This window comes from Acinetobacter sp. GFQ9D191M, assembly GCF_011174875.1.
Classification (GTDB): domain Bacteria; phylum Pseudomonadota; class Gammaproteobacteria; order Pseudomonadales; family Moraxellaceae; genus Acinetobacter.
Map to the genome: position 1 here is coordinate 1 of NZ_JAALGV010000031.1, position 57,671 is coordinate 57,671.

Consider the following 57,671-nt stretch of genomic DNA (forward strand, 5'->3'; position numbering starts at 1 on the left):
AAGCTCAAAAGAAATTATCAAAGTTCTGTTGCCTTAGCCTGTATATTTTTATGGCTACCGTTATAGGGTTAATTATGAACAGTAAGTGTCAACAGACCCTAATCATTAAATAATAAAATGGACCTAAGACTAGGGGCGCATCTTTGTATGAATGAACACGGTTGTTTTTTAATATGTATTTCTTTAACAAATGGCCTGTCTTCGAGTCTACCTAGGTTTGCCTTCTAAACTGGAGGTAATCCTCCCTGAAAATGTCAAAAGCTAAACATGTCGAGTATTGAGATGATTGCCCGAAACTCTTTATAGGGTTCATTGATGTCAGTCCGGTTTTATCTCTCTTTAATATAATGAGAAAGGTACAGTATTATTTGAATAAACATCATCTAAACCTTTATCTAGAACTTTCCCTGTGAAATTTGTACTAAAATAAGGACAATTGATAATACAGAAGAAAGTCATGCTGCCTTTATATATTACCAGTGGTGAACCTGCCGGAATTGGTCCAGATATCTGCCTGAGTTTGGCGGATCGTATTGATGAACGTCCATTGGTGGTACTTGCCGATCTGGAAATGCTCCGTCAACGGGCGCAGCAGTTAAAACTTCTGGTTGAACTGATTGAATATACAGGGCAAACGACTTCTTCAGAAAAAGGCCAGCTTTATGTTGAGCACGTGCCTTTAAAAGAACCAGTAATACTAGGTCAGCTAAATAGCCATAATGCCGCTTATGTACTGGAGCAGCTACGCCGTTCAGCCGAATATGCCATGTCAGGTAAAAGTGTCGGAGTTGCCACAGCACCTGTACAGAAATCAGTCATTAATGATGCGGGAATTCATTTCAGTGGTCATACCGAGTATTACCAGGAATTTGCAGGTGTGCCTCGTGTGGTAATGATGCTAGCGACTAAAACTTTACGTGTAGCCCTTGCAACCACACATCTTCCACTTCGTGCAGTCGCAGATGCCATTACTCCGGAACGCCTGCATCAGGTGATTGATATCCTGATTCATGACCTGAAATCCAAATTCAAAATTGAACATCCGCATATTCTGGTCTGTGGTTTAAATCCACACGCAGGTGAGGGCGGTTATCTGGGGATGGAAGAGATTGAAGTCATCAATCCAGTACTGGAGACTTACCGTACTCAAGGTATCAATATGAGCCTGAGCTTGCCTGCAGATACTTTATTTACTCCTGAAAACTTGAAAGATGCCGATGCTGTTCTGGCGATGTATCACGATCAGGGCTTACCTGTGTTAAAATCTCAGGGCTTTGGTGAAGCCATCAATATTACTTTGGGCTTACCGTTTATCCGAACTTCTGTCGATCACGGCACAGCACTCTCCCTCGCAGGTACAGGCCTTGCGAAAAGCTCAAGCTTACATGTGGCTGTGGATTTGGCGCTGGATTTAGCGCGTCAATGATCTCGTCTTTATTACACGTTGGAATTGTCTATGTATCAGATTAATGCCTTAAACCCAAAAGATGAAGGGCATCACACGCGTAAGCGTTTTGGTCAAAACTTCTTACATGACCAACGTGTCATTGCCAAAATTGTGCGTTCGGTAAACCCGCGTGCAGGCGAAAATATTGTTGAAATTGGTCCGGGTCTGGCTGCTTTAACATCGCCTTTAATTGGTGAATGTGATGCCTTGACTGTACTTGAGCTGGACCGCGATTTAGCCGCTGGTTTGCCGGATCGTGTGCCGCATCCTGAACGTTTAACCATTATTGAAACGGATGCACTAAAATACGATTTCACCAATTTATTTGAAGAAGGTCGTCCGCTACGTGTAGTTGGGAACCTGCCTTATAACATTTCAACACCGCTATTGTTCCATCTCCTGGAATTTGGTGACAAAGTGAAAGATATGCACTTCATGCTGCAAAAAGAGGTGGTCGATCGTATTACAGCTTCACCAAATACCAAAGAATATGGTCGTTTGTCGGTGATGATCCAGTATTACTGCAAACCGACTTTTCTGTTTGAAGTGCCGCCAGGTTCTTTTAATCCGCCACCAAAAGTGACATCTGCCGTGTTCCGTTTGGAGCCATATGATGTAAAACCGATCGTGGCAAAAAATGAAAAAGCTTTGGCTCGTCTGGTATCGCATGTATTTACCCAGCGCCGTAAGACTTTGCGTAATAGCCTGAAAGGGATGCTGGTTGAAGATGGTTTTGAAAAGGCAGGTGTGGATCCAATGGCACGTCCAGAGACACTATCACTTGCCCAATTTGTGGCTTTATCTGATCAAATGGTAGCTTAAAAATAATGACCCGCACTGTTCGATACAATTATGTGATTGGTGATGTACAAGGCTGTTTTGAAGCCTTGAAGGCACTGCTGAAAGAAATCCGTTTTGATCCTGATCAGGACTTTATCTGGTTTGCTGGTGATCTGGTGGCTCGAGGGGAAAACTCGCTGGGTGCATTACGCTTCATTAAAAAGCTTGTCGATAATGGCGTGGCGGCAACAGTGCTGGGTAATCATGACCTGACTTTGCTGGCTTATGCACGCGGTATTAAGCCGATTAAAGACAAGGATAATGTCCGTGATGTGATTGATGCGATCGACAGTGATGAGTTAATTGACTGGATCCGTAAACAGCCGATGTGTCTGTTTCCGAATGAACAGACGGTACTGACCCATGCCGGTATTCCCAATATCTGGGATGCAGCCAAGACGGCTGAATTGGCTAAAGAAGTAGAAGCCATTATTGCCCATGATGATTTTGAGGTGGTGGATACTTTCTTAAAGGAAATGTTTGGGAAAGAGCCTACACTCTGGTCAGATGAATTAGAAGGTCATGAGCGTACACGCTGTATCGTGAATTACCTGACCCGGATGCGTTTAACTGATGCAGAAGGGCGTCTGGAATATAGTTTTAAAGATTCACTGGATGATCCGATGCCAGAAGGTTTTAAGCCCTGGTTTGAGTTTGAATCGAAAACTGCAGCAACCCATCAAATTGTATTTGGACACTGGGCCGCTTTACAGGGTAAAACCATTTCTGGGCGAATTCAGAATGTCGATGGTGGCTGTGTCTGGGGTAATCAGTTGATGGCTTATCGACTGGAAGACCAGCAAATGTTTGCCGTCGATAATCCGGTATTTTAAAATATTTAAAGCTCAAAAAAGCCACGCTGAACGTGGCTTTTTTATTGTGCTGATGATTAGTCTGCGCGAATCCAGGTCTGGTTGCGGCCCAGAACTGAAACACCCACACTGGCACGTAGCGTTAAACGCTTGCCGGTATTGTTTAGACGAACCTTGGCATCATAAATTTTACCTGCCAATGGATCAATGACACGACCTTTTTCATAATTTTTGGTGCCTTCAACGTGTTTCAGGCCTTTTAGAATAGTCATGCCTAAAATCGGTTGATCGGTATAAGGGGCTGGACATTTATTACATTTTTCGCGTGGTGTATAACCTGGACGTGGCGTGATTTTCGCAATCTTGCCTGAGTAAGTATTATTTGCTTCTTTTTCGATGACAATGATGGCTTTTGCTGCTCCAGTTTTATCATCAATTTGTTGCCAGGTTCCGCTAATATCTTGAGCCCACAGGTTCATCATGAATCCTGTAGTCAATGTGGCAAGGAATATCTTCTTTAACATATCCATCATTCCAAAGAACTTTTCATTATTACCCGCACATGTTAGAAAGATTGCACAAATAGTCAATAAATAATTAAAAATCATGGAATTAAATTTATAAAAAAAGCTGCCTGTTTGGCAGCTTTGAGAAAAAGTGTGAACTTATTCCTGGCGAATCCAGGTCTGGCTACGACCCAGAGCAGAAACACCCACATAACCGCGTAGAGTTAAACGTTTGCCGTTGCTGCTTAGACGAACCTTGGCATCGTAGATTTTACCTCCCAATGGATCAATCACACGACCTTTTTCATAATTCACGCTATCACCAACCTGTTTTAAACCTGTCAGTACGTCCATCCCTAGGATCGGCTGATTGGTATAAGGTGCCGGACATTTATTACAGGTTTTTTGCGGGGTATAACCTGGACGAGGCGTTACTTTGACAATCTTGCCGGCATAAGTACCATTGCTGTCCTGACGGATTTCAATCAGTGCTTTTGGTGAACCAGTCTTATCATCGATTTGTTGCCATGTCCCGGTCAAGTCTTGTGCATAAATGGTCCCAGTCATGAATGTAGCAATGAGCATTAATCCTAATTTAGATTTATTCATTTATATTTATCCTTTTTTCATAGATGAAACAAACTATCCCAAACACAAGCGTGTGGTTTTTTAATTTTGGCTGATTTTAGAGTAATGAGCGTTGCAGATCGCTCGGTCAATCTGCTTTAAGCTTGTTGATTCCCCATGACAGAAACCTGTCGATGTTAATTGCTTTGTTGCTGAATTTTCAGTAAAAGCAGAGAAATTCAGTAAGATCTTTAACCTGGTAATGTCTTGCATTCTATCTCCTTATATTGCTCATCAAAATCCGTTTGATGCTAAGCCTGTTAAAGCAAATGAATCTAATATTTATATGCATGTTTTATATTGTATAAAAAAAGCATCTGTCTAATATTGATACAACTTAATGCATGAAAATGCAAGCTTCTGTGCACTAAGTCATGAATTAATCTTGTTTAATCCAGGTCTGGCTACGTCCCAAGGCTGAAACACCTACATAACCACGTAAGGTTAGACGTTTGCCATTGGCACTTAATTTAGCTTTGGTGTTGTAAATATTGCCAGATAAAGGGTCAATCAGTTTACCTTGAGAGAAATTATTATTGCCTGCATCCTTTAAGCCGGTGAGTACATCCAGACCAAGAATCGGTTTATTGGTATAAGGTGCAGGGCAGGAAACACAGGTTTCGCGCGGTGTGTAGCCAGGACGAGGCGTAATCTTGGTAATTTTGGCGGTATAAACACCATTTGAAGTTTCACGAATTTCCAGAATTGCTTTAGCTGATCCTGTTTTATCGTCAATACTTCTCCAGGTACCTGAAATATCGGAAGCGAAAGCCAGATGACTGAAAAAGGTCAGGGCTAAAACGGATAATAATTGAACCTTTTTCATAGGTCTGTTCCTGAGTGAAAAATTCTTTATTTCCCTATAGTAAGAATAGTTTCATTCAGAAACAAACGTTAAATATTGATTGATGAGTCACATTTTTTGCAGATAAAGTATAAAAGTTGGCAACCAGATCGCAGTAAAAACGGCATTCACTGCCATGCCAAACGTAGCATAACGTCCGGCAACATTGCCACGCTGCCAGGCTTGAGCTGTACCAATCGCATGTGCTGCTAGACCTAGAGCCAGACCTGAAGCACGCTCATCATTGATATGTCGTAAAATAAATGGTGAAAATGCTGCACCAATTACGCCAGACAAAATGACGATCAGAATGGCCAGACTAACAGGTGCCTCCAGTAAGGTCGCAATATTAATTGCAATTGGTGTCGTGACTGCACGGGTGGCAAAGGCCATGATGTCGCCAGAAGACATATGTAGTAAATAGGCGAGACCCATCGGTAAGGCGACCGCACTGATACTGGCAAAAACCAGAATTCCGACAATAGCTTTCAGTGGCAGGTCATCATAACGCATGGCGGCTAGCGGAATCGCCAGTGCAACTGTGACATAACCAAGCAAATGGTTAAACAGTGGATTGACCTCATCCATATAATGCTCATAAGGAATACCCAGCACCAATAAAATCACCAGCACCAGGAACATGCTAAACACAATCACAGGAATTTGCGGAATAACACGATTGCAGGGTTTGGCAAGCAGATAAGCAATTAAGGTAATCGCAAAGCCATAAAGAACAGAAAACATGTGCGACTCCTATAACCAGCGTTTTGCCATTTTGGCGTAGATCCAAAGAGGGAGCAGAGTACTCAGGCATAACACCAGCATAAAGGCCGGAATTTTTTGTCCCATATGCATCAACATAATTAGCGCGCCTGCACTAATCGGTAAAAAAGCGAAGGCACTTTCTTTCATCAGCTTGTTATTAGTATCCACCAGACGCGCTGGAATTTTGCCAAAATAGCGCCAGGCAAATAAGGTGACTAGCAGGCTGATGAGTCCGACCAGGTTGCCCAATTCAGGATGATCTAGCTGGGTCATTAGCCAGACTGAAGCTTCACGAAATACAATAATTAAGAGGAGAGTGCTGATCCATGCTGGCCAGTCAATATGTTTTATCCAGTTCATTGGTGATGTCATTTAAAAGTTTACTTATCAAGTTTTACTCGATCTTACGCTGGATTTCAAACTCTTCAAGTGGACGCTGGAATTGAAGTGCTTGAGATCCCAGAATTTCTTCTATCGGTAAATGAGCCTGTTTGATCAACTGTTCCAGCTTCGGAGGTGCAATCCGTACATCGATATGTAACTGACCTTCATCATCATAATGTTCAGACTGAATCACGTTCAGCGCATAAAGTTGATTGCGCAGTTTGCCATAGGCAGGTTTCAATACCAGTTCAAAGTGCTGAATCTGACCCATTAATGCTTCATGCACGGCTTTGCGTAACAGATCCAGACCTTCACCACTATGTGCTGAAACATAGACCCGTTCAGGCTGACCGGGCTGGCGATAAATGATTTTGGCATCTTCACCGCTACAGTCGATTTTATTATAAACTCGTAACACCGGGACGTCGGCACCAATTTCCTTGAGCACCTTTTCAACGGCTTCAATTTGTTCAAGCATTTCCGGACTGCTGGAATCAATCACATGCAAAAGCAGGGTGGCTTCAACGGTTTCTTCCAGAGTTGCTTTAAAAGATTCGACCAGTGAATGCGAAAGATTACGCACAAAGCCTACCGTATCTGCCAGTACCAGATTACCGACGCCGTCCCATTGCAGGCGTCTTAAAGTTGGATCCAGAGTCGCAAATAGTTGGTCTGCTGCATAAACATCGCTATCGGCCAGAATATTGAATAAGGTAGATTTTCCCGCATTGGTATAACCTACTAAAGACACGGTTGGAACAGCCGCTTTTTGCCGAGCAACACGGCCCTGAATACGGGTTTGACGGACTTTTTCTATTTTGGCTTTAAGCTGCCCCATGCGGATACGCAATAAACGGCGATCTGTTTCTAGCAGGGTTTCACCAGGACCACGCAGACCGATCCCGCCTTTCTGGCTATCCAGATTGGTACGGCTACGAACCAGTCGTGAAGACAGATGCTGTAATTGTGCCAGTTCAACTTGCAGTTTCCCTTCATAGGTACGGGCACGCTGTGCAAAAATATCGAGGATGAGTTCGGTACGATCAACCACCCGGCAATGCACCACATTTTCAAGGTTACGTGCTTGGGCAGGTGTCAGCGCATGATCGAAGATGACCAGATTGGCATCCAATTCTTTGACCCGTTCAGCAATTTCTTCTGCTTTTCCTGAACCCACAAAAAATTTGGCATCCGGTTTTAAGCGTTGAACAAAGAGATGTTCCAGAATTTCGGCATTTGCAGATTGAGCTAACAGATGAAACTCTTCAGCATCAAGGTCATCCAGCATTTGTACGCTCACACTGACCAGTATGACGCGTTCTTTTCCCTGATGTTGCTCAAAATATTCCACTCAGGCCAATCTCCAGTTGAAAACTTCATTTTAGTTGAAAATGAACTTTACAGATACTGAAATAGCGGGCTTTGTTTTAGAGTGCCGTGACAAACAGTTGTGTAAGTGTTACGAGCAACGCCGTATATAACAGGGTACCACCCAAGATATAGCTCAATACTTTTAAGGGCCGAATCATCTCAGCTGATTTCACTGTTTCATCTTGCATGATGAGCATCCTTTTTAATCTAATATTTCGATTGATTTATTTTATTTAATTCATTCAATGAATTTAAATTGAAAATATAGATGTACTTGGTCGTTTTTTATTATCAATGCAAGTTGGACATGAACAGTATAAAATGGGTTTAATTCGTGGATATTCCCTGTATCTTGTTTAGGATTTAGTGATCTTTTTATGAACTCGACTGTACAAAATCAATCACCTGAGATACAAGGTTTTGCAAAATTCTTTCTTTATACAAGAAAAACGACTTCTGCATTAGCAGCCATCAGCCAGGGGTTTTATCTGGTTTACCGTCATGGTTTATATAAAGACCCGAATAATCCGAACAATACCCGGTATGTGCAATATTTCTGTCGCCAGTTGTGCAAGGTATTTAATATCGAGGTTAAGGTCCATGGCGTGATTCCACGTGAGCCGGCATTATGGGTGAGTAATCATGTGTCCTGGCTGGATATCGCCGTTTTGGGTTCAGGCGCGCGAGTGTTTTTTCTGGCCAAAGCTGAAATTGAAAATTGGCCAATTTTAGGCAAGCTGGCTAAAGGTGGTGGCACCTTATTTATCAAGCGTGGTTCAGGAGATTCGGTCAGAATCCGTGAACAGATTACTGGCTTCCTGAAACAGAATATTCCAGTCCTGTTTTTTCCTGAAGCGACCACATCTGATGGACGCTCAATTAAAAAAATTTATGGTCGTATTCTCGGTGCGGCAATCGAAGCGCAACGTCCGGTACAAATCTGCCTGATCTGCTATGTGAATCAGCAGGGTGAGCTGGATATGGTGGCGCCTTTTATTGGGAACATCAGCTTTGCCAAACATGTACAAAATGTTCTGGAAATGCCTAAAGTCACGGCTCATTTGATGGCCTTGCCGGCAATTGCGACCGAAGGGCATACAGTAGAAAGCCTGACTGCACTGGTGCATGAAAATATGCTGGAGGGTTTGCAAAGGTTGCAAGCCAAAGTAATAAAAAAGCCTCATTAAGAGGCTTTTTTATTAGAAATACTCCGAGATATTCATTACATAAAACCTTCGATCGGGAGTATCGACAGGAATTTTATTGAGGCTTTTTGATACCACTTCATTCCTGGCTCTTTTTTAAAGGTCTTTGTTTCACCTTTGGCATTGCGGATTTTCCAGTTAATGTTCTGGTTGGCATCCAGAACCAACTTATAGGCATACTTGCTTAAGTTTTTGTCCATGGTTTCATGTACCGCACGGGCCAGATTAGGACTATTTAGCAATACACCAATTTCAGTATTCAAATAAGCCGAACGCGGATCGAAATTAAAAGAGCCGATAAATACCTGTTTCTGATCAATGGCCATCAGTTTGGCATGCAGGCTGGAACGGCTCAGGCCTTTTAAGCTGACCTTCGCTTTTTGTGCTAGCTCTTCAGTATTGGCATTCAGGTTGTCGGCATCTGGCGCGGCCAAAAACTCATAAAGTTTTACATCATTTTCTAGCAGTTCCTGACGATATTTGGCATAAAAGGCATGGACCAGCGGCACGTCATTGGCCTTATAAGAGTTGGTCAGTACTCGGACTTTGACATCTTCTGAAGCCAATTTCTTGAGACGTTCTGCGCCCTGTTTTTCCGGTACAAAATAGGCCGACACGATATCCACACTTTCTTCCGGTTTTTCCAGATGCTGTAATAACTGGAAGTTCAAATGATCTTCAGTCTTAGCCTTTGACTTGATTTTACTTGGTGGATCTTTGACGACTTCAGCTTCTACCCAATCAAGTTGAATGTTGTGTTCCAGCCATTTATCGAAAGCCTGTGAACGATTGGCCAGATTCAGGTAGTTCTGGATTGCAGTATCATGGCTATATTCTTCCAGCTGCTGTTTCAGGCTCGGGTAGCGTAGCGTATGATGACGAGGATTAACAATCTGCCGAACCGGATAGGCATAATCATCATTCCAGTATTCATCAAAAGAATGAATGATTTCATCAGAAGCGGCACCGACCAACATCACATCTACATCAGAGAACTGATAACTGTCACTGACGTTATAATACTGGTTACTCATGTTACGGCCGCCAATCAGGGCAATCTGGTTATCGGCAATAAAGCTTTTGTTATGCATGCGGCGGTTGATCCGTTTTAGATCCAGCAGCATATCCATGGCACGGTATTTACGGAAGCGGTAGGGGTTATACAGTTTGACCTCAATATTCTGGTGCTGATCTAGTGCCAAATAAATACCTTCCATTTTCTTGGCATTGTTATCATCCATCAACAAACGGACTTTTACGCCACGGTCTGCTGCCTGAATGAGGGCATGCAGAGCCAGTGCACCAATACGGTCGTTATCCCAGATGTAATATTGCAGATCCAGACTACGTTCCGCTTTATTAATCAGCTGGATACGTGCAGCGAGTGCTTCGAGCGGATCTGGAAGCACATGATAACCGGTCAGGCCAATATTCTGCCGACGTAAAGGCTCAACAATCTGGGCCAGACTGGTTTGCGATGTATCCGTTTCAAATGCCATCCGGCTAGGCTGTTCAGTTTGCGGAGGCAGCGTACTGCAAGCAGGAATGCCGAGTACCAGGCTGCAGCTCAGTAAAATGCCAGCTTTATAGCGGTAAGCTTTTGATAAGCCAGAGGGTTTTGAATGAGCGGAAGCGTGGGGAGCATTTACCATAAACATCAAAGACTGAAAAATTTGGATTGAGTATAATTGCCAGCTATGAAAAGATAAATATAAAGCCACTAATCAGCTCCTCGACTCGACAAGGCAAATCTATGTGGGATACCAGTTCCGTACTTTTTTATTTTTATCTAGGCATGGCCATTCTTGCCGTTTGGGCAGTGTACCAGGCCTGGTCGAGTCAGTCGCGTACAGAAACCATTCATCCCTTTAAAGCGTTTTGTCACCTGCTGGCTTTCTATCTGGCGTATTTGCTGATTCCGCTGGTGTTCTTCAGTATTTATGCAGGATGGATGGGCTACTATTCGATTCATGAGTCTATTTTTATTTTCGTGATTAGTGCCGTACTCAGTTATGCACGGTTTATCGAGCCGCATTTGATTCGGGTTGAAACCACGCCTTATCAAATCAATCCTCAGCAGAAACTTAAAAAACCGGTACGGATTGCTTTGATTGCAGATTTACATATTGGCCTGTTTTCCGGACATGAACGCCAGTTAAGACAGATTGTACATAAGTTGAATCATCTGAAACCTGACTTGGTAGTGGTCGCAGGGGACTGGACTTATGAACCGGAAAATAAACTGGCACAGGAGCTGGCTGTCTTAAAGGAAATTCATGCGCCGGTATATTCGGTGACAGGGAATCATGATGAACAGTATCCTGGTCCGCCTATTCAGGAATTGCTTCGTTATGCGCTGGAAGTGAATCAGGTCATGGATATTGAAGGGCAGATTGTCGAGTTTGATGAATTTCGTCTGCTCGGGGTAGGGGATCTGTGGGCTGGAAAAACAGATATGCGCGCAATGCCGGATCTGCCTCAGGATAAACCTTGGGTGATTCTGTCGCATAATCCAGATACCGTGGACATGGTGCCGAAATTGCCAACACGACCATTGATGCTTTCTGGACATACGCATGGCGGGCAGGTCGAGTTACCTTGGCTGACGGATTATGTGATGAAAAAGGTCTCCATTCTGGGCCATAAAAAAGGTTTGTACCGGCATGAGCATGCAGATGTATTTGTGACCGTGGGAACGGGCATGGTAGGGGTACCATTTCGTTTTCGCGTACCACCAACCATTGATATTATCGAATTGGTCTAAAAAAAACTGATTCATTCGCTGCTGTTAAAGCAGTAGCCAGAGCACAATAATAATCAGTAAAATAACGGCTGCGGTGATCCAGATTTTCTTTTCAATCTCACGGCCGGGCACACGTTTGCCGACTTGCTGTGCAGCCACCTCAGTATCTTTAGCGATGCTAAGGTTGGGATGATCTGGAACTTCCAAAGGTGTAGTTACCACCGGAATATTTTCATCAGCATCATCAGTAAAGCGTGGGCCGATATTGCCTTTATTGTCTCGATTAAGCGCCAGATCATGCTCTATGACAATTTCATCAATGACCTGTATCGCCTGTGATTCATCTAAAGCTGTATGCGTCCGGATATAGCGAATGGCTTCTAGTTTTTTATCATCCTCTAGCATAATCACTATATCCACCAGCTGTTCTTGAGTAAGTTGCTCAATAAGATCCTGCATCACTCTGCCTCATTCTCTGGCTTTATTTATTTGATTGTTCCCGAAATATCAGCAAAGAAGTAGCAAGTTTTTGTTGTGAAATCATAAAAAAAGCCAGCATGAACTGCTGGCTTTGATTGAGATGACTTAATCTGTCAAGATCTTTAGATCTGATTGTTTACATCATCATTTTTAGTTTCACGGATCAGCAAGAATGCAAGCAATGACAGGATAGAGGCTGCTGTGAGGTAATAACCTACTGCAGACAAGCCATAAGTTGTTGCCAGTTTGGTTGCAATCAATGGTGCGAAAGATGCACCAAAAATACCCGCCAGGTTAAAGGTCAGTGCAGAACCGGTATAACGTACTGAAGTCGGGAAGATTTCAGACAATACAGTACCAATCGGACCATAAGTTAGACCCATGATCGCTAGGCCGATACATAAGAAGAAGAACACAACCAGCGTACTGCCTGATTCAAGCATGTCGGCAAAGAAGATACCGAAAATAGCAGAGACCACACATACCGCGATTGAAGTTGTCTTACGACCGAATTTTTCTGCAAGAACTGCTGAAAGTGGAATGAACGCGGCAAAGCACAGAGTTGCAACTAATTGCAATTGAAGGAATTCTTCACGTGTATAGCCGAGCTGTTTGGTACCCCATTGCAATGCGAATACAGTGGTCAGGTAGAACACCACGAATGTACAGATCGCAGCGATGGTACCCAATACCAGCATTTTAGAATGCTTTTTGAATACTTCGAAGAAGGGTACATTCACTTCTTTCTGCTTTTTCAACACGTTCTGGAATGCAGGGGTTTCATGCAGTTTCAAGCGAATCCATAAACCCATAATCACCAGTAGCGCACTAGAGATAAATGGAATACGCCAGCCCCATTGCATGAACTCTGCTTCAGACATGAATGCGCCAAGTGTCAAGAATGAGCCTGTTGCCAGAATGAAGCCAATTGGTGCACCAAGTTGCGGGAACATACCGTACCAGGCACGTTTACCTTCTGGCGCATTTTCAGTTGCCAGTAGAACCGCACCTGACCATTCACCACCCAAACCAAGGCCTTGGCCTAAACGACAAAGAGCCAGCAATAATGGCGCAGCAATACCGATTTGTGCATAAGTTGGCAATAAACCAATGGCAACGGTAGAAAGGCCCATGGTCAACAAGGCCGCGACCAGTGTGGCTTTACGTCCGATCCGGTCTCCCAGATGACCAAAGAGTGCAGCGCCGATTGGACGGGCAATAAAGGCAATCGCAAAGGTTGCCAGCGACTGAATAGTCGCAGTCATAGGATCTGTACTTGTAGGGAAGAACAGATAAGGGAAAATAATAACGGCAGCTGTGGCATAAATATAGAAATCGAAGAACTCGATTGTAGTGCCTACTAAACTTGCTGTTAAAACACGAAATTTTGAATTGGTTGCTGTAGTTTCTGTTACAACGATAGAATCTGAAGACGCCATGAATAACCTTACACTTACTAAAAATAAAAAACTTAGTTTTAAAAGCGTAATCTTTTTAAAAAAGGCGTAATTTTTTAAAAAAACAACTGCAATCTTCTCGTTTCAACTCGCTCAGGGTCACTGAAATGGAGAAATGAGATGATTAAATCACGTAAAGATAAATAGACAGAAAATGTGATCCTGCGCCTATCAATACAAAAATGTGCCAGATAGCGTGGGTATATCTTACTCTTTTTAAAGCGTAAAACAATGCACCTACAGTGTATGCTAAGCCACCAATGATCAGAAAGGTTAAAGATTGAGCACTTAAGTGCTGCTGCATATCGTCCATAACCAGTAATACCAGCCATCCCATGACCAGATAAGCGACCAAAGAAAGTTTCTGGAAACGGTTGATGAAAATGAACTTGAATAGTGTTCCAAGTACAGCAATCACCCACAAGGCAATCAGTAAATACTGGGCCTTGGCCGTTGGAATCGCAATTGAAAGAAACGGGGTATAGGTACCTGCAATCAGGTAGTAAATTGCCGTATGATCAACTTTTTTGTAAAAATAGCGTCGGTCTGCAGCAGTGGACATATGGTAGAGCATCGAAGCGGAAAACAGCAGAATCATGCTGAAAGCATATACCCAAAGGCCGATCCATTGTCCGGCACTCAAATAAGAGCCTTTAATAATCAATAAAATACCGGCAATTAAAGCCAGTGCAGCACCGAGGCCGTGACTAATATAATTAATCCGTTCCTCATTATGATCATAATCTGGAACTAGGGGAGCATTCTGCATGGTTGTCATTCTTTTTAAATATACACTTGTATAATAATTCAATTTTGCTTTTAAGTTAAGAACAATTAAACTTGAGCAGCAATTCATATCAGGTTTTTCTTATGTCGACATCGACTTCTCTCTCGGTTCAGGAACAACAGTTCTTGGAGGCTTTTCAGCAAGCCTTTGAAACTGATCATTTTGATCGTCTGATCTTAAGTCAGTATAAAGGTGAACTTGAACAATTGGAGAAAATGACCTTTAGAGTCATTTCGCTCAATGAACAGAAGGTTTTGAGCTGTGTCTATCGATACAAGACTCAGGATGTCACCAAAAACTATCCTTTGAATGAAGCCTTGACTCAAGTAACGGAATTATTGGCCTGTTGCAAGCAAGCTAACCTGTTTACCGATCAGGAAGAATTGCAGCTGAAGAAAAACAAGAAAAAGGCCATGCTGACACGAAGTAAAGCTAAACCTGCCTCTACAAAGACAAAAGCCGAGCAGGGCCATGACCGGGTTAAACAGCGTTATGTCGATCAGGACAGTGTATTCCTACAGCATTTAGGAATCACCGATCAGCAAGGCCAGATCATTCCGAGCATGGCGCGTAAGTGGAAACAGATTAATAAATTTGTCGAGATTTTCTCAGGCGCACTGGCTCAAATCCAGCCGCAGGAACAAGGATTACGTATCGTCGATTTCGGTTCAGGTAAGGGATATTTAACCTGTGCGCTATATGATTATATGCAAAAACATGGTCAGACGCCGTATGTCACCGGCGTAGAGCTGAATCCGAAAATGGTCGAGTTCTGTCAGAATGTCGCGCAGCAATCTGGTTTTAGCCAGCTGGATTTCTTCCAGGGCGATGTGCGTACCTATGAACCGGAACGTCTCGATGTGATGATCGCTCTGCATGCCTGTGATGTGGCGACCGATTTTGCAATCCATAGCGGTATTCGCTTGAATGCACAGATCATCATGTGTGCTCCATGCTGTCACCAATGTTGCAGTTTGGCATCCATGCTGGGCAGCAAGCCGAAATGCTGACGGATACCATTCGTGCCTTATTGCTTAAGGCGTATGGGTATGAAACCAAGGTCTTTGAATTTGTGGCCCTAGAACACACCAGTAAAAATAAAATGATTCTGGCGACCAAACGGAAGGATTATGAACAGCCAGATCAGGCTGTTCTCGCCCAGATTCAGGTATTAAAAGAGATGTATGGAATTCAAAAACATTCACTGGAATTGTTATTGAATAACCAGTGGGATCAGCAGGGAATTGGTTCTAAATGCTAGACAATCACAATCTTAAGATCGTGTCAGGCAGCTGGGATGAGTTAGCCCAAGATGCCAGAGTGATACGTGAAGCCGTTTTTATTCAGGAACAGCAAATTGCTCCTGAAGATGAATGGGATGCGGAGGATGCAATCTCTACGCATTTTGTGGCTTATTTACAGGATCAAGCCGTGGCGACTGCACGCTTATTAAAGAATCACAGTATTGGTCGCGTAGCTGTATTACAGTCGGCACGTGGTACGGGTATCGGCCAAAATATCATGCAGGCTGTGATTGATCAGGCCAAGACAGAGCAACGTGAATTCCTAAAGCTTTCTTCACAGGTACATGCGATTGGCTTTTATCAGAACTTGGGTTTTGACGTGCAGGGTGAAGAATATCTGGATTGTGGCATTCCACATATAGATATGTATCTCAGCTTAAAAGACTAAAAAATAAAAAAGCGAGGAAAACCTCGCTTTTTTAAATTTGATCTTGGAACTGCTTAGTGGCCATGAGTGGTATTTTCGTCATGGCTAGCATTGTCCATCTGTGCATGTTCTTCAGCAGACATATTGTGCTCTTCCACGCTCGTCTCATGAGTCTGATGAGATGAAGAGGTCGCCTGACGAGCTTCACGGTCAGCCTGTGCTTTGGCTAAAGCTTCTGGAGACATCGCAGGTGCATTCTTAAATGCATGCTGCTGGGTATTTTCTTTCTTTTGCTGGCTTGGCATGTAGTCTGGTTCATTACTGACCGCAAGCCAGAAAAACAACATGAATAATCCACCTAAAATACAGAAGATAATCAGTGCTTTCCAACCCCAAGGTGATTTTTCAGGTGAACTGTGATCAGTCATATGCATGTACCCATCGTGGATGTCTAACTCATGTAACTTTATAACATAAATTGCCTGGAAAGCAGATCAAAATGTGTCATTTAGAGAGAATATCAAACTTAGAAATTCTATGGCGTTGAAATAAAAAAAGAGGAGCTAAGCTCCTCTTTTTAGACTCAGGTTTTAAAAACGCTGGCCTTCAGCAACTTTCTGTTTGAGTAACTGTGGCGCTTTGAAACGTTCGCCATATTTACGTTCCAAGATTTCAGCACGATTCAAGGCCTTGGTTAAACCATACTGGTTCAAGAACTGCACAGCACCTCCCGTCCAGGCGGCAAAACCAATTCCAAAGATTGACCCGATATTCGCATCGACCACTGACTCCAGCACACCTTCTTCCAGACAGCGCACAGTATCGAGGGCTTGAACAAACAGGAAGCGGTCTATCATTTCCTGTTCAGAAATATCCACTTCTTTATACCAATGCTCCAAGCCAGACCATAGCTGCTTTTTGCCCCCTTCAGGATAGTCATAAAAACCTGCACCAGCAGCTTTGCCTTTACGGTTAAACTCATGAATCATGGTTTGAATCACGGCATCCGCATCGGTGCTTGGACGTTCTTTGCCTTGTGTAGCCAGAGCCTTACGGCTTTCTGCAGCTACATGCTCAGAAAGCGTCAGAGAGACTTCATCCTGAATAGCAAGTGGTCCGACTGGCATACCGGCTTTCAGCGCAGCCATTTCAATACGAGCTGGATGCACACCTTCGGCAAGCAAACGTAATCCTTCCTGTACAAAGGTGCCAAAGACACGGCTAGTAAAGAAGCCACGGCTGTCATTCACTACAATCGGTAGCTTGCCAATTTGCTGCACATAGTCAAATGCCTTGGCCAGTGTTTCTGCTGAAGTATTTTTCCCCTTAATGATCTCGACCAGTTGCATTTTGTCGACTGGGCTAAAGAAATGCAGACCGATAAAATTTGCCTGATTCTGAGAGGCTTGAGCTAGGTCACTGATGGGTAGAGTTGAGGTATTGGATGCCATTACACCGTTGGCTGATAAATATTGCTCTGCTTCCTGAGTAACTTTGGCTTTGAGTTCCTGATTTTCAAATACTGCTTCAATAATCAGGTCACAACCTGCTAAATCTGCCATGCTCGCAGTAGCAGGGATCAGAGCTAAAATCTGGTCACGTTTTTCGGCTGTTAAGCGGCCTTGAGCCACTTTTTTATCCAGTAATTTCTGGCTATACGCTTTGCCTTTTTCCGCAGCTTCGACCGAAATATCTTTCAGTACCACCTGAATGCCTTTGCTGGCAGTGACATAGGCAATACCTGCACCCATCATGCCTGCGCCCAAAATACCTACTTTAGTAGCTTTCCATGGCGCAAAGTCTTTAGGACGGCTGGCACCCCACTTGATGGCATTCATGCCATGCCAGAATGTACCGATCATGTTCTTGGAAATCTGGCCAGTGGCGAGATAGGTGAAATAACGCGACTCAATTCTCAATGCAGTATCAACATCAACCTGAGCGCCTTCAACCGCAGCGGATAAAATGGCTTCAGGAGCTGGATAGCAGCCCTTGGTTTTATCACGCAGCATCGCAGGAGCAATGGCAAGCATCTGTGCGACGGCAGGCGAAGAAGGGGAGCCTCCCGGAATTTTGTAACCTTTTACATCGAAAGGCTGTTGGGATTGCGGATATTGCTTAATCCAGGCTATAGATTTATCTAGTAACTCATCCAGTGAGTCGGCTGTGTCATGCACCAGTCCCAAAGACTTAGCTTTCTCTACACCAAACTGTTTGCCTTCCATCAGCAAAGGTAAGGCATTTTGCAGGCCTAGCAGACGAACCATACGGACAATACCACCACCGCCTGGCAGCAAGCCTAAAGTGACTTCAGGCAAACCAAACTTGGTTTTGGCATCATTCAGCGCAATACGATGATGGGCACATAAAGCAATTTCCCAACCACCGCCTAAGGCTGTACCATTTAAAGCTGCCACTACTGGAATACCACGCGTTTCGATATAACGCAGTTTGGCTTTCATATCTTCAATCATATTGAAGAATTCGGTGGCATGTTCAGGCGTCGCCTGAATTAACTCATCTAGATCACCGCCAGCAAAGAATGTTTTTTTTGCTGATCGGAAAATAATCCCGGCAATCTGTTCATCAGCCTGTAACTGAGCAACGACTTCTTTCAGAGCCGCGCGAAAGTCGGCATTCATGGTATTGGCGGACTGGTTCGGAGAATCAAAGGTCAGAATGACAATATGATCTTCAGTTTTTTGATATTGAATTGCGCTCATGCTGATCTCCTTATACCAACTCAATAATGGTTGCGATGCCCATACCACCACCCACACACAGGGTGGCCAGTCCACGTTTCTTACCTTGATGTTCCAGTTCATCCAGTAAAGTGCCTAGAATCATGGCACCGGTCGCACCAAGTGGATGTCCCATGGCAATGGCACCACCATTAACATTGACTTTGGCAGGATCAACTTTCATTTCATTGATAAAGCGCATCACCACAGCAGCGAAAGCTTCATTGACTTCAAACAGATCGATGTCATCAATGGTGAGTCCAGCTTTGGCTAAAGCCTTACGTGCAGCCGGGGCAGGGCCGGTGAGCATAATGGTTGGATCGGCACCAACCAGTGCCGTTGCCAGTACTTTGGCGCGTGGCTTGAGATTTTGCTGTTGCACTGCCTGTTCGGAGGCAAGTAATACGATTGCTGCACCATCCACAATGCCTGAAGAATTACCCGCATGGTGTACATGGTTTACAGAGCCTACTTCCGGATATTTCTGTAGAGCGATGGCATCAAAGCCTATCTGGCCCATCGTTGCAAAACTTGGCTTTAATGCACTTAAGCCTTCTGCAGTTGTTGTCGGTTTAATGAATTCATCTTTGTCTAGAATCACGACGCCAGCTTTATCTTTCACTGGAATAATAGATTTATCAAAATAACCATTCGCTTGGGCTGCTGCCGCTTTCTTTTGTGATTGCTCGGCGAATTGATCTACATCTGCACGACTATAACCATCAATGGTCGCGATCAGGTCAGCCCCTATGCCTTGTGGAATAAAATCGCAAGCCATATTGGTTTCAGGATCTAATGCCCACGGGCCGCCATCAGAACCCATCGGAACGCGAGACATGGATTCAACACCACCCGCAACGACCAGATCTTCCCAGCCTGAACGAACTTTTTGTGCTGCCAGATTTACAGCTTCCAGACCCGAAGCACAGAAACGGTTGATCTGAACGCCAGCCACATCATTGTCCCAGCCTGCGGCAATTGCAGCAGTTTTGGCAATGTCTGCACCCTGATCACCGATTGGAGTCACACAGCCCAGCACAATATCATCCACCTGAGATGTATCCAGGTTATGGCGTTCTTTCAGTTCATTTAAGAGCGTAGTCAGTAAACTAATTGGTTTAACTTCATGTAATGATCCGTCTTTTTTTCCCTTTCCGCGTGGCGTGCGAATGGCATCAATAATATAGGCCTCGCTCATACAATATCCTTTTCTTGCTTTACTGAAATTGTTCTAATGCTTCGAGTGTAATGATTAAATCTTGAAGTGCAATGACGAGAACGGACCAGATCATTTGAGCAATTTGGTCAGTCTTGATGGATTAAAAAGCGGGTATAAAAAAGCCCAAGTCTGGAGCTTGGGCTAGGGGCTTGTAGCGCTTAATAAACGATACTTTTCAAGTATACATTTTTAGAGCAAGGTTTTTAATGGTAACCGTGTAACTGACGGTATAGACCAGGTGTTACCCCTGTCCATTTTTTGAAAGCACGGTGGAAAGTGCTGGTTTCACTAAAGCCCACCTGTTGTGCCACGTCTTCCAACGTTAAATCCGGATTCAATAACAGGTGAATCGCAGCATCGCGACGTAGCGCATCTTTCACGCCCTGATAGCTCTTGCCTTCGGCAGCAAGACGGCGACGCAGGGTTTGTGGGGATAGATAGAGCATCGATGCAACATCGTTTAAGGTCGGCATTTCTTCACCGATCTGGCTCTTCAATACATCCCGGATCCGCGAAGTCAGCGAGTTGGTATTTTTAAATTTAACGAGAAGTTGAGCAGGTGCTGCTTTCAGGAATTCTTCCAGAGTTTCTTCATTCTGGCGAATTGGCAAATCCAGATAATCCGCTGCAAAGGTAATTTCAGTACGCGGCATATCGAACTGCATCACAGGTGCAAAGAACAGCGCATCGTATTCATCTGCATGCGCAGGGCGAGGGTAGCTGAAATGTACACGTTCCAGCGGCAGACGACGTTCAATTAACCACGATGCCAGACCATGCCAGATCATCAACATACTTTCAGTAATAAAGTGTTCCGGATCCATCGAATTTGGGATCAGGGGAACCAGACGCGCTTCATGCTTGTCACGTTCCAGGGTTACAGACCAGTCATCACCAAAGAGTTTGTAGAATTGAGAAGAAAGCTCGAGTGCATCGCCCAGTGTTTTGGCATGAATAATCAGCTGACACATGATCGCGAAAGTGCCCAGACGACGCGGCTGTTTGTCAAAACCGACATGTTCGTCCTGGGTCACCATCCACAACATTTTTATAAAGCGGGTATATTGTTCAGGTGAAATACGCGCTTTGGGCTGATGCAGCAATTCTGCTTCAATCCCGACGTGAGACAATAAAGTATCGACATCCATGCCCAAGCGCTTAACGCCAGATAAGGCAGCATTGACGAAGTGGATACTGATCGTATCACGACTCATGTTTAATCCTTCAGTCTCTTTAATGTTCACTAATATTTGACCTAAATGACAAAAAATAAAAAATCAATGGCAATTTACAAGAATTCAATTACCATTTTCTTACATGTTAAATTGCCGAAACTATCAAGGTAAATGGCTGAACATGACATTGTTTTTGGGCATTTATGTTCTTATGATGAGGCAAAAAGCGATATAAATAGAGTAATAACTCCAATGTCATATGCATTAAAAGGTTTGAAAATATTAGATTTTTCTACATTATTACCCGGTCCATTTGCTACATTATATCTTGCAGACATGGGTGCAGAAGTTGTGCATATTGAATCACCCACACGTCCTGATCTGGTGCGTTTAATGCCACCTTTTGCACATGGACAGGCCACAACGCATAATTATCTGAATCGAAACAAACATTCTGTCGCACTGGATTTAAAGAATCCCGAACATATTGAACAGATCAAATTCCGAATTGCGGATTATGACATTGTCGTAGAACAATTTCGTCCAGGTGTGATGCAACGGCTTGGCCTGGATTATCCAACACTCAGTGCGCTCAATCCACGCTTAATCTATTGCTCGATTACCGGTTATGGTCAGACCGGCCCTTATAAAGATCGGGCAGGGCATGATATTAACTATTTGGCTTTATCTGGGATTGCCGGGCATAGTGGCCGGCTTGAAAGCGGACCACCGGCAATGGGAATCCAGATTGCCGATGTCGCGGGTGGCTCCATGCATGCGCTGGTTGCCATTCTGGCAGCGGTGATTGAGCGACAGGGCAGTGGCCAGGGACAATATATTGATATTTCCATGACCGATTGCGCGGCGACACTAAATAATATGGCAGCTTCTGCCAGTCTGGCGGGTAATCAGCATCAGCAGATAGAATCAGGTTACTTAAATGGCGGTACCTTTTATGACTATTATCAGACTCAGGATGATCGCTATTTATCAGTAGGCAGTCTGGAGCCTCAATTCATGCAAGGTCTGGCACAGTTGCTGGATTTGCCGATCATTCTGGAAAAAGGAACTTCTTTCGCACCTGAAGATCATGCCTTAGTAAAACAGGCAATTCGCGATAAAATCAGATCCCAACCTCTATCTCACTGGCAAGCCTTATTTTCTCAGGCAGATTTCTGTGTCGAGCCTGTATTAAAGCTTGATGAAGCCCTGCATTCTGAGTTGGCACAGCAACGCGAATGGGTGGTGCAGGTACCAGTTAAAGTAGATCAGCGGGAGCAAACCGAAGCTCAACTGGCTTGCCCGATCAAGTTTTCAAGATCAACTATGCGATATCAATTTATTGGTCAGGCTTTAGGCGAAACCAAAGAGTGGTAATTGAGCGACTTTCTCATTTTGGTTTATGAAAAAAACTGCTAAAGATTTAAAAAATAAATCATTCATGTTAAAAATCAGAGGAAGCTGATCTAAAGCTTTATATCATTGAAAGTTTGCTAGGCTTATCAATAAAATCGCTATGAAATATGTATAAAAAGCATTTTATTGATAGATTCAATGTCGTTATCCTTGCCGACGATATAATAGAAACTACTAGCTGTACGCCATGTATTTATATACTGATTTCGATCAGCAACTGATTAATGAACGTGTTGCACAGTTCCGTGACCAGACGGAACGTTATTTAGCGGGCAAATTGACGGAAGATGAATACCGTCCGCTCCGCCTTCAAAATGGTCTTTATGTACAACGTTATGCGCCAATGTTGCGTATTGCGGTACCTTATGGCCTGATGAATTCTAAACAACTTCGTAAAGTGGCTGATCTGGCGAAAGAGTATGATCGTGGCTATGCACACGTTTCAACCCGTCAGAATATCCAGTTTAACTGGCCTGCACTAGAAAACGTGCCTGATATGCTGGCTGAACTGGCAACCGTGCAAATGCATGCGATCCAGACTTCAGGGAACTGTATCCGTAATACTACCACTGACCAGTATGCAGGTGTGGTGGCAGGTGAAATTGCAGATCCACGTCCGACCTGTGAATTGATCCGTCAATGGTCAACTTTCCACCCGGAATTTGCTTTCCTGCCACGTAAGTTCAAGATTGCGGTATCTGCGCTGGAAGAGATTGACCGTGCAGCAACTTCATTCCACGATATCGGTGTCTATATCGTAAAAAATGAAGCTGGAGAAATCGGTTATAAAATTAAAGTCGGTGGTGGCTTGGGCCGTACACCAGTAATTGGTAGTTTTATTCGTGACTTCCTACCACGTGAAGATCTGATTGCTTATCTTGAAGCAGTACTACGTGTCTATAACCTGCACGGCCGTCGCGACAACAAATATAAGGCGCGTATCAAAATCTTGGTAAAAGCTCTGACGCCTGAAGTCTTTGCTGAGAAAATTGAAGCCGAATTTGCACATACTGTTAAAACGTTGAAGATTGATGCTGAAACGCTGGCGAGAATGGATGAAAACTTTACTCCATTTGATTACCAAGATTATGCAGATGAAGACTTCACAGAGCTGTTTGCTCAGTATCCGAAGTTTAAGCAATGGTTCAACATCAATACCAATGCACATAAAGTGAAAGGTTATCGTATTGTCACGATTTCACTGAAACGTGCAGGCATTGCACCGGGTGATGTGACCACTGAGGAAATGAACCTGATTGCAGATCTTGCAGACAAGTACACCTTCGGTGAATTGCGTACGACTCACGAGCAAAATATTGCGCTGGTAGATGTACCACAAAAAGACCTGTTCGAATTGTGGCAGACGCTGGATCAGCATAACCTGGCACGTGCGCATATCGGTTTCTTGACTGACATTATCTGCTGCCCAGGTGGTGACTTCTGCTCACTAGCGAATGCGAAATCCATTCCAATTTCTGAAGCGATTTCACGCCGTTTTGATGATCTGGATACCATTTACAACTTGGGTAAACTGGACCTGAACATTTCAGGTTGTATGAATGCCTGTGGTCATCACCATGTAGGTAACATCGGAATACTGGGTGTAGATAAAAAAGGCGCTGAATTCTATCAGATCACTTTAGGTGGTAATGCGGATCATGATGCCTCTATTGGTGACATTCTTGGGCCATCATTTGCTGCAGAAGTGGTGCCGGATATCGTAGAAGAAATTCTGAATACTTATCTTGACTTGCGTCAGGACGGTGAAGAGTTTATCGATACTTATCGTCGTGTCGGCATTCAACCATTCAAGGAGCGCGCATATGCTTAATACCGCACTACAAGTGCTCTCTAAAGATGGCACAATTGCAGATAACACTTACCAGCTAATTGGTGAAGATGGTGTATTGCCACAGGGTGATGTGGTTCTGACTGTAGAGCAGTTAGACCAGATTGCCAATATTTCTGGTAAAAAAGCATTGTACTTAACGGTTGATGCTTCACCTGAAACCAATGAATTCCCACTAGACCAACTTGATGCTATTTTTATTGAGTTTGCAGGTTTTAATGATGGCCGTGGTTATTCATTTGCTGCATTGCTTCGCCGTCAAGGTTTCCAGGGTGAGCTACGTGCGACTGGTGATGTGTTCAAAGATGTCTTGAACTACATGAAGCGTTCTGGTTTTGATACTTTTGTCATTAAAGAAGGTAAAGATATTCAGGAAGCCGCTGCAGGTTTGGGTGATTTTACCAATCCGTACCAAGCTTCAACCGCCGTACCAACACCGAATTATCAAACTGGGGCTTAATTCGCCTTCAACTAAAAAGCCTCCATCTGGAGGCTTTTTTGTATTTAAACCTTAGAGTGCACGTTCTTCAAGTAGGCAGTTAATCATCCATTGCACTCCGAATTGATCCGTAAAGGCACTATAAAGCGCACCCCAAAAGGTTTTTTCTAAAGGCATTTCGATTTGACCATTCACTGATAAAGCTTCATAGAGTCGTTTGGCTTCATCCTGTTCATTGGCACTTAAAATAATCGCAATATAGTGATTAGTACCCTTACTAAATGCTGGTGTATTTTCAGTACAGAGTTTGTCATTGATATCAGAGCCCATGAGCTCTGTGTATTCATTAATTGGAAGTGAGATATGCAAAATCAGATTTTTTTCTTCATCTGATAAATCAATTCCTTGCTGTCCAGGCGTATCTCCATAACGGGTTAGACTGGAAAATTCGCCACCAAATACCGAACGATAAAAGGTAAAGGCAGCTTCGGTTTCACCCTGGAAATTGAGATAGTGATTAAGTCGCATGCAGGATTCCTTTTCTTATTCTGAATCCCTTTAATTTACGCCCTGAATTGAATCTGATTGATAAAGAAGCTTTATGAAAATGTAATTAAAAGAATTTACTTTATGGATAGATAATAAAAAAATGAAATATTTATAAAATAAAAAGAGGGCTATAAAAGCCCTCTCTACGAATTGATTATAAAAGAATTAGATCAGTTCGATTGCGACCGCAGTTGCTTCACCACCGCCAATACATAGCGCAGCGATACCACGTTTACCGCCTGTACGTTTCAATGCATGAATCAAGGTCAGGATAATACGTGAACCTGTAGAACCAACCGGGTGACCGAGCGCACATGCACCACCATTGATGTTGACTTTTTCAGGATCAAGCTTGAACTCATCCATTGGGCACATGGTGACCATAGCAAACGCTTCATTGATTTCCCAAAGGTCAACTTCCTCAGCTTTCCAGCCAGTTTTATCCAGAACTTTCTGAATCGCACCCACTGGCGCAATCGTGAATTCAGATGGATGCTGGGAGTTTGAAGCATAAGCAATGATTTTAGCCAAAGGCGCTAAACCTTTAGCTGCTGCATTGTCGCTTGAAGTCAGCACAAGGGCAGAGGCACCGTCTGAAATAGAGCTGGCATTTGCTGCCGTAATGGTCCCGTCTTTTGCAAAAGCAGGGCGTAGAGTTGGAATCTTGTCAATATTGGCATTGAATGGTTGCTCATCCTTATCAACGACTACATCACCTTTACGGGTGGAAACAGTGACTGGCACGATTTCATCAGCAAAGTAGCCTTCATTGACTGCAGTTTGAGCACGTTTCAGTGAACGGATTGCAAATTCATCCATCTGTTCACGTGTATAACCTTTGCTATTTGCCATATCTTGAGCAAATGAACCCATCAGGCGACCAGTTTCGGCATCTTCCAGGCCATCGAGGAACATATGATCCTTGATTTCACCATGACCCATACGGAAACCGCCACGCGCTTTTGGCAATACATATGGCGCATTGGTCATGGATTCCATCCCACCTGCAACCACATAAGTTGCAGAACCTGCCTTAATCATATCTGCCGCTTGCATAACTGCTTTCATGCCTGAACCACATAATTTATTGATGGTGACGGCACCTGTAGAATCAGGCAGACCCGCTTTACGCATCGCTTGACGGGCAGGACCTTGTTTTAAACCTGCCGGGAGTACACAACCCATAATGACTTCTTCAATATCGGTTGGCTGCAAGCCTGAACGCGCAATCGCTTCTTTGATGGTGGCAGCACCCAGTTCAGGTGCAGTAACGCTAGCCAAGCTACCTTGAAAGCCGCCCATCGCTGTACGTGCGCCATTGACAATTACGATGTCAGTCATTGTTATATCTCCCTATAAGTTTTGATCATTTTTTCTCGAACCTAAGCAGTATATTGAAAAAAGTACAGGATTAAAGTCCTAATCTGGATAAATCATAGACTCTAGGGTTTTATTAACAGGAGGCCAGATGTTCGATTCGGATATGTCCCATTTTATTCAAGACAATACGTTGCTGAGATGCAAGGTGAGTAGAACAATAATAAAAGCTGCCATTCGATCCAATTGGTAAAGCCGTCAGGGCTTGATAAGTTACGTTCGGCATACTTAAAGCACCTCGCCAACTCAAGTTACCGTATTTAAGATTAAGTTGTTCAATGTGTAAAATTTGTTCGTCATTGTCGACTTGACGATTACGGTTTTTATCAATAAATACCAGCAAATTTTTATTCCATTGGTTTGCTTGGCAGGTTAATGAATCTTGACTGGGACAAATCACAATATTCTGGTGAAACACAGCTGCCTGGCTGCGTGCATAACGATTGGTTGCTGTAAGTTTCATCGGAATATTTTTGGCTTCCTGCTTGGATAAATAATCATGAAAGTAAGGCAAGGCAATTGTGACCACAATTGCGATAAGGGCAATACAGATAATTAACTCAACAATAGTGAACGCTCTTGTTATCTTTTTATACATAGAGTTACCTGATTTATATATTATTTTTATTTGAAACATGCTATTAATTGTGCGTTTTTTATGCTTAATTGAGCGAGTAAGAAATGCCTTACTCAAAATTCAAAAAGGCGCTTAAAAATAAATTGGCAATGACAATAGGCGATTCACAACAAAAAATTGAGTAAAAAATTACTGAATTACAACGGAAATTGTAAGTAATTTTGTCAATAATTTACTTGATTAGATTAATCAAGCACTTGGAAAAATAATAAAGTGTTTGTATGATGCGCAGTGAATAGCTTAAAAATAACACTGGGGTAAAAAAAGCCTATCTCAGAATGGCCTATTAGAAGGCTTGAGCTTGAACAACAATTGTTATCTCTGGAGGATAAATCCATGAAAATGAGTCGTATTGCTTTAGCAATGCTTGTAGCTGCTCCTTTTGCTGCTGCAAACGCAGGCGTAACTGTTACTCCATTAATGTTAGGTTATACTTGGCAAGACACCCAACACAACAATGGCGGTAATGATGGTGAACTAACAAGTGGTCCTGAATTACAGGATGATTTGTTTGTAGGTGCTGCAATTGGTGTTGAACTAACTCCATGGTTAGGTTTCGAAGCTGAATATAGCCAGGTTAAAGGTGATGTAGAAAGTGTTAATCCTGGTTCAGAATACAAAGGTCAGAACATTGCAGGTAACTTCTATGCAACTTCTGATGTGTTCACTGGCAACTATGACAGCAAAATCAAACCATATGCATTGTTAGGTGCTGGTCATTACAAATATAAATTTGATGATGTGCCGCGTGGTGGACGTGGTGATGAAGAAGAAGGTACACTAGGTAATGCTGGTATCGGTGCATTCTGGCACATCAACGATGCTTTAGCGCTACGTACTGAAGCTCGTGGTACTTATCACTTTGACGAAAAATTCTGGAACTATACAGCACTTGCTGGTCTTAACGTAGTTTTAGGTGGTCGTTTGAAACCAGCTGCTGACGTTGTAGAAGTTGCTCCAGTTGAGCCAGTAGCTCCAGTAGCTCCAGCACCACAAGAGTTGACTGAAGACCTGAACATGGAACTTCGCGTGTTCTTTGATACGAATAAATCAAACATCAAAGACCAATACAAACCAGAAATCGCGAAAGTTGCTGAGAAGCTAGTTGAATATCCAAACGCAACTGCTCGTATCGAAGGTCACACAGACAGCACTGGTCCACGTGCATTGAACGAACGTTTATCTCTAGCTCGTGCTAACTCTGTTAAATCTGCACTTGTTAACGAATACAACGTAGATGCATCTCGTTTGTCTACTCAAGGTTTCGCTTGGGATCAACCGATTGCTGACAACAACACTAAAGAAGGTCGTGCTATGAACCGTCGTGTATTCGCGACAATCACTGGTAGCCGTACTGTTCTAGCTGAACAACCAGCTGCTCAATAATTCGTTATTGAACAGTGATTAAAAAAAGCGACTCTTTGAGTCGCTTTTTTTATGGCTGTTTTTTGCATACACTTGCTGCTCGAAACTGATTTGGAGTTAAAGCATGAGTATAGAACTCCCTCAAGACTTACAAAGTCTGGAAGCTAATAGTGGTATATATGCAATCTGGATGGTTTTTCATCATTATGGAATAGATCTGCATATTCCTGATCTGGTGCAATTGACACAGTATAATGATGAGATGGGAGCTTCAAGTATTGCACTCGCTGTTGCACTTAAAACACTAGGGCTTGATGTTGAATTTTTTACAGAAACTGATCCCGATAAACAGCCGCTTGAAATCCAGTTTTATCAAAAAGCACAAGAACTCAAAGTGTCTGTTCATGAATATCCACTTTCTTATACAGATATTCAAAAATCGGTAGATAAAGGCCGTTTTGTAATCGTGTTCTACGATACGCTGGAAGGGGTAGGGAACCATTCATTAATTTATGAAATCAATGAAAAAGAAATCAGTTTCTTTGATAGTTTTAATGCTATGTCTAAAGAAGTTTTCGAACAGCAGCGTCGAGTAAAAGGTATTTGTCAGCAAGTCATCGTGATTGATGACCGTAATTTTGTCATGCGTCATAGCTGATTTCAGAATATAAAAAAGCAGCTACTTGAGCTGCTTTTTTAATAAAGGTGAGATATTAGTGTTTTTCAATATTCATCGGTCGAACATCCATCTCCTGATAGGAAACCAGTTTGGTTTTATATTTCCACTTATAACCTAGCCAGATCACCAGGAATAATAAAATACCGATATAAGTAGAAAGGACAGCCAACCACTCACCATCTAGGACAGCTTGATAATTTTGACCTAGAACAACAATTGAACAAAGGACGAAGGCAAACCAAGGCGCGAACGGGAAGAATTTAGCTCTATAGGCTAGACCTTCAAGTTGATAGCCTTGAGCCAGATAACCTTTACGGAAGCGGTAATGTGAGATCGCAATTCCGAGCCAGACAATGAAGCCACACATACCTGACATATTCAGCAACCAGTTAAAGACTTCCTGCTCGCCAAAGAATGTGGTCAGGAAGCATAGTGCCGCAATCGCCGTGGTCGCATACAGGGCATTCATCGGTACACCGCGTGGATCCAGATGGGCAAACAGCTTAGGCGCACTGCCTTTACGTGCCATATCGAACAGCATACGGGTCGAAGAATACATGCCTGAGTTACCTGCAGACAGAATCGCAGTCAGAATTACCGCATTCATCATACTGGCTGCAAAAGCAAAACCTGCTTTCTCATACAATAAAGTGAATGGAGAAAGGGCAATATCTTCAGTTGCAGCTGCCTGTAAGAGACGCGGATCATTATAAGCAACCAATGTACCGATAATGAAAATACATACGATATAGAACAGCAGGATTCGCCAGAAGATTTGCTTGATCGCGACTGGAATGGTTTTTTGCGGATCTTTAGATTCACCAGCCGCTACACCAACCATCTCGGTACCCTGGAACGAGAATCCGGCAATCATGGCAACACCAATCAAGGCCTGGAAACCGCCTACAAAAGGCGCTTCACCTACGCTCCAGTTTGCAAATGCCGAAACACCCGGTGTGAGCATGATCTTGGCAATCATCCAGATCCCGATGATGATAAAGGCAATAATTGCCAGAACTTTCACTAATGAGAAGAAGAATTCTGATTCACCAAAACCTTTTACTGTGAGAGCGTTAATCCCAAAGATCACAGCGAGGAAGATCGCACTCCAGTAAAAGCCCGGAATATCAGGGAACCAGAATTTCATAATGAACTGTACGGCAACCAGTTCAAAGGCAACGGTAATCGCCCAGTTGTACCAGTAGTTCCAGCCTAAAGCGAAACCAAAACCACCTTCGACATATTTGGTGCCGTAGGTAAAGAATGCGCCCGAGGTCGGATTATGAGTCGCAAGTTCTCCAAGGCTGGTCATCAAGAAATAAATCATTACGCCAATCAGGGCATAGGCGAGAAGTGCGCCACCCGGGCCTGCGCTGGCAATAGTCGCACCTGAGGCCAGGAATAAACCTGTACCGATAGACCCGCCAATCGCGATCATATTGAGATGACGAGCACCAAGCTTACGCTGCAGCTGCACGCTGTTCTGAGTTTCGCTCATCATGATTCCTTAGCATTTTTTTGAGTGCTGGCGAAGAGCACTTTAAAACCTTGTTGATCAGTTTTGACTGTACATTGGCCAAAACTTTGTTCAATTAAAATTGGATAATTTAAGAAGCGGTTTGCCACAATCCATAATTCACCGCCAGACTTGAGATGACGACGCGAAGTCTTGCATAAAGTTTCGCTGGCCGCATAGTTGGTCTGGATTCCCTGATGGAAAGGGGGATTGCTGACAATGGCATGTAAAAAAAGCGGTGCATCTTCAATACCTGACACAGCTTTAATTTCCAGCTGCTGAGGGCTGAGCTGATTTTTCTCAAATGTCATTTGGGTAGAAGCCAAGGCAAAGGCATCTACGTCCAGAGCAAAAATACGGTTCTCAGGATTCAGTTTGGCTAAATAAGCACTGATCACACCTGCGCCACAGCCAAAGTCGGCAATCTTGCCTGAGGTCACTTGAGATAAATAGGGTAAGAACACCGCTGTTCCTACATCCAGATGATCCTGACTGAATACACCTGGAAGTGCACAAATCTGCAAATCACCTTTTGGTGTCGCAACTGTATAGGTCTGTGCCCAATCTGCCAACGCTTTTGCTTCGACCGTGCAGTCTAGAGTCAATTGCCACAATTGGCAATGTCGTGCGCTGTCGAGCTTGATGAGTTTACCATAAGCCTGTAGCTGCTTTGCCGCACGCTCTACACCACCTTTCTTTTCACCCACCAGAAAAACACTGCTGCCTTGTTTTAATCGGGCTGCAATATTGTGAATCAGATAATTCAATAATTCTTTTGATTTAGGTACGAAAATAACCGCCTGATCAAATTCCTGATCAGGAAATTCTGCGCCGAAATGAACCTGGGCCTGCTGTGACTGGAAATATTGAAAATCATTATAATTCCATGTCCAAACAAAGGGCTGGATAGATTCACCACATTCAGCAAGAAGCTCATCGGTCGGTGCATTCACCAGCAATACGCGACCAGACAAATAATCATATTGTCTTAATAAAACTTCGCTTTTAGGATCCATAGATCTCTCTCCAATAGAAAAAACACTGTCCGAGTCCAACTCAGACAGTGTTCTTTGGACATGAAATTACTTCTTTACTTCAGGAAGTACAATATTCAATATGAGGGCTGCAATACCGCCTGTCGCAACACCTGAGCTAAAGATGTTACGGAATAATTCAGGAAGATGTTCCAGAATCTGAGGTACCTGTGCAACGCCTAAGCCAAGTGCAAGCGAAATTGCAATGATCAGCAGGGCACGACGGTCTAAGTGAATACCAGACAGGATATTAATCCCAGATGCAGCGACTGCACCGAACATCACCATCACTGCGCCACCAAGCACAGCTTGAGGAACGGCTTGGATCACACCTGCAACAGCAGGCAGTAGACCTAGAATCACGAGGAGTGCTGCGATCCAGATCCCGACATAACGGCTAGCTACACCAGTCAGCTGAATCACACCATTATTTTGTGCGAAAACTGAACTTGGGAAAGTATTAAATAAGCCTGCAAGTAGGGAGTTAGCGCCATTCACCAATACACCACCTTTAATGCGATTCATCCAGGTTTGACCATCGACTGGCTGATTCGATAATTTTGATGTGGCGGTAATATCACCAATGGCTTCCAGTGAAGTCACCAGATAAATGAATGCCATTGGAATAAACAGGCTCCAGGAGAAGCTTAAACCAAAATGCATTGGGGTTGGAATCTGAACCAGAGGTGCATCTTTTAAACCATCAAAGTTCAGATGACCCATAAAGCCGGCAAGGATATAACCCACAACCAGTGCAATCAGAATTGCTGAGCTTTTTACCCAAGTGATGCGTACACGGTTCAGTAAAATAATTAATGCCAGAACGGTACATGACATGATCAGGTTATCTGCATTGGCGAAAGTTTTGTCACCCATGGCTTGATAACCACCACCCATGCTGATCAGACCTTCTTTAATCAAGGTTAAACCAATCAATAGAACTACAATACCCGTTACTAGTGGAGTAATGAGTTTCTTCACCCATGGCAAAATGCGTGACACGCCCATTTCAATAAATGAACCTGCAATCACTACACCAAAGATCGAAGCCATCACCGCTTCTACCGGTGTGCCTGCAGCGACCATCGCTGAACCGATCCCGATGATTGGGCCAATAAAGTTAAAACTTGTACCCTGAACAATCAGCAAGCCTGCGCCAAAGGGCCCCACTTTCTTGGATTGTAAGAAAGTTGCGATACCAGAGATCACCAAAGACATGGACAAGATCATGTTGGTATCTTCTTTGGAGACCCCAAGTGCCAGACAGATCAGTAAACCTGGCGTTACAATTGGGACAATAATGGCCAATAAATGCTGGAATGCGGCTAAAAATGCGATAAACGGTTTAGGACGATCTTCAAGGCCGTAGACAAGGTCAAGTTGATCTTTAGAAAGAGGAGATTGATTAAAATCAGACATGTGTCAATGCAAATTAAGGCTGGGTGGCGCTATTCTAATCGAGTTACACGTCATTACAAAAGTAATTGGAAAAAAAATTGACGCTCTCTACAAACAGTCACTGTCAAAAGTTTGTATTTTTCTGTATAATTTGCCCTCAAATTTAAAACGTATCGAATTTACATGTCAGATATTAAAACTCTCCGTAACATTGCCATTATCGCGCACGTCGACCATGGTAAAACCACTCTTGTAGACAAACTTTTGCAACAATCAGGTGCTCTCGGTGATCGCGCGGGTGAGATCGAGCGTGTCATGGATTCGAACGCGTTAGAATCTGAACGTGGTATTACCATTCTTGCAAAAAACACTGCAATCAAGTGGTTAGATAAACGTACAGATACAGAATACCGTATTAACATCGTGGACACCCCGGGACACGCCGACTTTGGTGGTGAAGTTGAACGTGTAATGTCGATGGTTGACTGCGTACTGCTTCTTGTAGATTCACAAGAAGGTCCTATGCCACAAACCCGTTTCGTAACGCAAAAAGCGTTCGCGCGTGGTTTGAAACCAATCGTAATTATCAATAAAGTTGATAAACCAAGTGCGCGTCCAGACTGGGTAATCGACCAAGTCTTCGACCTGTTCGACAACCTTGGCGGTACTGACGAACAGTTAGACTTCCCAGTAGTTTATGCTTCTGGTCTTCGTGGTGTTGCTGGTCCTTCTCCAGAAGAACTTGCTGACGACATGACTCCATTGTTCCAAACAATCGTAGACATCGTTGAGCCACCAGCAGTTGACGTTGACGGTCCATTCCAGATGCAAATTTCATCTTTGGACTATAACAGCTTCGTAGGTGTAATCGGTGTTGGTCGTATCCAGCGCGGTTCTGTAAAACTGAACACTCCTGTGACTGTCATCGACAAAGAAGGCAAAACTCGTAACGGCCGTATCTTGAAAATCATGGGTTACCATGGTCTAGAACGTGTTGATATTGAAGAAGCTTCTGCAGGTGATATCGTTTGTGTAACTGGTATCGATGCACTGAACATTTCAGATACAATTTGTGATCCTAAAAATGTTGAAGCGCTTCCAGCACTTTCTGTAGATGAACCTACAGTGTCTATGACTTTCCAGGTGAACAACTCTCCGTTCGCTGGTAAAGAAGGTAAATTCGTAACTTCACGTAATATCCGTGAGCGTCTTGACCGCGAATTGATCCACAACGTAGCACTTCGTGTTGAAGATACTGACAGTCCTGACCGTTTCAAAGTATCTGGTCGTGGTGAGCTTCACCTTTCTGTACTGATCGAAAACATGCGTCGTGAAGGCTTCGAGCTTGGTGTATCACGTCCACAAGTGATCATGAAAGAAATCGACGGTCAAATGCAAGAACCGTACGAAAACGTAACGTTTGACGTTGAAGAACAGCACCAAGGTTCTGTAATGGAACAAATGGGTCACCGTAAAGGCGAAATGACCAATATGGAAGTTGACGGTAAAGGCCGTATCCGTATTGAAGCAACTGTTCCTTCACGTGGCTTGATCGGTTTCCGTTCTGAATTCATGACCATGACTTCTGGTACTGGTATCATGACTTCAAGCTTCTCGCACTACGGTCCTGCTAAACAAGGTACTGTTGCGAAACGTCAAAACGGTGTACTGATTTCTATGGTTCAAGGTACTTGCCTGGGCTATGCACTGTTCACACTTCAAGACCGTGGTCGTCTGTTTGCTAAACCACAGTTAGAAGTTTATGAAGGTATGATCGTAGGTATCAACTCACGTTCTGACGACATGGTGGTTAACCCAACTAAAGCGAAACAGTTAACTAACGTACGTGCGTCTGGTACTGATGAAGCATTGACTCTTGTTCCAAACCTTGAATACACGCTAGAACAAGCGCTTGAATTCATTGAAGATGACGAGCTAGTTGAAGTAACACCTAAGTCAATCCGTATCCGTAAACGTTACCTGACTGAAAACGAACGTAAACGTAACCGTTCTAAATAAGACCGGTCACTGATACGAAAAAAGCCGCTGAATCAGTTCAGCGGCTTTTTTATTGGGTAGAAATTACATACACTTAATAAATTAGTTTTAAATAGAAATCCCTAACTAATGTATAATCCATCACAAAATTGTATAAAAATACTGGTGACTTTATGAGCATTATTCAAGAATTTAAAGAATTTGCGGTAAAAGGCAATGTCATGGATCTCGCAGTGGGTGTGATCATTGGCGGTGCTTTTGGTAAAATTATCGATTCTATGGTGAAAGATATCATCATGCCTGTCGTGAGCTGGATCTTGGGTGGTGATGTTGATTACTCTAACTGGTTTGTCGTGTTAGGCGATAATCCAAATAATGTGACCAATCTGGCTGAAGCACAGGCAGCCGGTCTGAATGTCTTTGCTTATGGTAATTTCTTGACCATTCTCATTAACTTCCTGTTATTGGCATGGGTTGTATTCTGGTTGGTGAAACTGATGAACAAACTGCGCCGTGATAAAGCAGAAGAAGCAGCGCCTGAACCTGAAGCGACTCCGGAAGATATTGCATTGTTACGTGAAATTCGTGATGAGCTAAAAAAACGTCCGGAAGCTTAAGCTTTTGGAGTAAATAAAAAAACGGCGTATAAGCGCCGTTTTTTTATTTTCTGACCTCTCCCTAACCCTCTCCTGAGAGGAGAGGGAACCCTAAAGGAATTAAAAATCCATCCGAAACTTAATTTCTACCAAATGAAAACCGAACTGACTTTTGATTGGGCCATGCAGAACATGTTCTGCAGCAGTAAAGACCAGTTTATCAATCACTGGAACAAGTTGGCCTTTTTTTACTTCACCGAGTTCACCACCACGTTTGGCAGAGTTACAGGTCGAATATTGTTTGGCAATCTTAGAAAAATCTGCACCTGCCAGAATCTTCTTCTTAAGCTGTTCAGCCGTATCTTTATCCTTAACCAGAATATGACGGACAATCGCAGTCTTCATGATTTCTTACCTCGTACAGCAGCCACACGCTTAGGTGAAAGCTTTACCTTTTTTAGCGGCTGGCATTCAGGACAATAGACGGATGCGCGCTGGCCGAGCTTGATATTTTCCAGTGTCGTTTCGCAGTTCACGCACATTTCTCCTGCACGGCCATAAGCCAACAGCGTCTGCTGGAAATAACCATTTTCTCCCATGGCATTGGTATAGTCGCGTAAAGTAGAACCCCCTAGGTCAATTGCCTGTTTTAAAATGCGCTTGATCTCAACCACCAGTTTTTCAACCTGTTCGAAACTCAAACTTGAGGCTGGCTGGGCTGGATGAATACCCATATTGAACAGGCTTTCAGTTGCATAGATATTGCCTACGCCGACCACGACATGGTTATCCATAATTGCAACTTTGGTGCCAACGTTTTTATTTTTTAGTTTTTCAAATAGATATTCGGCATTAAAAGCATCGCTTAATGGCTCCGGCCCAAGCGTATCAATCAGTTTGCTTTGTGATTGAGCGTCTAACCAGAGAATACAGCCGAAACGGCGCGGATCATGGTAACGCAGCTGGATCTCTTCAAACTGGATAATCAGATGATCATGCTTGCGCAATTCTTCATTGGCTTCACACAAGCGAAAGCTGCCTGACATACCCAGATGCCAGAGCATCGTATCCTGTTCAAATTGCGCCAGAATATATTTAGAACGACGCGTAAGCTGTAGCAGGCGCTGTCCTTGCAGACGGGCGAGATCATCAGGAATCGGCCAACGTAAACTAGGCTGACGCACTTCAACTTTTAGCACTTGCTGATTAAGAAGGGGAAGGAGGCTGGTTTTGGTGGTTTCAACTTCAGGTAATTCAGGCATAACACTTGGTAGCTATTATCATGTGGCTAATATTGGGTGTTTTAAGTCTGAATGCAAGTCCTGTTTGAATAGAAGTTATAAGCAGGACATTCAAAAATATTTTAACAATTGGTTAAAAAATAAACTTTAATATTGAGATGGTTTCAGATCCAAATAATAAAAATAGGAAATATATGGGTTGATTTTTAGTATTTAACATACTGAAAAATATAAATTATATAGAATTTATTGTTATATAAAATATATTTTCTTATAACTTAAAGTTTTACCAATAATAAAAAAATTGCTGCGTTTTTAAGTGAAAAGTTATGTAACGTTCTGTATCAAGTCATACAGGGCATGCATCAGGCTGCCTTTACTCTCTCCATATGTTTAGGTTTTATATGAAAAAGTCAAGTCTAGCTTTATTGCCATTGATGGCAGCCATGACCTCTGCTCAGGCTGAATCTGCATTTGATCCTCAAGGACAGTACCTATTAGGTGACTGGAATGGAAAACGTACTGAACTTGCTCAACAAGGTGTCAAGTTTGAAGCAAACTTACTGACAGATACAGCGTATCTGGCTGATGGCGGACGTAATGAAGGGGCTGATCCTCTAACTTCTGCACAGTTATGGTTGGGTACACAGTTAGACATGGAAAAACTGGCTGGCTGGGATGGCGTAACTGTTCGTGCAGTGGCGACTGCGCGTCAGGGTCAAAGTACATCGGTACGTGATTTACAAGGTGATGCAGCTCAATGGGCCAATGTTCAAGGGACATTTGGCCGTGGTAACCAGGACAGCCGTTTAACCGAACTTTCAATTGAAAAGAACTATAAGGATCAAGGACTGAGCATTAAAGCTGGTCGTCTGGGTCTCGGTATGGACTTTAATGTGATGGCCTGTGATTTTGCCAGTACAGCATTTTGTGCTGCGCAGATGGGTAAATGGCAGGGCAATATCTGGATGAATACCCCAGTCGCACAATGGGGTGCACGTGTAAAACAGCAGTTAAATCCTGAAGTTGCTGTACAAGTCGGTGTTTATGAATTTAATCCAGATAATGGTAATGCCAAAGCCGAAGGTCAAGGTTGGAGTCTGGATACCGACAATGCTGATGGTGTGACCATTCCTGCAGAAGTAATCTGGACACCAAAATCATTGGTAAATGGTTTGCCTGGCAGCTATCGTGTAGGCGGTATGTATAACACTGCTGATGATGTTGCCAACCAGAAAGATGTTGCGACAGGTGAAGGAAAAAACCGCACCTTTGCGGGCTGGTTAGCTGTAGAGCAGCAATTGACTTCAACGGGTAATGACCGTCAGGGTTTACACTCATTCGCTAACTTTACCTGGCATGATCGTGATACCAATAAAGTAGATAATTCACAACAGTTGGGTCTGAAATATATTGGTTTGGTGGATAGCCAGCCGAATGATATATTGGGTTTAGCGGTTAATCGTGTACATGTAAATGACCGCTTTGCAGATTCACGTCCAATTTATGATGCGAGTGCCGAATACAATATCGAACTCAACTACAGCTATAACGCAACAAAATGGCTGATGCTACGTCCAAACCTGCAATACGTTATAAATCCGGGGTCTAGCAATCAAGTGGATAATGCATTGGTGTTAGGTTTGACTACACGAGTGATCTTCTAAAAAGAATTTAATCACGTTATAAATAAACAGGCTCATCAGAGCCTGTTTTTTATTTTTTGGTAAAAAGTTCTGAAAAGCCACTTCACAAAAAGAGGGAATACCGCGTGTCACTACTATTTCAGCCGGTTCAGTTTGGATCATTGCAACTTAAAAATAAAATTGTGATTGCCCCGATGTGTCAGTACTCTGCAACCGAGCAAGGTGAAATCACTTACTGGCATGAACAACAATGGGCCAATTATGCCTTATCCAGTGCAGGTCTTTGCATTGTGGAAGCCACCGCTGTACAACCTGAAGGTCGCATCAGTTATGCCGATTTAGGGCTTTGGAATGACCAGCAGGCCAGCCAGATCAAAACCTTACTGCAAAAGGTCAAGTCAATTTCTCCTATGCCTTTTGCAATACAGCTTGCACATGCAGGCCGTAAAGCCTCTACAGATAAACCTTGGGGTGGCAAAGGGCAGTTCGCCCCAGATCATTCACTCGGCTGGCAAACTGTCTCTGCCAGTGATATTCCTTTCCAGGCTCATGAACATCCACCCAAGTCTTTAAGTGTTGATGAAATCCAGCAAGTGATTCAGGATTTTGCAGCCAGTGCCAAGCGAGCGGTTGAAGCAGGCTTTGAATTGATTGAACTACATGCAGCACATGGTTATCTATTGCATCAGTTCATGTCACCGTTATCGAATCATCGTCAGGATCAATATGGCGGTTCATTTGAAAACCGTATTCGTCTGACGCTTGAAGTATTTGAAGCAATAAAAGCCGCCGTACCAGAAGGTTTTCCAATTGGTGTTCGTATCTCAGCAACGGACTGGATGGATAGTGTAGAAAGTTGGGATGTAGAATCTTCAGTCGAACTATCCAAAGCACTAGAGAAGCTAGGTGCAGTCTATATTCATGTTTCGAGTGCAGGTTTACATGTAGATCAGAAAATTGATGTGCATCCGAATTATCAGGTCCCTTTTGCTGAAGCGATTAAAAAGGACGTGAATATTCCAGTCATTGCTGTGGGTTTGATTACCGATGCACAGCAGGCAGAAGGCATACTGGAGTATAAACAGGCTGATGCGATCGCGATTGCACGTGCCTTGCTTTATGATCCACGCTGGCCTTGGCATGCCGCAGTAACGCTGGATGAAAAAATAGCAATTTCTCCACAATATTTACGTTCTGCACCGCATGGCTTAAATCAGTTGTTTGAATCGTTTTAAGGCTATTTTTTCTTAGAAAGGCTTATAATAACGCATCTCAAACAACAGGACATTTCATATGATTATTGCGGTAATTGTGCCCATATTTTTATTATTGGCACTAGGTTACCTGAGTGTGAAATGTCAAATTCTAAAAAAAGAACAGGTCGAAATGGTAGGGGCCTTTGTCATCAAAGTGGCCTTACCGTTACTGTTCTTCCAGTTTTTAGCCTCTAAAGATCTGCATGAAATCTGGTATTTTGAATACTTTGCGGTCTATACCTCTGTCACTTTATTACTTTATGGTTTCAGCTTCTGGTTAATGCGCCGTCAGTTCCGGAATACCTCTTCGCATAGTGCTGTTCTGTCCTTGGGGGCAGCGATGTCCAATACCGGATTGATTGGTACAGCAGTACTCACTTTATTGGTGGGACAGCATGCAATGACCTATACCTCATTGGTGGTCATCATTGAAAGCATGATCCTGATTCCGATGGTGTTGATCCTGGCTGCACTCGGTACACAATATCAAGCCAATCTGGGCAGTCTTGTGAAAAGTACCATTCTCATGCTGTTTAAGAACCCTTTATTTATGGGGGTGATGCTGGGTATGGCCTGTGCGATTTTTGAAATTCGCCTGCCAATTTATCTGGATCAGGTCTTTGCCATGATTGGACAGACTGCCTCACCTTTGGCGCTGTTTGCGATTGGTGGCGGAATCGTGGGCATGAGCCTGAAATATGTGAATCTGCAAAGTTTCTATTTGGTATTTTCCAGCAATATCCTGATGCCGATCCTGATGTATCTAGGTCTTAGTCGACTGACTCAGCTGAGTCAGGAAATGATCTATGCTGGGACTTTGATCGCAGCACTGCCTATGCCAACGATTTTCGGTATGTTAGGACAAGCATACGGCCTTAATGAGCGAACCTTAACCCCTTTATTGATGAGTACTATTGCAGGTTTCGTGGTTGCCAGTGGCCTTATTACTTTGTGGTGGAGTTAAACACGCTGGTTTATAAATCTATAGCCCATAAAAAAGCTCCAACAGGAGCTTTTTTATTTTGATTAAGTCTGATCAACTTTTTTTGGCAGGTACTTTTTTCTGCTCAGCAATCATTTTATCCACTGCTGCTAGAGATTCTCTGGCCTTTGGGATATTTTCCTGTGCCAGGGCTGCAAAGATCTTTTTCGCTTCAGGCAGGTTTTGCGCAACAATACTGCCGTTGGCAAACATATTGCCAATCGCCATCAGGGCAGGGACATAGCCTTTTTTTGCCAGATCCTGAATACTGCTCAAGCCTTGCTGGATCGGCTTTTCATTTTTGGTTTTAAAGCCGTTGCTGATGTCATATAAGGCTTTGGCATGAATGGCCGGCATATTGCCTTTGCTAATCAGAGGCTGTAATTTTTTCAAGGCCTGCTGGTCAGAAGCTGTTGTACCTTCAGCAAATAAAAGTATAGCCAGATCTACGGTTGCTTCATCGAAATTGGCTGCCGATGCACGTTCCAGGTATTGTTTGGCTTTGCCCAAATCCTGCTTAAGGCCTAAAGTACCACCGGTATAATTCTTGCCCAGTACATAGTTGGCCACTGGATAACCTTTGCTGGCGGCCTGTTCATATAGCTGAATAGCCTTTTTTTCGTCCTTGGCAGTGCCTTGGCCAGTTTGCGTTAAATAGCCTAAGTTATAGATAGCCTGTGCATTTCCCTGGCTGGCCAGTTTGCTTAAAGCATCGTAGGCACCCTTGAAATTCTTGGCATTCACCATCTCTTCAATTTTGGCAAATTGAGGGTCAACTGGGGCATTTGAAGTGTTTGCTAGGGCAAATTGGCTGGACACTGCAAGAATTGCAGCAAGTACTAATTTTTTCATTGTTCCGATAACCTTAATTTTTCTAACACCTAATTCCATGGTGCGATTTTTGTCGTTTTCATCTACATCATAAGACGATTTCAGGCTTTGTAAATACTGAATATGTGACTAATTACAAATTATTTGAGAATCATAGAGGAGGTGAATCAATAAAAGCGTGCTCGGTTTAAGGTGTGTTTTATTCAGTCAATCTTTGTCTATTTAATTGTTTAGCCTAATAAAAATAAAAAAGCCAGAATTGAATTCTGGCTTTTGCATCAAGATAACAGGTTATTATTGTGGACGTGCCACATCACCACTTAAAGCTTCAGGCAATTCCAGAACTTGTACATCCAGCTCAGCCAATGCTTCAGGTTTGGCAACTACCAAAGCCTGATAACCCTCATCTGTACCAATGCTATTGACCACTTCGACGTCATTGTGCAGCTTGGTCGCAACAGCAGGTGCTTCACCTGTATCTTGAATCAAATGCAACCAGTGTTTTGGCTTGGCTTTGAACCATAAGCGAGCAATCACTTCCTGACCCAGATAACAGCCTTTGTCATAGTGAATGCCTTCACGTTGATGAAGACGCAATTCCTGTGGCTGGAACAGGGTCGCAGTAGTTGCTTGAATCCAAGCCTGACCTGAAGCAATAGCTTGCTGTTGCCAAAGGGTAATATCCGTTTCAGTTTCAACAAAATCAGTCTGGATATCATTAATAACTGGATAAACCGGGCCAACCTGTTCCAGTTTCATTTTTGAAAATGCACCAAACTTTTTAATATGGCTGGCCAGTTCTGCTGCCTGATCTTCAGGGCTGACAATTTCAAAGCTTTCCGGATTAATTTTTTTCAACCAGATACCAAACTGGATACGTCCTTTCAAGCTACAGATCGCTGTATAGCGAGTCAGGTTTTCAGCCAGAGTTTCGACATTTAAAGTAACTTGACCCTGAAGGAATTTTTGCGCATCTACTCCATTCAGCGTAAATAAGGTAAAAGCAGGAGATGTTGCCATGATCAGCCTCAGTTTGAATACTAAAAATCAATCAAACTATTGTGCAGCAAGCATTTAATAGAGGCAAACAAAAAAGCCAACAATCGGGATCATTGGCCTTTTCAGGAGTGTCTAATTAGTGATGATGCGACGAGGTTGGCAGAGGTGAATCACAAGGGAATTTGCCTCCACAGACCCGTACCGTTTCCATCATGCCCTGATCTTCATGATCGAGGATATGACAGTGCTGTACAAAATCACCTTCAAATTTCTTGTAATGACTGCGAAGAATAAATTTATAGTTTGCTTTGATAAACAGGGTATCTTTGAATTGTCCTTTCATGCCACGATATTGCACATCATCTGTGTCATTATCATCAGGCGCTAATTCACTCACATCAACTTCTTTAGATTCGCCATTAGGACCAGTGACAGTTTTTAAGATTTTAACAATCTGGAATGGATTAACATGAATATGGAAAGGATGGCCACCAAAAGCTTCGGTCGTCAGTTCCCATTCATCCGTCTGCCCAATTTGTAACTGACGTACATATTCACGATCCGGATCTTTGGCATGTGTCCGACCGACTGATCCTTCGCCATCAAATGCATCTCCAAAACTGAGTAAGTCACCATCTTCTTTATGGCGGAAGCCAAATTTAAGACCATTTGCGAAAGCCAGTTCAAATTTACTGTACTGTTTTGGTCTGGAAGCGACCAGCTTGTCAATTGCAGGAGTCATTAGGGATGGATGATCGGTAAAGGCAGTAAGATCAAGTTTGGATAACTGAGTCTGAATCTCTTTGCTTAAACCAATTTTTTTCGCGCGCTCTTGCAGGAACTGGGCAGGAGTCTGCGCTTTTGTTTTGCTTGCCTGTACATTGACCCATCCCAGTAGTTGGGCATTGAAAGGGTGGTTTGGAGCTAGTTGAGGAGTAATTTGACCCGTTGGGATCGGTGCATTCACTTCATCCTCAATATTTAATTTGGAGTCATAAATACAGTATTTATTGGTGGTTGGGAAGGTAACCATTGCATCATGACGATAACCAGGCTGGAACACAGACAGTGTTCTGCGCTGTACCTGAGTCATGGTCAAACCATCTTGAGCAATCGTATAAACAGGTAAGCTTTTTAAACTCTCATTAAACTCTTTTGGATCTGCTTCCTGATATGCCAGACAGGCTTTAAGGGTGTCTGCGGCGCTAAATTTACTGGAGTTTGGCAGTTCTTTAATAATCAAACCAATGGTGTCGCGTACCCCCCCATGAATCATGCGCCAGCGATTAAAAGCATTCTGTTTAACTTTGATCTCCCCTAAAACTTTACCATTGATAGACGTATAAAAGTTCTGGCCGGCCCAAGAGCCAGGATTAGCGATATCTGTATAATCTTCAAGTAATCCTAAGCCTTTACCTTCGCAATTGTTGGGAATATCGAATTTTACATCCGGGTCAGGGTTAGAGCATCGATATTGAATTTGCTGGAATAGCAGGATGTTTTCATTTGGATAGCTATTTTTTTCTTTCCATAAAATGTCCATATCGCCTGTTTCAGTGACTTTGCCATTTTTTACTTTTGGTGTTCTTGAGCCTTCTACAATTAATGGGCCTGCCATACCGCTCGATACCTGAATAGCTGTTGAGCCATGCAGATGGGCATGATACCAGTAGGTTCCTGCCGGATGATTCGGCTCCATTTTGTACTGATAGTCAAATTTTTCCTGAGGTTTAAATTTCAGGAAAACATTATCACTATTGCCTTGAGGGCTTACCCAGAAGCCATGAGTATGCAGGTTGGTGGTATTAAAACAATGTGGATCGTTTACATTATCCACTCTGTCTGGGCAGGTGGCTTTCTGTTCAGGTGGAAGCTGGTTATTGAGGTTAATTTTCAGGGTTTCACCTTGTTTGACCCGGATCTGCGGACCAATTAAAAGGTCTTCAACAGACTCTCCAGCTTTTTTCTTGTTAAACAAGCTGGCATTAGTGAGATAACCTCTGACGAACAGTTGATCCCAGGTACTATTTCTCGGATTGTAAATCTTGCCGGTTTTATAAGCGACGATCAGTTCATGGGTGCCCTTGGAATTTTTTTGCAATAGGGGCGGATTGCTAATCAAAGTATCGGGTGCTGTTGGAGAAGGTTGTGGATTGTTGGGATTATTGGGAGTGGTAGGTGGGTTAGGGTTGTGGGGAGTTGGCGGTTTAGGATTGGAGGGATTTTTACCTCCATTCCAGCTTGCTGCCAGTACAGCGATCACTGCAGCAACGATACCAAGAATGGCGAGTTGTATCATTGTAATCACCCTTATGTGCTTTTGTGATGAGTGTTGTTGTGAAGTAATTCGAGGGTAGATTTACAAAGTTGAGATACAGACTGTTATCACCAAATTAGGGGGAGGGCGACAGACGGTAAGCTAAAATGACGTGTGTAAAGTATTTTAGATAGGGATGCGTTTTATAAGCTCATGTTTATGAATCATTGTCCTATAAATATTTAACGTATTTCTAAAATTGTAAGAAAGTCTTAAAAAATATATGGAATTGAGAATGTAACTTATTTCGGGGTATGTCTAACCTGAAAAATGATTTTTTCGCCTACACTCATCGAGCCATATCTGCAATGAAATTTACCATTTTCGGTTAAGAGTTATGCTTAACACTGAAATAAAAAAATATAGATTCAGTTTTTTATTAAATGAGCTATTTCTAAAATTAAAAAATTCTAAGCTTTGATTTCATATGAAATTTATCCTTAAACTCATTCCAAGAAATTGATTATTTTTTATGCTGTTATCAACATCTCATACTAAAGAATGAGACAGATTTAGGCCTATTTTTCAGAAAAAATGCAATTTAGAGTCAAAATTCTAAAGTATGGGTCAGTAATTTTGGTAAAAATACCATTTTTAGTATTTAAGCTTTTGAAAATTATAAGATTTGGGAAATAGACTTTCGACAGCGTACAATGCCTTTATTAAAAAACAAGTCATCAAGATATTTTGATGAATAAAAAGAGTAATGAAAGAGGGCAGGCAAGCTATGAACAATAACTACCGGAAACCGCTGCAAGGTACCCAGCTGGAATATTATGACGTGCGTCAAGCCGTAGAAGATATTCAGCCAGGCGCATATGCCAAACTTCCTTATACATCTAAAGTGCTGGCCGAGCAGCTGGTACGCCGTTGCGACCCTGCGATTTTAGAACAGTCTTTACGCCAGTTGATTGAGCGTAAACAGGAACATGATTTTCCTTGGTATCCGGCGCGTGTAGTGTGTCATGACATCTTAGGGCAAACAGCACTGGTCGATCTTGCCGGTCTGCGTGATGCGATTGCCGATCAAGGCGGTGATCCGTCTAAAGTCAATCCAGTGGTGCCGACCCAGCTGATTGTCGATCACTCGCTGGCAGTAGAATATGGCGGCTTTGACCCAGATGCATTTGAGAAAAACCGTGCGGTAGAAGACCGCCGCAATGAAGACCGTTTCCATTTTATTGAATGGACTAAAACTGCGTTTGAAAATGTCGATGTAATTCCTGCGGGTAACGGCATCATGCACCAGATCAATCTGGAAAAAATGTCACCAGTCATTCAGAACCGTGATGGCGTGGCATTCCCGGATACCTGTGTGGGGACTGACTCGCATACTCCACATACGGATGCGCTAGGCGTGATTTCAGTCGGTGTTGGTGGATTAGAAGCTGAGAACGTGATGCTGGGCCGTGCATCATGGATGCGTTTGCCAGACATTATCGGTGTCGAACTGGTAGGACAGCGTCAGCCGGGCATTACCGCAACGGATATTGTTTTAGCTCTAACCGAATTCCTGCGTAAAGAACGTGTGGTTGGTGCTTATCTGGAATTCTTCGGTGAAGGCGCAGACAGCATGTCAGTCGGTGATCGTGCCACAATTTCCAATATGACCCCGGAATATGGTGCAACTGCAGCCATGTTCTATATTGATCAGAACACCATTGATTATCTGACGCTGACTGGTCGTGAATCTGAACAGGTCAAACTGGTTGAAACCTATGCGAAAGAGATTGGCCTGTGGTCATCAGAAATGATTCAGGCAGAATATCCACGTGTATTGCGTTTTGACCTATCGACTGTCACCCGTAACATCGCTGGTCCATCCAATCCACATGCGCGTGTATCAACGTCTGACCTGAAAGAAAAAGGCATTGCGGGTGTGGTAGAAAACCGTACTGATGGTTTAATGCCAGATGGTGCGATCATTATTGCGGCGATTACTTCGTGTACCAATACGTCTAACCCGCGTAATACCGTGGCAGCAGGCTTGTTGGCACGCAAGGCTAATGAACTTGGTCTAGTACGTAAACCTTGGGTTAAATCATCATTTGCTCCGGGTTCTAAAGCAGCAGCGTTGTATCTGGAAGAAGCCGGTGTACTGAAAGATCTGGAAAAACTGGGCTTTGGTATTGTGGCGTATGCTTGTACCACCTGTAACGGGATGTCGGGTGCGCTTGATCCGAAGATTCAGCAGGAAATTATTGACCGTGACCTGTATGCCACTGCGGTATTGTCGGGCAACCGTAACTTCGATGGTCGTATCCATCCTTATGCGAAGCAGGCATTTTTAGCATCTCCACCGTTAGTGGTCGCATATGCAATTGCCGGTACGATCCGCTTTGACATCGAGAAAGATGCCTTAGGCACAGACAAAGACGGCAATCCGATTTACCTGAAAGACATCTGGCCATCGGATGAAGAAATTGATGCTTTGGTGAAAGAATCGGTAAAACCAGAGCAGTTCAAGAAAGTTTATATTCCGATGTTTGATCTGGGCGAGCGTGAGCAGGCAGCAAGTCCACTGTATGACTGGCGTCCGCAAAGTACTTATATCCGCCGTCCACCATATTGGGAAGGGGCTTTGGCTGCACCGCGTACCCTTGCAAATATGCGTCCTTTAGCCATTCTGGGCGATAACATCACCACTGATCATTTATCTCCATCGAATGCGATTGTGTTGGATTCGGCAGCGGGTCAATATCTGGCAAAAATGGGCTTGCCTGAGGAAGACTTTAACTCGTATGCAACGCACCGTGGTGATCACCTGACTGCACAGCGTGCAACCTTGGCGAATCCGAAGCTGTATAACGAAATGGTGGTGCGTTCCGACGGTACCATTAAGCAAGGTTCTAAAGCACGTGTCGAGCCGGAAGGTGAAGTGATGCGTATGTGGGAAGCGATTGAAACCTACATGAACCGTAAGCAGCCGCTCATCATTGTTGCAGGTAAAGATTATGGTCAAGGTTCAAGCCGTGACTGGGCTGCGAAAGGTGTGCGTCTGGCAGGTGTAGAAGCGATTGTGGCTGAAGGCTTTGAACGTATTCACCGTACGAATCTGGTCGGTATGGGTGTACTTCCACTTGAGTTTAAGCCGGGTACAGATCGTAAAACTTTGAAGCTGGATGGTACTGAGCTATATAGCGTGATCGGTAATATTGCGCCACGTTCGACTTTGACTCTGGTGATTGAGCGTGCGACTGAGGATGGCAAAAAACAGACCATTGAAGTGCCGGTGACTTGCCGTCTGGATACTGAAGAAGAGGTTTCTGTGTATGAAGCGGGTGGGGTATTACAGCGCTTTGCGCAGGATTTCTTGGAAGGGAATGTGGCTTAATTTTTCTAGTTACTAGTAAAAATCTCCCCTAACCCCTCTTTTCTAAAGAGGGGAACTCCCTCCTTTTTTAAAGGAGGGTTGGGGTGGATTAAAGAGGAAGAGTTAGTTAGCGATCTAGAACTAAGAATTGAAAAATTAGGAACCTCAATTGGAACACCAGAATATACTTCCCAATATGGTGAGCTAATGAGTTTTCTCTCTAATCATGTCACTATATATACTTTCTTAGCTCCATTTATTCCAATGCTATCAAGCTATTTATCATAGAAAGTGAAAGTGACTAGGCGCAGCGACGGAATATCATTAAATCACAAATAAAAATATCACTTAGCTTTAACGACACTATCATTTACAAAAATGGACAATAGACATTCATCACAACAGAGTTATACTGCTTAGACCATTTTCTAAAACAACGGAGAACAAAGATGGTTACAGCTGGCTCAAAACCGGGAACGGGTTTCTATTTTTGTGTTCAATGCGGACATCGCGTCTTCTTAGAAATTGGTACAGACCGACTACCACCGTGTACCAAATGCCTCGGCACCCAATATAACGATAAGGTTGCCTAAGCACACGATATTCAAAACAGAAGATCCTGTTTTAAATAAAAGCCCTATCACCCGATAGGGCTTTTTTGTTAGCGTAGAATTTGGATCATAAAAATGGCTTAAATCTCAAGGGCAAGCAGCATGGAAACAATCCTCGGTTTATGTATCGGTATCGGCTTGAGTGCAGCCTCTGGTTTCCGTGTTTTTGTGCCTTTGCTGATAATGAGTATTGCCGCATTGATGGGCTGGTTTGAACCGATGACCGGTTTTGAATGGCTGGCCATGCCGGCAGTCTGCCTGGCTTTAGCCATCGCGACCCTCTGTGAAATCGCTGCGTATTATATTCCCTGGGTGGACAATGCCATCGATACAATTGCAACGCCTGCTGCCATACTGGCCGGAACTCTGACCACGATGGCTGCCAGCAGTGGAGAAATGTCCCAGTTTGCAGCTTGGGCCGCAGCGATTATTGTCGGTGGCGGAACAGCAGGGGCCGTGCAACTGAGCAGTGTTGCAGCACGTGGACTATCAACTGCCACTACAGGCGGTGTTGCGAATCCCGTACTCTCAACCGGAGAGTGGATCGGGGCTATTCTGTTATCCATTCTGTCATTGCTTTTGCCAGTGCTAGCTGCCTTGCTGGTTGTAATGCTAGCCATCATGGCAATTCGCTGGATACGTCTAAAAAAGAAAAACAAGCTAGAAAATTCCGCCTTATAAGAATCAGATAAATAAATATTTATCACTCATTCTTAATGAAATATTTGCTTAAAGAAAGGCCCTCATCTTGTTCATTAAATTGCTTGATTTTTATTCAAAAAAGACATAATTTTATTATGGGATTATAAAAGGCATAATTTTTGTATGGTTTTATTTGTGGTTGAACTTTATAAAAACAATATTAGGGGAACTATAAATGATTAAATTTATTGTAGATGAACAAGAGTCTGCCCAAGGCGTGCACTATATTCATAACGCAACACGAGGCTGTGAAGACCTGCCAGAATTTGATAACCAGATTCTGATTGGATATTTTGCTAATTATGATCTGGCTTATAAACGCGCAAGAATGAACTGGCCGAGGGAGAAAGTAGAGGGCTGTCATAAGTGCTGTACAGAATGAGATTTATAGACATATTGGTCGTCATTTAAAACCCGCTATACAGTGGGTTTTATCATTTATCCTGTTTGAAAAATGATCAATTTGACCCCATATAAAACTATAGATTTATCATGTTTAGGGCTGCTCAATTGCAACATTATCTTGATCTCAATCATGACTCGGGTGTGGCCAATTATGAGATTGGCAATGAGTTTATTCGGGTTCAATTTAAGAAAACTTCGAAAGTGTATACCTATAGTTATAGCAGTACGGGCTATCAGCATGTGGAAAATATGAAACAGCTGGCCCAGTATGGTGATGGCTTAAATGCCTATATCAATCATCATACCCGTCATCTGTTTGTACGCTAAAAAGTGATCGCTGGAAGTGAGAACTGAAACTTTTAGCTGAAAATATTTAAACCATTTCCCTTTAGATCACAGATACAAATCAGCAGTTCCTGAACATTTGATCAATCTGTTAACTTAAGGATAGATGGCTCTACAGGCAGGGAATCACTATGAATCTCGATTTCTGGTGTCGGTTTTTACTTTATACATTGGCTTTGAATTACAGCATTTTAATGCTCTGGTTTTTGCTGATTGTCTGCACGAGACTGGGTGAAACGATTGCATGGTCAATGGTTTCAGCTCTCAGATCCAACTTTTGATGCCATTCACTATAGCGGCATGGCCATTTATAAAGTCGGGATATTCCTGTTCAATCTGGTTCCGCTAATTACCCTATATTTGATGGGGAAAAGTTAGGAGATAAAACTTTCCAAAGTTCCAGGAATAAATAAAACTGATAGTCGCATCAGCATTACACAGAGCAGTTTAAGGCTTATAATGCTCGAAACAGGATAACAATATGGAAAAGGAGTTCGGATCAATGAATCAGTTTAAACCTGCCTTGATTTTAGGGGCTTTGATCGGCTTGGGAATGATTATCGCCGGATTCATTTTGGGCAATAGTGCGGTCAAGATTAAACAGTATGAGCGGATTGTTTCCGTAAAAGGTTTATCGGAACGTGAGGTTAAAGCCGATGTTGCAGTCTGGCCCATCCGTTTTAGTGGCGGTAGTCAGGATCTGACAGAACTGTATGACACTATGGAGCTGCAAACCCAGCAAATTCAGGCTTTCTTAAAAGGTGAAGGTTTTAAGGCAGAAGAAATTACCACCGGTTCTCCAGTCACTACAGATAAATATGCCCAGCAATACGGCGGTGATGCCAATGTTGCCTTACGTTATACCGCGCATCAGACCATTACGGTTTATACCCACAATATTGATGCAGTCCGTGCAGCGCAAACCCGTCTGGTCGCTCTGGGTAAAAAGGGCATTGCTTTTGGTGGTGATGATTCCGGGCAAAGAACGGAATATATCTTTACCAAATTGAATGACATCAAACCAGCCATGATTGAAGAAGCCACGCAAAATGCCCGCAGTGTGGCAGAAAAGTTTGCCGCGGATTCTCAAAGCCGTCTCGGGAAAATCAAGACTGCCAATCAAGGTCTGTTTAGCATTGAGGACCGTGACAGCAATACGCCTTATCTAAAGAAAGTTCGTGTGGTTTCTACAGTGGATTATTATCTGGCTGATTAAATGGCTGGAAAGCTGAATAGAGGGGTCTAAAAAATTTAGAGCAGAATGAGGTTTTACATGAAGATAAATTCCAGTAATTCTGCTCTTTCTGCAATAAAAGATCTTTATTTTGAGGTGAAAGGTAAAAAATTCTTCTTCAAATATATTTAAAGAAAAATATTTTCAAAAATCGGGAAAATTAAAAAATCTTAGGAAATTAATTTTGCCGCAGCTTGGCTACTATATATCTCAAGGGTGTGATGGGATCGAAAAGAGTAGCATGCTGTGAGTGGCGCAAAACGCGAGTGCAGTACGAACCCAAAAGGTCTCGATTCGGCTTAGGACGCTATAGACCAAAAGTTTATAGGCTATAAGATCATTTCTTACAAAGAGTGATAGTTGAAGTAAACCATCAAGATGTTTTCCCAACACCCTCAAAATTTTCTCCTCTCATAAAAACAATCTTCTCCTCCAAACTGTTGAACACCTTCCCTACCCAGTCACTTATATTCTTCCTAAATAGCTGTAAATTCATTTGAGATTCAAATAAATACTATTTTAATCACATATCTAATCTATTTTATTTACAGCCTATAGCTTTCGACTATTTTATGTTTAAATACTACTCTAATGTCGCTGGTTGTTTATAAGTATTTGATATAAATAATTTAAAGTATAATATGTTTAATATTTGCTCACAAATTATATCCTTGAAAAATAAAACAGAATGCTATGATAATTTTGCATATAAGAAAGGGGCACGTCCCATGAAAAAATATGAATTAGAAATCAGTTATCCGCATCAAGAAGAAGACGAAGCAGAGCAGCTAGGCAGCTTATCGGCAGAAGAAATTCTCTCTACTTTCAAGTCCATTAACTGGCAACAGTTACGGGTTTTACAATTACAGATGCAAGCCGCCATTACCACTTTTACCGTAACAGACTCCGATGCTGAACAGTCGATTCAGATCACACTGAATGAACTGGCGCCCTCAGGTCAGCTTGAGTTCAGGCTGGAAAGTGATATTGAAGTCGAAGCTCAACATAAAATTCTGGGACTGTTTAGCCTGAAGAACAAAGACTATGTGTCATTCCGTAGTCTGACTATGTCACAGGTTCAGCAATATCTTATGGCATTCTTAAATGAAGATCTCGACAGTCTGAAAACCCAGTATCAGTCGGGTCATTCAGTATCTCCCATCAGTGCAGCGTCCAAAGCTTAGTCAGGCACTGATTCTGTAACAGGGCTGGATTGACAGTATTCCCTGACATTGTTATTTTGCGCGTTTTCTCCTGAATGCTTAAAGCACATGCCTATTAACGACAACTTTGTCTACGCGCCGCCTCAAGACCCATTGCATATTCTGTATGAAGATGATGATCTGGTCGTCATTGAGAAGCCGGCCGGTTTGTTGTCTGTTCCGGGACGTTTGCCTGAGCATCATGACAGTGCTTATTTACGGGTACTAGAGCGTTATCCGAATGCCAAAATTACCCATCGTCTGGATATGGCGACGTCTGGCATCCTGATGTTTGCCAAACATCGCGATGCTGAAGTGGCAGTCAGTAAAATGTTCCAGGCACGTACAGTCAGCAAGCACTATATTGCGCTGGTACAGGGAGAAATTCAGACCGAGGGCAGTGTCGATGTACCTTTGATTACTGACTGGGAAAATCGCCCACGGCAAATGGTGCATTTTGAACTGGGTAAAGCTGCCAAAACACTCTATCAACGGCTGGAATATCTGCCTGAGCAAGACATCAGCCGGGTATTGCTAACGCCAATTACCGGACGTTCACATCAGCTCAGAGTCCACATGCTGCATATTGGTCATCCGATTACGGGCGATAAAATCTATCATCCGGAACCAACGCGTAGTCCTCTTAATCGCATGGCCTTGCATGCCAGTGAACTGACTTTTACTCAACCCTTGAGTGGCCATAAAGTTGAAATTCTTGCACCTGCACCATTTTAGTAAAATTTAAGCATTTAAAAAATGAGTATGGATTCTGATAAATGTTTAAATTTCAGTAAGCTGCAACAGAAATGTCAGAATTTATTTCAATTATCGGAAAATTATGGAGTTGAATTTAAGCAGTTTTCTAGAAAAATTATGTTCTGAATCATGTCTTATCAAGTGATGATCTTCTGAAATTAGAAATATGTACCCGGAAAAATTTCAGGAATCATTTAAGGAGCTTTATCACTTTATCTTTAGTTTAACTGTTTGATCTATCTATTTTTATTCAGTTTTTCTCAAGATTTGCAGTCTCTCAGGGGTTTGTTCTTATAACATTCGATATAAAAATAAAAACCCCTTTAATTGATTATCACCAACAGATTCATTTTAAGTAAATTGATAGGCATAAAAATATTAAGGTTTTATAGGTGAAAAATCATTTAAAAGATCAATTATATTAAATGTTTATGGTCATTTTTTATCTTTGATTCTCATCATTAAATTATGCAGAATAACTTTAAAACATCATAAATTTTTAATTTTTTAGTGTCTATATATGGTGCAAGGGGTAAGGGACAGGATGATGCTAAGTGGCGCGCTCTTTGTTCTCGCAAGTGTTTTAATCATTGTATTACTATGGGTATTCAATAGCCTGAAATTATCAAGAAACAATATTCAGTCCTTACAGGAAAATCTGGATCATTCACGCAGTAAATTGGCTGATTATGAAACACAAGTTGATGAATTAAATTATGAAATGACCCAGCTACGGATGCAACTGGGAAGTGCCAGAACTGAACTGAATAAATATAAACAATATCAGGATATCTGTGACATCGAACAATACATTATTAACCGCAGCTTGCAGGCCGAAAATTTCGTAGAAGTAACCAAGCTTGATGCTTCCATCATGCTGGATGATCTCAAAGCCTATATCGCTCAGGTCAAAGCGTATTTACAGAATTTACAGACTCAGGCCGAAGCTGATATTGAGCGACAGGCTCGAAAAGCTTTACAGGCTTATTATCAGCAGGCTAAAGAACAACAGCGACTGCAAGAAGTAGTTGAAGCTCTCGAGCATAAGATCAAGGGCTATCAACATGGTTTTGATCTGCCGGTCACGCAGCTTCTGGATCAGCTCATTAGTGGCTACAACGATACTGATGCAGCCCGGTATTTACTGACTATCAGAACACAGATTGAGCAGGCCAAAGAACAGCAGCAGGTGGCCAGCTGCAACTATGTTGATGAAGACCGTCGCAAGAGCACCATTGCGATTTTGAGTCTGGCATTTAATAGCAGGGCAGAATTGTATTTGTCCCAGTTAAATACTCATAATCTGGGTGAAATGCTGCAATCCTTAAAAGATGATTATCGCCTGATGAACTATAAAGGACAAAGCTTGAGCCAGGCCATGATTCAGGAGTCCTATCTGAACTTACGTCTGGAAGAGCTTAAATTCGCCGCCGTTTTACTACAGTTACGACAGAATCAAGTATCTGAGCCACCTGTAGTGATCACTTCCTAACTACAATTAAAAAATCCAGATCAATCGATGAAATTTTTTAATCTGCAGATTGATATGCAGGTATTTTTAATTAGATGAAAATGCAGCTTTTTTTTTCAAATTCTTAAATTTATATTGATAAAATTCAGTTGGTTATTTAGAGAAATTCAATTTTTTTTCATATTCTGTACTCGATAATTCAAATAAAATAAGTTAAGCTGAATCGAATAATAAAACATCATAATAAGGATATCTCTATGGCACGCGATTATGACAAATTCCCTGACGATGAAAATGGTCATGTACTGTGGCAAATGTATCAGGATGGTGATGATCTGCAGGACGACCATGAAATTGAATTCTCGATAGCCTTTAATAGTGAAGAACAGGCTGACCGCTGTGCATTGCATTTACTCAAAGAAGAACAAAAGATAAGCCTATATCAGGATGAGGAGAGCGATACGCTGGAATGGACAATTACCATTCATGTCTATATGCAACCTACCTATGAAAATATTGTCGATCTGGAACAATGGTTTACCAGAATTGCTGCTGAATTTCAGGGTGAATATGATGGCTGGGGCTGTATGGCCTATGTTTACGATGATGAAGATGACCCGGAAGAAGGTGAAAGCAAACTTCGTAGCAGCTAATCAAAATTTCCTTATTCAAGCCCGGTTAAGCCGGGTTTTTTATGGCCTGCGGTATTGGTCGGGTCAACTGTAGTTTTTTGTTATACATCCTATAAAATGGATAAATAACAATTATATTTAGGTCGTACAGTATATTGGGCAGTCATTTAAATACTGAGGCCGACGAGATCGGGATGATCCGTCCGAATAATAAATAAAAATAATCTTTCAGTAAGAACAAGAAAAAAAGGTAGGCTGAAATGAGTTATACCCTAAAAATGCATCGCGTATTCAGTGCGCCACCGGAACGGGTGTACCGGGCCTTTATTCATCCAGATGCCATTGCAAAATGGCTGGCACCGCATGGCTTTACTGCCAGAGTTGAGCATGCCGAAGTCAAACCGGGAGGCAACTATAAAATCACCTTGACCAATTTTGCCACTGGTACCCAGCATCATTTACATGGCACCTATCATGAAGTCATTCCCAACCAGTTACTGCGCTATACCGATTGCTTTTCTACACCTGAGGTCAAAGGCGAAATTGAAGTCACGCTCATCTTTGAAAAAGTGTCTGTAGGCACCAGTCTGCATATGATTCAGGTGGGTTATCCGGATCTGGTACCACCATCTGCATGTCACTTAAGCTGGCAGGAGTCATTGCAGCTTTTGTCCTGGCTGGTCAATCCACATATTTTAGATGGTTAAGTTCAGTTAATTAAGTCGAGCGGGAGATCCTTTTAAAGCTTGAGCATGAACCCATCCAAAGATGCTATAATTCAACTTTAATTTTTTGTTTTTTCTTTTATTTTTCGTTTTGTTGAGGTTGCTATGGCTTTACCACAATGCCCAAAATGCCAGTCTGAATATACTTATGAAGATGGTGACTTGTTAATCTGCCCAGAATGTGGATATGAGTGGAAAGAAGGGGAAGCAACTGAGGAAACCGTGGTCATCAAGGATGCGCATGGCAATCTGCTGGCTGATGGCGACACAGTTACGGTGATTAAGGATCTTAAAATTAAAGGATCTTCTTCAGTGGTTAAAGTCGGGACTAAAGTCAAAAATATTCGTCTATTGCCCGATGCAACTGATGGACATGATATTGACTGTAAAATTGATGGCATTGGCGCCATGAAGCTCAAATCTGAATATGTGAAAAAAGCCTGATACGTTCTTATACGAATGAGTGCTTTCGGTCTTCGGGTTTGAAGGTTTATGCTTCTTCCTCAAACTCGAAGATCAATCTCTTCTGATTGCCATATCATGCCTGGATCTATGCTTTATGCCTCATCTTCATCTTGAATATTCAGATAATATTCAGCAGCTTGAAACCCGACCTTTAATGTTGGCAATTCACCAGGCCTTATTTAACGCCGGTTATATTAATGACCCGAATGATTTAAAAAGTAGGGCGATTGTACAGCAGGATTTTGTGATTGGACTAGAGCAGGAGACAGATCAGGCTTATGTGCATGCTAAAGTTTCTCTCCTGACTGGTCGTAGTCTGGACATCCGCCAGGCAATTTCCAAGCTGGTACTTCAGGTCATGCAGCAGCACATTGTCTTGCAGCCGGGGTTAAAGATTCAGCTCTGTGTTGAAATTCTGGAAATGGACAAAGAGACTTATACTAAAGCTATTATTTGATTTTTTTTAGATTGAAGTGAGGACTAGGAAATGAAGTTTTCTGAGCTCCTCTCTTTATCTTGAATACATCAGAACTTAATAAAAAATTGAGAAGTATCAAAGCGATTTTGAAATATAAAGAACGATAAATAAAACTAGAGCATGAAAATTTAAA

The 57,671-nt window shown here is 42.8% G+C and carries 55 protein-coding genes and 3 pseudogenes; 32 read left to right on the top strand and 26 right to left on the bottom strand.

Features of this window, described 5'->3' with window-relative positions; all coding sequences use genetic code 11:
* From G5T77_RS17160 to G5T77_RS06145, 4 genes and pseudogenes are all read left to right on the top strand, one after another.
* Positions 1 to 85: pseudogene (locus G5T77_RS17160) on the top strand (IS5/IS1182 family transposase); the annotation flags it as partial.
* 357 nt (positions 86 to 442) lie between these two features.
* Entirely contained in the window at positions 443 to 1,426 is a 984-nt protein-coding gene (pdxA, locus tag G5T77_RS06135) for a 4-hydroxythreonine-4-phosphate dehydrogenase PdxA (protein ID WP_171521879.1), read from the top strand.
* 30 nt (positions 1,427 to 1,456) lie between these two features.
* Positions 1,457 to 2,269: a 16S rRNA (adenine(1518)-N(6)/adenine(1519)-N(6))-dimethyltransferase RsmA gene (gene rsmA, locus G5T77_RS06140; RefSeq protein WP_166139233.1), complete on the top strand. Its 813-nt coding sequence runs from the start codon at positions 1,457 to 1,459 to the stop codon at positions 2,267 to 2,269.
* Positions 2,270 to 2,274: 5 nt separating this feature from the next.
* Positions 2,275 to 3,120, top strand: a complete 846-nt coding sequence (locus tag G5T77_RS06145) for a symmetrical bis(5'-nucleosyl)-tetraphosphatase (protein ID WP_166139231.1) — start codon at positions 2,275 to 2,277, stop codon at positions 3,118 to 3,120.
* A 56-nt stretch (positions 3,121 to 3,176) separates the two neighbouring features.
* Here G5T77_RS06145 and G5T77_RS06150 read toward each other — a convergent pair whose 3' ends face one another.
* The 7 genes from G5T77_RS06150 to G5T77_RS17370 all read right to left on the bottom strand — a co-directional run bounded on the left by G5T77_RS06150 (position 3,177) and on the right by G5T77_RS17370 (position 7,784).
* Entirely contained in the window at positions 3,177 to 3,623 is a 447-nt protein-coding gene (locus tag G5T77_RS06150) for a DUF2147 domain-containing protein (protein ID WP_166139229.1), read from the bottom strand.
* A gap of 141 nt (positions 3,624 to 3,764) precedes the next feature.
* The gene (locus G5T77_RS06155; RefSeq protein ID WP_166139227.1) at positions 3,765 to 4,214 is read right to left on the bottom strand and encodes a DUF2147 domain-containing protein; all 450 of its coding nucleotides are present in this window, start codon (positions 4,212 to 4,214) and stop codon (positions 3,765 to 3,767) included.
* Positions 4,215 to 4,611: 397 nt separating this feature from the next.
* The gene (locus tag G5T77_RS06160) at positions 4,612 to 5,058 is read right to left on the bottom strand and encodes a DUF2147 domain-containing protein (RefSeq protein WP_004785231.1); all 447 of its coding nucleotides are present in this window, start codon (positions 5,056 to 5,058) and stop codon (positions 4,612 to 4,614) included.
* 87 nt (positions 5,059 to 5,145) lie between these two features.
* Positions 5,146 to 5,820 (bottom strand): LrgB family protein, encoded by a 675-nt coding sequence (locus G5T77_RS06165; RefSeq protein WP_166139224.1) that lies wholly within the window; start codon positions 5,818 to 5,820, stop codon positions 5,146 to 5,148.
* 9 nt (positions 5,821 to 5,829) lie between these two features.
* Positions 5,830 to 6,201, bottom strand: a complete 372-nt coding sequence (locus G5T77_RS06170) for a hypothetical protein (RefSeq protein ID WP_034704120.1) — start codon at positions 6,199 to 6,201, stop codon at positions 5,830 to 5,832.
* Between the two features lie 34 nt (positions 6,202 to 6,235).
* Positions 6,236 to 7,576, bottom strand: a complete 1,341-nt coding sequence (gene hflX / locus G5T77_RS06175) for a ribosome rescue GTPase HflX (protein ID WP_166139222.1) — start codon at positions 7,574 to 7,576, stop codon at positions 6,236 to 6,238.
* A 76-nt stretch (positions 7,577 to 7,652) separates the two neighbouring features.
* On the bottom strand, positions 7,653 to 7,784 hold the full coding sequence (locus G5T77_RS17370; protein WP_277343752.1) for a hypothetical protein: 132 nt from the start codon (positions 7,782 to 7,784) through the stop codon (positions 7,653 to 7,655).
* A 189-nt stretch (positions 7,785 to 7,973) separates the two neighbouring features.
* Here G5T77_RS17370 and G5T77_RS06180 point away from each other — a divergent pair, with 189 nt between their 5' ends.
* A complete protein-coding gene (locus G5T77_RS06180; protein ID WP_166139217.1) occupies positions 7,974 to 8,783 on the top strand; it encodes a lysophospholipid acyltransferase family protein in 810 nt (269 codons plus the stop codon).
* Positions 8,784 to 8,818: 35 nt separating this feature from the next.
* Here the strand turns inward: G5T77_RS06180 and G5T77_RS06185 are convergent, their stop codons facing one another.
* Positions 8,819 to 10,453 (bottom strand): phospholipase D family protein, encoded by a 1,635-nt coding sequence (locus G5T77_RS06185; protein WP_171521878.1) that lies wholly within the window; start codon positions 10,451 to 10,453, stop codon positions 8,819 to 8,821.
* 101 nt (positions 10,454 to 10,554) lie between these two features.
* On the opposite strand from G5T77_RS06185, the gene G5T77_RS06190 reads away from it, so the two are divergent.
* On the top strand, positions 10,555 to 11,565 hold the full coding sequence (locus G5T77_RS06190) for a metallophosphoesterase (protein ID WP_034704127.1): 1,011 nt from the start codon (positions 10,555 to 10,557) through the stop codon (positions 11,563 to 11,565).
* A gap of 24 nt (positions 11,566 to 11,589) precedes the next feature.
* On the opposite strand, the gene G5T77_RS06195 is transcribed toward G5T77_RS06190, so the two are convergent.
* The 3 genes from G5T77_RS06195 to G5T77_RS06205 all read right to left on the bottom strand — a co-directional run bounded on the left by G5T77_RS06195 (position 11,590) and on the right by G5T77_RS06205 (position 14,250).
* Entirely contained in the window at positions 11,590 to 12,003 is a 414-nt protein-coding gene (locus G5T77_RS06195; protein WP_166139211.1) for a hypothetical protein, read from the bottom strand.
* 143 nt (positions 12,004 to 12,146) lie between these two features.
* Complete coding sequence (locus tag G5T77_RS06200) at positions 12,147 to 13,463, bottom strand: MFS transporter (RefSeq protein ID WP_159123666.1); 1,317 nt, start codon at positions 13,461 to 13,463, stop codon at positions 12,147 to 12,149.
* A gap of 142 nt (positions 13,464 to 13,605) precedes the next feature.
* Complete coding sequence (locus tag G5T77_RS06205) at positions 13,606 to 14,250, bottom strand: hemolysin III family protein (RefSeq protein ID WP_166139207.1); 645 nt, start codon at positions 14,248 to 14,250, stop codon at positions 13,606 to 13,608.
* Between the two features lie 101 nt (positions 14,251 to 14,351).
* Between G5T77_RS06205 and G5T77_RS06210 the strand changes: the two are divergent.
* Positions 14,352 to 15,529, top strand: a pseudogene (locus G5T77_RS06210) (SAM-dependent methyltransferase).
* Entirely contained in the window at positions 15,523 to 15,960 is a 438-nt protein-coding gene (locus tag G5T77_RS06215) for a GNAT family N-acetyltransferase (RefSeq protein WP_166139203.1), read from the top strand. Before G5T77_RS06210 ends, G5T77_RS06215 begins: the two are co-directional and overlap by 7 nt.
* 53 nt (positions 15,961 to 16,013) lie before the next feature.
* On the opposite strand, the gene G5T77_RS06220 is transcribed toward G5T77_RS06215, so the two are convergent.
* The 4 genes from G5T77_RS06220 to G5T77_RS06235 form a co-directional block, all read right to left on the bottom strand.
* Positions 16,014 to 16,367 carry a hypothetical protein gene (locus tag G5T77_RS06220; RefSeq protein ID WP_034705429.1) on the bottom strand — a complete coding sequence of 118 codons (354 nt, stop codon included), beginning with the start codon at positions 16,365 to 16,367 and terminating at the stop codon, positions 16,014 to 16,016.
* 162 nt (positions 16,368 to 16,529) lie between these two features.
* On the bottom strand, positions 16,530 to 18,662 hold the full coding sequence (locus G5T77_RS06225) for a 3-hydroxyacyl-CoA dehydrogenase NAD-binding domain-containing protein (protein WP_166139200.1): 2,133 nt from the start codon (positions 18,660 to 18,662) through the stop codon (positions 16,530 to 16,532).
* Between the two features lie 10 nt (positions 18,663 to 18,672).
* Positions 18,673 to 19,878 (bottom strand): acetyl-CoA C-acetyltransferase, encoded by a 1,206-nt coding sequence (locus G5T77_RS06230; protein ID WP_166139197.1) that lies wholly within the window; start codon positions 19,876 to 19,878, stop codon positions 18,673 to 18,675.
* Between the two features lie 224 nt (positions 19,879 to 20,102).
* On the bottom strand, positions 20,103 to 21,113 hold the full coding sequence (locus tag G5T77_RS06235) for an AraC family transcriptional regulator (protein WP_166139193.1): 1,011 nt from the start codon (positions 21,111 to 21,113) through the stop codon (positions 20,103 to 20,105).
* Positions 21,114 to 21,326: 213 nt separating this feature from the next.
* Here G5T77_RS06235 and G5T77_RS06240 point away from each other — a divergent pair, with 213 nt between their 5' ends.
* The 3 genes from G5T77_RS06240 to G5T77_RS06250 all read left to right on the top strand — a co-directional run bounded on the left by G5T77_RS06240 (position 21,327) and on the right by G5T77_RS06250 (position 24,799).
* The gene (locus G5T77_RS06240) at positions 21,327 to 22,451 is read left to right on the top strand and encodes a CaiB/BaiF CoA-transferase family protein (protein WP_166139152.1); all 1,125 of its coding nucleotides are present in this window, start codon (positions 21,327 to 21,329) and stop codon (positions 22,449 to 22,451) included.
* Positions 22,452 to 22,677: 226 nt separating this feature from the next.
* Positions 22,678 to 24,321, top strand: coding sequence for a nitrite/sulfite reductase (locus tag G5T77_RS06245; RefSeq protein ID WP_166139149.1), 1,644 nt, complete (start codon positions 22,678 to 22,680; stop codon positions 24,319 to 24,321).
* Positions 24,314 to 24,799, top strand: a complete 486-nt coding sequence (locus tag G5T77_RS06250) for a DUF934 domain-containing protein (protein ID WP_159123675.1) — start codon at positions 24,314 to 24,316, stop codon at positions 24,797 to 24,799. The genes G5T77_RS06245 and G5T77_RS06250 overlap by 8 nt, the downstream gene beginning before the upstream one ends.
* A gap of 51 nt (positions 24,800 to 24,850) precedes the next feature.
* Here the strand turns inward: G5T77_RS06250 and G5T77_RS06255 are convergent, their stop codons facing one another.
* From G5T77_RS06255 to G5T77_RS06265, 3 genes are all read right to left on the bottom strand, one after another.
* Entirely contained in the window at positions 24,851 to 25,306 is a 456-nt protein-coding gene (locus tag G5T77_RS06255; RefSeq protein WP_166139146.1) for a VOC family protein, read from the bottom strand.
* A gap of 186 nt (positions 25,307 to 25,492) precedes the next feature.
* On the bottom strand, positions 25,493 to 26,668 hold the full coding sequence (locus tag G5T77_RS06260) for an acetyl-CoA C-acyltransferase (protein ID WP_166139143.1): 1,176 nt from the start codon (positions 26,666 to 26,668) through the stop codon (positions 25,493 to 25,495).
* A 112-nt stretch (positions 26,669 to 26,780) separates the two neighbouring features.
* Positions 26,781 to 27,302 carry a GspH/FimT family pseudopilin gene (locus tag G5T77_RS06265; protein ID WP_166139140.1) on the bottom strand — a complete coding sequence of 174 codons (522 nt, stop codon included), beginning with the start codon at positions 27,300 to 27,302 and terminating at the stop codon, positions 26,781 to 26,783.
* A gap of 375 nt (positions 27,303 to 27,677) precedes the next feature.
* Between G5T77_RS06265 and omp38 the strand changes: the two genes are divergently transcribed.
* Positions 27,678 to 28,727, top strand: coding sequence for an outer membrane protein Omp38 (gene omp38, locus G5T77_RS06270; RefSeq protein ID WP_166139137.1), 1,050 nt, complete (start codon positions 27,678 to 27,680; stop codon positions 28,725 to 28,727).
* Positions 28,728 to 28,830: 103 nt separating this feature from the next.
* On the top strand, positions 28,831 to 29,364 hold the full coding sequence (locus G5T77_RS06275) for a peptidase C39 (protein ID WP_166139134.1): 534 nt from the start codon (positions 28,831 to 28,833) through the stop codon (positions 29,362 to 29,364).
* Positions 29,365 to 29,419: 55 nt separating this feature from the next.
* Here the strand turns inward: G5T77_RS06275 and G5T77_RS06280 are convergent, their stop codons facing one another.
* From G5T77_RS06280 to G5T77_RS06290, 3 genes are all read right to left on the bottom strand, one after another.
* The gene (locus tag G5T77_RS06280; protein ID WP_166139131.1) at positions 29,420 to 30,883 is read right to left on the bottom strand and encodes an amino acid permease; all 1,464 of its coding nucleotides are present in this window, start codon (positions 30,881 to 30,883) and stop codon (positions 29,420 to 29,422) included.
* Positions 30,883 to 31,917 carry a methyltransferase gene (locus tag G5T77_RS06285; protein WP_166139128.1) on the bottom strand — a complete coding sequence of 345 codons (1,035 nt, stop codon included), beginning with the start codon at positions 31,915 to 31,917 and terminating at the stop codon, positions 30,883 to 30,885. The genes G5T77_RS06280 and G5T77_RS06285 overlap by 1 nt, the downstream gene beginning before the upstream one ends.
* A gap of 66 nt (positions 31,918 to 31,983) precedes the next feature.
* Positions 31,984 to 33,354: a uracil-xanthine permease family protein gene (locus tag G5T77_RS06290; RefSeq protein WP_166139125.1), complete on the bottom strand. Its 1,371-nt coding sequence runs from the start codon at positions 33,352 to 33,354 to the stop codon at positions 31,984 to 31,986.
* A 162-nt stretch (positions 33,355 to 33,516) separates the two neighbouring features.
* On the opposite strand from G5T77_RS06290, the gene typA reads away from it, so the two are divergent.
* Both typA and mscL read left to right on the top strand, forming a co-directional pair.
* Positions 33,517 to 35,352, top strand: coding sequence for a translational GTPase TypA (gene typA, locus G5T77_RS06295; protein ID WP_004785176.1), 1,836 nt, complete (start codon positions 33,517 to 33,519; stop codon positions 35,350 to 35,352).
* A gap of 152 nt (positions 35,353 to 35,504) precedes the next feature.
* Positions 35,505 to 35,948, top strand: a complete 444-nt coding sequence (mscL, locus tag G5T77_RS06300; RefSeq protein ID WP_159123684.1) for a large conductance mechanosensitive channel protein MscL — start codon at positions 35,505 to 35,507, stop codon at positions 35,946 to 35,948.
* A 99-nt stretch (positions 35,949 to 36,047) separates the two neighbouring features.
* Here the strand turns inward: mscL and G5T77_RS06305 are convergent, their stop codons facing one another.
* Both G5T77_RS06305 and mutM read right to left on the bottom strand, forming a co-directional pair.
* Positions 36,048 to 36,332 carry a peptidylprolyl isomerase gene (locus G5T77_RS06305; protein WP_004785172.1) on the bottom strand — a complete coding sequence of 95 codons (285 nt, stop codon included), beginning with the start codon at positions 36,330 to 36,332 and terminating at the stop codon, positions 36,048 to 36,050.
* Positions 36,329 to 37,189: a bifunctional DNA-formamidopyrimidine glycosylase/DNA-(apurinic or apyrimidinic site) lyase gene (gene mutM, locus G5T77_RS06310; protein ID WP_166139121.1), complete on the bottom strand. Its 861-nt coding sequence runs from the start codon at positions 37,187 to 37,189 to the stop codon at positions 36,329 to 36,331. The genes G5T77_RS06305 and mutM overlap by 4 nt, the downstream gene beginning before the upstream one ends.
* A gap of 383 nt (positions 37,190 to 37,572) precedes the next feature.
* Here mutM and G5T77_RS06315 point away from each other — a divergent pair, with 383 nt between their 5' ends.
* The 3 genes from G5T77_RS06315 to G5T77_RS06325 all read left to right on the top strand — a co-directional run bounded on the left by G5T77_RS06315 (position 37,573) and on the right by G5T77_RS06325 (position 41,034).
* The gene (locus G5T77_RS06315) at positions 37,573 to 38,835 is read left to right on the top strand and encodes a carbohydrate porin (protein WP_166139117.1); all 1,263 of its coding nucleotides are present in this window, start codon (positions 37,573 to 37,575) and stop codon (positions 38,833 to 38,835) included.
* Positions 38,836 to 38,939: 104 nt separating this feature from the next.
* Entirely contained in the window at positions 38,940 to 40,049 is a 1,110-nt protein-coding gene (locus G5T77_RS06320) for an NADH:flavin oxidoreductase/NADH oxidase (protein WP_166139114.1), read from the top strand.
* Positions 40,050 to 40,107: 58 nt separating this feature from the next.
* A complete protein-coding gene (locus G5T77_RS06325; protein ID WP_166139111.1) occupies positions 40,108 to 41,034 on the top strand; it encodes an AEC family transporter in 927 nt (308 codons plus the stop codon).
* Between the two features lie 72 nt (positions 41,035 to 41,106).
* Here G5T77_RS06325 and G5T77_RS06330 read toward each other — a convergent pair whose 3' ends face one another.
* The 3 genes from G5T77_RS06330 to G5T77_RS06340 form a co-directional block, all read right to left on the bottom strand.
* The gene (locus tag G5T77_RS06330) at positions 41,107 to 41,904 is read right to left on the bottom strand and encodes a tetratricopeptide repeat protein (RefSeq protein ID WP_166139108.1); all 798 of its coding nucleotides are present in this window, start codon (positions 41,902 to 41,904) and stop codon (positions 41,107 to 41,109) included.
* Positions 41,905 to 42,177: 273 nt separating this feature from the next.
* Complete coding sequence (locus G5T77_RS06335) at positions 42,178 to 42,903, bottom strand: folate-binding Fe/S cluster repair protein (RefSeq protein WP_166139105.1); 726 nt, start codon at positions 42,901 to 42,903, stop codon at positions 42,178 to 42,180.
* 115 nt (positions 42,904 to 43,018) lie between these two features.
* The gene (locus G5T77_RS06340) at positions 43,019 to 45,181 is read right to left on the bottom strand and encodes a multicopper oxidase family protein (protein WP_166139102.1); all 2,163 of its coding nucleotides are present in this window, start codon (positions 45,179 to 45,181) and stop codon (positions 43,019 to 43,021) included.
* Between the two features lie 745 nt (positions 45,182 to 45,926).
* On the opposite strand from G5T77_RS06340, the gene acnD reads away from it, so the two are divergent.
* The 14 genes and pseudogenes from acnD to G5T77_RS06410 all read left to right on the top strand — a co-directional run bounded on the left by acnD (position 45,927) and on the right by G5T77_RS06410 (position 57,517).
* Positions 45,927 to 48,533, top strand: coding sequence for a Fe/S-dependent 2-methylisocitrate dehydratase AcnD (gene acnD / locus G5T77_RS06345; protein WP_166139098.1), 2,607 nt, complete (start codon positions 45,927 to 45,929; stop codon positions 48,531 to 48,533).
* A 374-nt stretch (positions 48,534 to 48,907) separates the two neighbouring features.
* Positions 48,908 to 49,105, top strand: a complete 198-nt coding sequence (locus tag G5T77_RS06350; RefSeq protein WP_257229525.1) for a zinc ribbon-containing protein — start codon at positions 48,908 to 48,910, stop codon at positions 49,103 to 49,105.
* 120 nt (positions 49,106 to 49,225) lie between these two features.
* Positions 49,226 to 49,804: a DUF4126 domain-containing protein gene (locus tag G5T77_RS06355; RefSeq protein WP_159123693.1), complete on the top strand. Its 579-nt coding sequence runs from the start codon at positions 49,226 to 49,228 to the stop codon at positions 49,802 to 49,804.
* 196 nt (positions 49,805 to 50,000) lie between these two features.
* Positions 50,001 to 50,207, top strand: coding sequence for a hypothetical protein (locus tag G5T77_RS06360; protein ID WP_005237115.1), 207 nt, complete (start codon positions 50,001 to 50,003; stop codon positions 50,205 to 50,207).
* A gap of 128 nt (positions 50,208 to 50,335) precedes the next feature.
* Positions 50,336 to 50,557, top strand: coding sequence for a hypothetical protein (locus G5T77_RS06365; protein ID WP_159123700.1), 222 nt, complete (start codon positions 50,336 to 50,338; stop codon positions 50,555 to 50,557).
* 149 nt (positions 50,558 to 50,706) lie between these two features.
* Positions 50,707 to 50,953, top strand: a pseudogene (locus tag G5T77_RS06370) (DUF6868 family protein).
* A 124-nt stretch (positions 50,954 to 51,077) separates the two neighbouring features.
* Complete coding sequence (locus G5T77_RS06375) at positions 51,078 to 51,791, top strand: SIMPL domain-containing protein (RefSeq protein WP_005237113.1); 714 nt, start codon at positions 51,078 to 51,080, stop codon at positions 51,789 to 51,791.
* Between the two features lie 746 nt (positions 51,792 to 52,537).
* The gene (locus tag G5T77_RS06380) at positions 52,538 to 52,993 is read left to right on the top strand and encodes a hypothetical protein (RefSeq protein ID WP_034705275.1); all 456 of its coding nucleotides are present in this window, start codon (positions 52,538 to 52,540) and stop codon (positions 52,991 to 52,993) included.
* Positions 52,994 to 53,080: 87 nt separating this feature from the next.
* Positions 53,081 to 53,746 (top strand): pseudouridine synthase, encoded by a 666-nt coding sequence (locus G5T77_RS06385; protein ID WP_004785137.1) that lies wholly within the window; start codon positions 53,081 to 53,083, stop codon positions 53,744 to 53,746.
* A gap of 568 nt (positions 53,747 to 54,314) precedes the next feature.
* The gene (locus G5T77_RS06390; protein WP_159123694.1) at positions 54,315 to 55,259 is read left to right on the top strand and encodes a DUF4041 domain-containing protein; all 945 of its coding nucleotides are present in this window, start codon (positions 54,315 to 54,317) and stop codon (positions 55,257 to 55,259) included.
* Positions 55,260 to 55,495: 236 nt separating this feature from the next.
* Positions 55,496 to 55,891, top strand: coding sequence for a ribonuclease E inhibitor RraB (locus G5T77_RS06395; protein WP_004785133.1), 396 nt, complete (start codon positions 55,496 to 55,498; stop codon positions 55,889 to 55,891).
* A 239-nt stretch (positions 55,892 to 56,130) separates the two neighbouring features.
* Positions 56,131 to 56,577 (top strand): SRPBCC domain-containing protein, encoded by a 447-nt coding sequence (locus tag G5T77_RS06400; protein ID WP_159123695.1) that lies wholly within the window; start codon positions 56,131 to 56,133, stop codon positions 56,575 to 56,577.
* A gap of 123 nt (positions 56,578 to 56,700) precedes the next feature.
* Positions 56,701 to 57,039: a zinc ribbon domain-containing protein YjdM gene (locus G5T77_RS06405; protein WP_034705280.1), complete on the top strand. Its 339-nt coding sequence runs from the start codon at positions 56,701 to 56,703 to the stop codon at positions 57,037 to 57,039.
* Positions 57,040 to 57,154: 115 nt separating this feature from the next.
* On the top strand, positions 57,155 to 57,517 hold the full coding sequence (locus G5T77_RS06410; RefSeq protein WP_159123696.1) for a 5-carboxymethyl-2-hydroxymuconate Delta-isomerase: 363 nt from the start codon (positions 57,155 to 57,157) through the stop codon (positions 57,515 to 57,517).
* The last annotated feature ends 154 nt before the right edge of the window (positions 57,518 to 57,671 follow it).

Bases quoted from the DNA above. Each gene is read 5' to 3' on its own strand.
- rsmA (WP_166139233.1), top strand. From the start codon at position 1,457: ATGTATCAGATTAATGCCTTAAACCCAAAAGATGAAGGGCATCACACG.
- G5T77_RS06145 (WP_166139231.1), top strand. From the start codon at position 2,275: ATGACCCGCACTGTTCGATACAATTATGTGATTGGTGATGTACAAGGC.
- G5T77_RS06150 (WP_166139229.1), bottom strand. From the start codon at position 3,623: ATGTTAAAGAAGATATTCCTTGCCACATTGACTACAGGATTCATGATG.
- G5T77_RS06155 (WP_166139227.1), bottom strand. From the start codon at position 4,214: ATGAATAAATCTAAATTAGGATTAATGCTCATTGCTACATTCATGACT.
- G5T77_RS06160 (WP_004785231.1), bottom strand. From the start codon at position 5,058: ATGAAAAAGGTTCAATTATTATCCGTTTTAGCCCTGACCTTTTTCAGT.
- G5T77_RS06165 (WP_166139224.1), bottom strand. From the start codon at position 5,820: ATGTTTTCTGTTCTTTATGGCTTTGCGATTACCTTAATTGCTTATCTG.
- G5T77_RS06170 (WP_034704120.1), bottom strand. From the start codon at position 6,201: ATGAACTGGATAAAACATATTGACTGGCCAGCATGGATCAGCACTCTC.
- G5T77_RS17370 (WP_277343752.1), bottom strand. From the start codon at position 7,784: ATGCAAGATGAAACAGTGAAATCAGCTGAGATGATTCGGCCCTTAAAA.
- G5T77_RS06180 (WP_166139217.1), top strand. From the start codon at position 7,974: ATGAACTCGACTGTACAAAATCAATCACCTGAGATACAAGGTTTTGCA.
- G5T77_RS06185 (WP_171521878.1), bottom strand. From the start codon at position 10,453: ATGGTAAATGCTCCCCACGCTTCCGCTCATTCAAAACCCTCTGGCTTA.
- G5T77_RS06190 (WP_034704127.1), top strand. From the start codon at position 10,555: ATGTGGGATACCAGTTCCGTACTTTTTTATTTTTATCTAGGCATGGCC.
- G5T77_RS06195 (WP_166139211.1), bottom strand. From the start codon at position 12,003: ATGCAGGATCTTATTGAGCAACTTACTCAAGAACAGCTGGTGGATATA.
- G5T77_RS06200 (WP_159123666.1), bottom strand. From the start codon at position 13,463: ATGGCGTCTTCAGATTCTATCGTTGTAACAGAAACTACAGCAACCAAT.
- G5T77_RS06205 (WP_166139207.1), bottom strand. From the start codon at position 14,250: ATGCAGAATGCTCCCCTAGTTCCAGATTATGATCATAATGAGGAACGG.
- G5T77_RS06215 (WP_166139203.1), top strand. From the start codon at position 15,523: ATGCTAGACAATCACAATCTTAAGATCGTGTCAGGCAGCTGGGATGAG.
- G5T77_RS06220 (WP_034705429.1), bottom strand. From the start codon at position 16,367: ATGACTGATCACAGTTCACCTGAAAAATCACCTTGGGGTTGGAAAGCA.
- G5T77_RS06225 (WP_166139200.1), bottom strand. From the start codon at position 18,662: ATGAGCGCAATTCAATATCAAAAAACTGAAGATCATATTGTCATTCTG.
- G5T77_RS06230 (WP_166139197.1), bottom strand. From the start codon at position 19,878: ATGAGCGAGGCCTATATTATTGATGCCATTCGCACGCCACGCGGAAAG.
- G5T77_RS06235 (WP_166139193.1), bottom strand. From the start codon at position 21,113: ATGAGTCGTGATACGATCAGTATCCACTTCGTCAATGCTGCCTTATCT.
- G5T77_RS06240 (WP_166139152.1), top strand. From the start codon at position 21,327: ATGTCATATGCATTAAAAGGTTTGAAAATATTAGATTTTTCTACATTA.
- G5T77_RS06245 (WP_166139149.1), top strand. From the start codon at position 22,678: ATGTATTTATATACTGATTTCGATCAGCAACTGATTAATGAACGTGTT.
- G5T77_RS06250 (WP_159123675.1), top strand. From the start codon at position 24,314: ATGCTTAATACCGCACTACAAGTGCTCTCTAAAGATGGCACAATTGCA.
- G5T77_RS06255 (WP_166139146.1), bottom strand. From the start codon at position 25,306: ATGCGACTTAATCACTATCTCAATTTCCAGGGTGAAACCGAAGCTGCC.
- G5T77_RS06260 (WP_166139143.1), bottom strand. From the start codon at position 26,668: ATGACTGACATCGTAATTGTCAATGGCGCACGTACAGCGATGGGCGGC.
- G5T77_RS06265 (WP_166139140.1), bottom strand. From the start codon at position 27,302: ATGTATAAAAAGATAACAAGAGCGTTCACTATTGTTGAGTTAATTATC.
- omp38 (WP_166139137.1), top strand. From the start codon at position 27,678: ATGAAAATGAGTCGTATTGCTTTAGCAATGCTTGTAGCTGCTCCTTTT.
- G5T77_RS06275 (WP_166139134.1), top strand. From the start codon at position 28,831: ATGAGTATAGAACTCCCTCAAGACTTACAAAGTCTGGAAGCTAATAGT.
- G5T77_RS06280 (WP_166139131.1), bottom strand. From the start codon at position 30,883: ATGAGCGAAACTCAGAACAGCGTGCAGCTGCAGCGTAAGCTTGGTGCT.
- G5T77_RS06285 (WP_166139128.1), bottom strand. From the start codon at position 31,917: ATGGATCCTAAAAGCGAAGTTTTATTAAGACAATATGATTATTTGTCT.
- G5T77_RS06290 (WP_166139125.1), bottom strand. From the start codon at position 33,354: ATGTCTGATTTTAATCAATCTCCTCTTTCTAAAGATCAACTTGACCTT.
- typA (WP_004785176.1), top strand. From the start codon at position 33,517: ATGTCAGATATTAAAACTCTCCGTAACATTGCCATTATCGCGCACGTC.
- mscL (WP_159123684.1), top strand. From the start codon at position 35,505: ATGAGCATTATTCAAGAATTTAAAGAATTTGCGGTAAAAGGCAATGTC.
- G5T77_RS06305 (WP_004785172.1), bottom strand. From the start codon at position 36,332: ATGAAGACTGCGATTGTCCGTCATATTCTGGTTAAGGATAAAGATACG.
- mutM (WP_166139121.1), bottom strand. From the start codon at position 37,189: ATGCCTGAATTACCTGAAGTTGAAACCACCAAAACCAGCCTCCTTCCC.
- G5T77_RS06315 (WP_166139117.1), top strand. From the start codon at position 37,573: ATGAAAAAGTCAAGTCTAGCTTTATTGCCATTGATGGCAGCCATGACC.
- G5T77_RS06325 (WP_166139111.1), top strand. From the start codon at position 40,108: ATGATTATTGCGGTAATTGTGCCCATATTTTTATTATTGGCACTAGGT.
- G5T77_RS06330 (WP_166139108.1), bottom strand. From the start codon at position 41,904: ATGAAAAAATTAGTACTTGCTGCAATTCTTGCAGTGTCCAGCCAATTT.
- G5T77_RS06335 (WP_166139105.1), bottom strand. From the start codon at position 42,903: ATGGCAACATCTCCTGCTTTTACCTTATTTACGCTGAATGGAGTAGAT.
- G5T77_RS06340 (WP_166139102.1), bottom strand. From the start codon at position 45,181: ATGATACAACTCGCCATTCTTGGTATCGTTGCTGCAGTGATCGCTGTA.
- acnD (WP_166139098.1), top strand. From the start codon at position 45,927: ATGAACAATAACTACCGGAAACCGCTGCAAGGTACCCAGCTGGAATAT.
- G5T77_RS06355 (WP_159123693.1), top strand. From the start codon at position 49,226: ATGGAAACAATCCTCGGTTTATGTATCGGTATCGGCTTGAGTGCAGCC.
- G5T77_RS06360 (WP_005237115.1), top strand. From the start codon at position 50,001: ATGATTAAATTTATTGTAGATGAACAAGAGTCTGCCCAAGGCGTGCAC.
- G5T77_RS06375 (WP_005237113.1), top strand. From the start codon at position 51,078: ATGAATCAGTTTAAACCTGCCTTGATTTTAGGGGCTTTGATCGGCTTG.
- G5T77_RS06380 (WP_034705275.1), top strand. From the start codon at position 52,538: ATGAAAAAATATGAATTAGAAATCAGTTATCCGCATCAAGAAGAAGAC.
- G5T77_RS06385 (WP_004785137.1), top strand. From the start codon at position 53,081: ATGCCTATTAACGACAACTTTGTCTACGCGCCGCCTCAAGACCCATTG.
- G5T77_RS06390 (WP_159123694.1), top strand. From the start codon at position 54,315: ATGCTAAGTGGCGCGCTCTTTGTTCTCGCAAGTGTTTTAATCATTGTA.
- G5T77_RS06395 (WP_004785133.1), top strand. From the start codon at position 55,496: ATGGCACGCGATTATGACAAATTCCCTGACGATGAAAATGGTCATGTA.
- G5T77_RS06400 (WP_159123695.1), top strand. From the start codon at position 56,131: ATGAGTTATACCCTAAAAATGCATCGCGTATTCAGTGCGCCACCGGAA.
- G5T77_RS06405 (WP_034705280.1), top strand. From the start codon at position 56,701: ATGGCTTTACCACAATGCCCAAAATGCCAGTCTGAATATACTTATGAA.
- G5T77_RS06410 (WP_159123696.1), top strand. From the start codon at position 57,155: ATGCCTCATCTTCATCTTGAATATTCAGATAATATTCAGCAGCTTGAA.